Annotated in this window: 53 protein-coding genes and 1 pseudogene (2 of these 54 running past the window's edge); 22 read left to right on the top strand and 32 right to left on the bottom strand. The window is 72.3% G+C overall.

Features of this window, described 5'->3' with window-relative positions:
* A protein-coding gene (locus DNK56_RS02875; RefSeq protein ID WP_446750447.1) for a hypothetical protein crosses the window boundary here: on the bottom strand, positions 1-339 show its 5' portion. It extends 1125 nt beyond the left edge of the window; 339 of the gene's 1464 nt are visible here — the first part of the coding sequence; it begins with the start codon at positions 337-339; its stop codon lies beyond the left edge, outside the window.
* 405 nt (positions 340-744) lie between these two features.
* On the opposite strand from DNK56_RS02875, the gene radA reads away from it, so the two are divergent.
* Together radA and disA are read left to right on the top strand one after the other, a co-directional pair.
* Complete coding sequence (gene radA / locus DNK56_RS02870) at positions 745-2157, top strand: DNA repair protein RadA (RefSeq protein WP_111330133.1); 1413 nt, start codon at positions 745-747, stop codon at positions 2155-2157.
* Positions 2158-2303: 146 nt separating this feature from the next.
* The gene (gene disA / locus DNK56_RS02865) at positions 2304-3428 is read left to right on the top strand and encodes a DNA integrity scanning diadenylate cyclase DisA (RefSeq protein WP_111330132.1); all 1125 of its coding nucleotides are present in this window, start codon (positions 2304-2306) and stop codon (positions 3426-3428) included.
* Positions 3429-3506: 78 nt separating this feature from the next.
* On the opposite strand, the gene DNK56_RS02860 is transcribed toward disA, so the two are convergent.
* Positions 3507-4316: a hypothetical protein gene (locus tag DNK56_RS02860; protein WP_111335386.1), complete on the bottom strand. Its 810-nt coding sequence runs from the start codon at positions 4314-4316 to the stop codon at positions 3507-3509.
* Positions 4317-4609: 293 nt separating this feature from the next.
* Between DNK56_RS02860 and DNK56_RS02855 the strand changes: the two genes are divergently transcribed.
* The 5 genes from DNK56_RS02855 to cseC all read left to right on the top strand — a co-directional run bounded on the left by DNK56_RS02855 (position 4610) and on the right by cseC (position 9209).
* Complete coding sequence (locus tag DNK56_RS02855; RefSeq protein WP_111330131.1) at positions 4610-5512, top strand: A/G-specific adenine glycosylase; 903 nt, start codon at positions 4610-4612, stop codon at positions 5510-5512.
* Positions 5513-5868: 356 nt separating this feature from the next.
* A complete protein-coding gene (locus DNK56_RS02850; RefSeq protein ID WP_111330130.1) occupies positions 5869-6417 on the top strand; it encodes a SigE family RNA polymerase sigma factor in 549 nt (182 codons plus the stop codon).
* Positions 6405-7133, top strand: a complete 729-nt coding sequence (locus DNK56_RS02845; RefSeq protein WP_111330129.1) for a hypothetical protein — start codon at positions 6405-6407, stop codon at positions 7131-7133. Before DNK56_RS02850 ends, DNK56_RS02845 begins: the two co-directional genes overlap by 13 nt.
* A 10-nt stretch (positions 7134-7143) precedes the next feature.
* The gene (gene cseB / locus DNK56_RS02840; RefSeq protein ID WP_111330128.1) at positions 7144-7848 is read left to right on the top strand and encodes a two-component system response regulator CseB; all 705 of its coding nucleotides are present in this window, start codon (positions 7144-7146) and stop codon (positions 7846-7848) included.
* The gene (gene cseC / locus DNK56_RS02835; RefSeq protein ID WP_111330127.1) at positions 7845-9209 is read left to right on the top strand and encodes a two-component system sensor histidine kinase CseC; all 1365 of its coding nucleotides are present in this window, start codon (positions 7845-7847) and stop codon (positions 9207-9209) included. Before cseB ends, cseC begins: the two co-directional genes overlap by 4 nt.
* Positions 9210-9263: 54 nt before the next feature.
* On the opposite strand, the gene DNK56_RS02830 is transcribed toward cseC, so the two are convergent.
* Positions 9264-10847 (bottom strand): MDR family MFS transporter, encoded by a 1584-nt coding sequence (locus DNK56_RS02830; RefSeq protein WP_111330126.1) that lies wholly within the window; start codon positions 10845-10847, stop codon positions 9264-9266.
* A gap of 123 nt (positions 10848-10970) precedes the next feature.
* Here DNK56_RS02830 and DNK56_RS02825 point away from each other — a divergent pair, with 123 nt between their 5' ends.
* The gene (locus DNK56_RS02825) at positions 10971-11555 is read left to right on the top strand and encodes a TetR/AcrR family transcriptional regulator (protein WP_111330125.1); all 585 of its coding nucleotides are present in this window, start codon (positions 10971-10973) and stop codon (positions 11553-11555) included.
* 30 nt (positions 11556-11585) lie between these two features.
* On the opposite strand, the gene DNK56_RS02820 is transcribed toward DNK56_RS02825, so the two are convergent.
* From DNK56_RS02820 to DNK56_RS02810, 3 genes are all read right to left on the bottom strand, one after another.
* Positions 11586-12314, bottom strand: coding sequence for a M23 family metallopeptidase (locus DNK56_RS02820; protein ID WP_111330124.1), 729 nt, complete (start codon positions 12312-12314; stop codon positions 11586-11588).
* 337 nt (positions 12315-12651) lie between these two features.
* Complete coding sequence (locus DNK56_RS02815; protein WP_446750448.1) at positions 12652-13869, bottom strand: outer membrane protein assembly factor BamB family protein; 1218 nt, start codon at positions 13867-13869, stop codon at positions 12652-12654.
* Positions 13870-14159: 290 nt separating this feature from the next.
* Positions 14160-16688 carry an ATP-dependent Clp protease ATP-binding subunit gene (locus DNK56_RS02810; RefSeq protein WP_111330122.1) on the bottom strand — a complete coding sequence of 843 codons (2529 nt, stop codon included), beginning with the start codon at positions 16686-16688 and terminating at the stop codon, positions 14160-14162.
* Positions 16689-17128: 440 nt separating this feature from the next.
* Between DNK56_RS02810 and DNK56_RS02800 the strand changes: the two genes are divergently transcribed.
* Complete coding sequence (locus DNK56_RS02800; RefSeq protein WP_111330121.1) at positions 17129-17749, top strand: SCO3374 family protein; 621 nt, start codon at positions 17129-17131, stop codon at positions 17747-17749.
* On the opposite strand, the gene DNK56_RS02795 is transcribed toward DNK56_RS02800, so the two are convergent.
* The 10 genes from DNK56_RS02795 to DNK56_RS02750 all read right to left on the bottom strand — a co-directional run bounded on the left by DNK56_RS02795 (position 17728) and on the right by DNK56_RS02750 (position 25822).
* A complete protein-coding gene (locus DNK56_RS02795; protein WP_018102272.1) occupies positions 17728-18063 on the bottom strand; it encodes a histone-like nucleoid-structuring protein Lsr2 in 336 nt (111 codons plus the stop codon). The genes DNK56_RS02800 and DNK56_RS02795 overlap by 22 nt on opposite strands.
* A 144-nt stretch (positions 18064-18207) precedes the next feature.
* Complete coding sequence (locus tag DNK56_RS02790) at positions 18208-18765, bottom strand: amino-acid N-acetyltransferase (protein ID WP_111330120.1); 558 nt, start codon at positions 18763-18765, stop codon at positions 18208-18210.
* A gap of 9 nt (positions 18766-18774) precedes the next feature.
* Positions 18775-19212, bottom strand: a complete 438-nt coding sequence (locus DNK56_RS02785) for a BlaI/MecI/CopY family transcriptional regulator (protein ID WP_111330119.1) — start codon at positions 19210-19212, stop codon at positions 18775-18777.
* A 123-nt stretch (positions 19213-19335) separates the two neighbouring features.
* Positions 19336-19515, bottom strand: coding sequence for a hypothetical protein (locus tag DNK56_RS02780; RefSeq protein WP_111330118.1), 180 nt, complete (start codon positions 19513-19515; stop codon positions 19336-19338).
* 43 nt (positions 19516-19558) lie between these two features.
* Positions 19559-20131, bottom strand: a complete 573-nt coding sequence (locus tag DNK56_RS02775; protein WP_111330117.1) for a hypothetical protein — start codon at positions 20129-20131, stop codon at positions 19559-19561.
* Positions 20132-20291: 160 nt separating this feature from the next.
* Positions 20292-21089: a type III pantothenate kinase gene (locus DNK56_RS02770; protein WP_111330116.1), complete on the bottom strand. Its 798-nt coding sequence runs from the start codon at positions 21087-21089 to the stop codon at positions 20292-20294.
* Positions 21089-22123 carry a carboxylating nicotinate-nucleotide diphosphorylase gene (gene nadC / locus DNK56_RS02765; protein ID WP_111330115.1) on the bottom strand — a complete coding sequence of 345 codons (1035 nt, stop codon included), beginning with the start codon at positions 22121-22123 and terminating at the stop codon, positions 21089-21091. The genes DNK56_RS02770 and nadC overlap by 1 nt, the downstream gene beginning before the upstream one ends.
* 2 nt (positions 22124-22125) lie before the next feature.
* On the bottom strand, positions 22126-23856 hold the full coding sequence (locus DNK56_RS02760) for an L-aspartate oxidase (protein WP_111330114.1): 1731 nt from the start codon (positions 23854-23856) through the stop codon (positions 22126-22128).
* Positions 23853-24866 (bottom strand): pantoate--beta-alanine ligase, encoded by a 1014-nt coding sequence (gene panC / locus DNK56_RS02755; protein WP_111330113.1) that lies wholly within the window; start codon positions 24864-24866, stop codon positions 23853-23855. Before panC ends, DNK56_RS02760 begins: the two co-directional genes overlap by 4 nt.
* Positions 24863-25822 carry a Rossmann-like and DUF2520 domain-containing protein gene (locus DNK56_RS02750; protein ID WP_111330112.1) on the bottom strand — a complete coding sequence of 320 codons (960 nt, stop codon included), beginning with the start codon at positions 25820-25822 and terminating at the stop codon, positions 24863-24865. The genes panC and DNK56_RS02750 overlap by 4 nt, the downstream gene beginning before the upstream one ends.
* A 164-nt stretch (positions 25823-25986) precedes the next feature.
* Between DNK56_RS02750 and DNK56_RS02745 the strand changes: the two genes are divergently transcribed.
* Together DNK56_RS02745 and DNK56_RS02740 are read left to right on the top strand one after the other, a co-directional pair.
* Entirely contained in the window at positions 25987-27192 is a 1206-nt protein-coding gene (locus DNK56_RS02745) for a threonine aldolase family protein (RefSeq protein ID WP_111330111.1), read from the top strand.
* 81 nt (positions 27193-27273) lie between these two features.
* Positions 27274-28392, top strand: coding sequence for a DUF5937 family protein (locus DNK56_RS02740; RefSeq protein ID WP_111330110.1), 1119 nt, complete (start codon positions 27274-27276; stop codon positions 28390-28392).
* Between the two features lie 34 nt (positions 28393-28426).
* Here DNK56_RS02740 and DNK56_RS02735 read toward each other — a convergent pair whose 3' ends face one another.
* Together DNK56_RS02735 and DNK56_RS02730 are read right to left on the bottom strand one after the other, a co-directional pair.
* Positions 28427-29101 (bottom strand): response regulator, encoded by a 675-nt coding sequence (locus tag DNK56_RS02735; protein WP_111330109.1) that lies wholly within the window; start codon positions 29099-29101, stop codon positions 28427-28429.
* 66 nt (positions 29102-29167) lie between these two features.
* On the bottom strand, positions 29168-30385 hold the full coding sequence (locus tag DNK56_RS02730) for a sensor histidine kinase (RefSeq protein WP_111335384.1): 1218 nt from the start codon (positions 30383-30385) through the stop codon (positions 29168-29170).
* Between the two features lie 95 nt (positions 30386-30480).
* Here DNK56_RS02730 and DNK56_RS02725 point away from each other — a divergent pair, with 95 nt between their 5' ends.
* Together DNK56_RS02725 and DNK56_RS02720 are read left to right on the top strand one after the other, a co-directional pair.
* Positions 30481-31473, top strand: coding sequence for an SAM-dependent methyltransferase (locus tag DNK56_RS02725; protein ID WP_111330108.1), 993 nt, complete (start codon positions 30481-30483; stop codon positions 31471-31473).
* Positions 31474-31530: 57 nt separating this feature from the next.
* Positions 31531-32673 (top strand): NADH-quinone oxidoreductase subunit D, encoded by a 1143-nt coding sequence (locus DNK56_RS02720; RefSeq protein WP_111330107.1) that lies wholly within the window; start codon positions 31531-31533, stop codon positions 32671-32673.
* 25 nt (positions 32674-32698) lie between these two features.
* On the opposite strand, the gene DNK56_RS02715 is transcribed toward DNK56_RS02720, so the two are convergent.
* The 4 genes from DNK56_RS02715 to DNK56_RS02700 form a co-directional block, all read right to left on the bottom strand.
* Complete coding sequence (locus tag DNK56_RS02715) at positions 32699-33661, bottom strand: hypothetical protein (protein WP_199563903.1); 963 nt, start codon at positions 33659-33661, stop codon at positions 32699-32701.
* 131 nt (positions 33662-33792) lie between these two features.
* Positions 33793-34767 (bottom strand): ABC transporter substrate-binding protein, encoded by a 975-nt coding sequence (locus DNK56_RS02710; RefSeq protein ID WP_111330106.1) that lies wholly within the window; start codon positions 34765-34767, stop codon positions 33793-33795.
* Between the two features lie 95 nt (positions 34768-34862).
* Positions 34863-35534, bottom strand: a complete 672-nt coding sequence (locus DNK56_RS02705; RefSeq protein ID WP_111330105.1) for an ABC transporter permease — start codon at positions 35532-35534, stop codon at positions 34863-34865.
* A gap of 1 nt (position 35535) precedes the next feature.
* A complete protein-coding gene (locus tag DNK56_RS02700; protein ID WP_111330104.1) occupies positions 35536-36249 on the bottom strand; it encodes an ABC transporter permease in 714 nt (237 codons plus the stop codon).
* Between the two features lie 131 nt (positions 36250-36380).
* On the opposite strand from DNK56_RS02700, the gene DNK56_RS02695 reads away from it, so the two are divergent.
* Positions 36381-37568 (top strand): ABC transporter ATP-binding protein, encoded by a 1188-nt coding sequence (locus tag DNK56_RS02695; protein ID WP_111330103.1) that lies wholly within the window; start codon positions 36381-36383, stop codon positions 37566-37568.
* Between the two features lie 75 nt (positions 37569-37643).
* On the opposite strand, the gene DNK56_RS02690 is transcribed toward DNK56_RS02695, so the two are convergent.
* Entirely contained in the window at positions 37644-38765 is a 1122-nt protein-coding gene (locus tag DNK56_RS02690) for an alpha/beta hydrolase (protein ID WP_111330102.1), read from the bottom strand.
* A 138-nt stretch (positions 38766-38903) separates the two neighbouring features.
* Here DNK56_RS02690 and DNK56_RS02685 point away from each other — a divergent pair, with 138 nt between their 5' ends.
* From DNK56_RS02685 to DNK56_RS02660, 6 genes are all read left to right on the top strand, one after another.
* Entirely contained in the window at positions 38904-40745 is a 1842-nt protein-coding gene (locus DNK56_RS02685; RefSeq protein ID WP_199563904.1) for a phosphatidylglycerol lysyltransferase domain-containing protein, read from the top strand.
* 30 nt (positions 40746-40775) lie between these two features.
* On the top strand, positions 40776-41633 hold the full coding sequence (folP, locus tag DNK56_RS02680) for a dihydropteroate synthase (protein ID WP_111330100.1): 858 nt from the start codon (positions 40776-40778) through the stop codon (positions 41631-41633).
* Complete coding sequence (locus tag DNK56_RS02675) at positions 41630-42112, top strand: nuclear transport factor 2 family protein (protein WP_111330099.1); 483 nt, start codon at positions 41630-41632, stop codon at positions 42110-42112. Before folP ends, DNK56_RS02675 begins: the two co-directional genes overlap by 4 nt.
* Positions 42113-42333: 221 nt before the next feature.
* Complete coding sequence (gene folB, locus DNK56_RS02670; RefSeq protein WP_111330098.1) at positions 42334-42693, top strand: dihydroneopterin aldolase; 360 nt, start codon at positions 42334-42336, stop codon at positions 42691-42693.
* Positions 42690-43301: a 2-amino-4-hydroxy-6-hydroxymethyldihydropteridine diphosphokinase gene (gene folK / locus DNK56_RS02665; RefSeq protein WP_111330097.1), complete on the top strand. Its 612-nt coding sequence runs from the start codon at positions 42690-42692 to the stop codon at positions 43299-43301. The genes folB and folK overlap by 4 nt, the downstream gene beginning before the upstream one ends.
* Before the next feature lie 74 nt (positions 43302-43375).
* A complete protein-coding gene (locus DNK56_RS02660; protein WP_111330096.1) occupies positions 43376-43861 on the top strand; it encodes a DUF3180 domain-containing protein in 486 nt (161 codons plus the stop codon).
* Positions 43862-43878: 17 nt separating this feature from the next.
* On the opposite strand, the gene DNK56_RS02655 is transcribed toward DNK56_RS02660, so the two are convergent.
* The 7 genes from DNK56_RS02655 to dacB all read right to left on the bottom strand — a co-directional run bounded on the left by DNK56_RS02655 (position 43879) and on the right by dacB (position 52506).
* Positions 43879-44736, bottom strand: coding sequence for a hypothetical protein (locus DNK56_RS02655; protein WP_241989731.1), 858 nt, complete (start codon positions 44734-44736; stop codon positions 43879-43881).
* A 199-nt stretch (positions 44737-44935) separates the two neighbouring features.
* Entirely contained in the window at positions 44936-45538 is a 603-nt protein-coding gene (folE, locus tag DNK56_RS02650) for a GTP cyclohydrolase I FolE (protein ID WP_111330094.1), read from the bottom strand.
* A gap of 150 nt (positions 45539-45688) precedes the next feature.
* Positions 45689-47716, bottom strand: coding sequence for an ATP-dependent zinc metalloprotease FtsH (gene ftsH, locus DNK56_RS02645; protein WP_111330093.1), 2028 nt, complete (start codon positions 47714-47716; stop codon positions 45689-45691).
* A gap of 195 nt (positions 47717-47911) precedes the next feature.
* Positions 47912-48451, bottom strand: a complete 540-nt coding sequence (gene hpt, locus DNK56_RS02640; RefSeq protein ID WP_111335378.1) for a hypoxanthine phosphoribosyltransferase — start codon at positions 48449-48451, stop codon at positions 47912-47914.
* A 102-nt stretch (positions 48452-48553) separates the two neighbouring features.
* Positions 48554-49645 carry a tRNA lysidine(34) synthetase TilS gene (gene tilS, locus DNK56_RS02635; protein WP_111330092.1) on the bottom strand — a complete coding sequence of 364 codons (1092 nt, stop codon included), beginning with the start codon at positions 49643-49645 and terminating at the stop codon, positions 48554-48556.
* A gap of 190 nt (positions 49646-49835) precedes the next feature.
* Positions 49836-50969, bottom strand: coding sequence for a zinc-dependent metalloprotease (locus tag DNK56_RS02630; RefSeq protein WP_111330091.1), 1134 nt, complete (start codon positions 50967-50969; stop codon positions 49836-49838).
* A 49-nt stretch (positions 50970-51018) separates the two neighbouring features.
* The gene (gene dacB, locus DNK56_RS02625) at positions 51019-52506 is read right to left on the bottom strand and encodes a D-alanyl-D-alanine carboxypeptidase/D-alanyl-D-alanine endopeptidase (RefSeq protein WP_111330090.1); all 1488 of its coding nucleotides are present in this window, start codon (positions 52504-52506) and stop codon (positions 51019-51021) included.
* An 86-nt stretch (positions 52507-52592) separates the two neighbouring features.
* Between dacB and DNK56_RS02620 the strand changes: the two genes are divergently transcribed.
* Together DNK56_RS02620 and DNK56_RS02615 are read left to right on the top strand one after the other, a co-directional pair.
* A complete protein-coding gene (locus DNK56_RS02620) occupies positions 52593-53087 on the top strand; it encodes an inorganic diphosphatase (RefSeq protein WP_111330089.1) in 495 nt (164 codons plus the stop codon).
* A gap of 140 nt (positions 53088-53227) precedes the next feature.
* Positions 53228-54925: a threonine/serine ThrE exporter family protein gene (locus DNK56_RS02615; RefSeq protein WP_111330088.1), complete on the top strand. Its 1698-nt coding sequence runs from the start codon at positions 53228-53230 to the stop codon at positions 54923-54925.
* A 15-nt stretch (positions 54926-54940) separates the two neighbouring features.
* Here the strand turns inward: DNK56_RS02615 and DNK56_RS02610 are convergent, their stop codons facing one another.
* Both DNK56_RS02610 and DNK56_RS02605 read right to left on the bottom strand, forming a co-directional pair.
* A complete protein-coding gene (locus DNK56_RS02610; RefSeq protein WP_111330087.1) occupies positions 54941-55648 on the bottom strand; it encodes a DedA family protein in 708 nt (235 codons plus the stop codon).
* Positions 55649-55750: 102 nt separating this feature from the next.
* A pseudogene (locus DNK56_RS02605) lies at positions 55751-56293 on the bottom strand (MerR family transcriptional regulator) (it continues 13 nt past the right edge of the window).

Raw genomic sequence — 56293 nt, 5'->3', positions numbered from 1 at the left:
CTCGACGACGGCCAGGGCGGCCCGGGTGCGCTCGACCTCGCAGGCGGCGCCGGCCAGCAGTTCGCGGGTGGTCGCGGCGTCGAGGCCGAGGACGGCGGCGACCGCGCGCGGGGGCAGCCCGTGCCGTACGGCCAGTTCGAGCGCCTCGCGCTGCTCCGAGGTGGTGCCGGCCGCCTCGGGCCAGGCCAGCCGGGCCAGCTCCCGCGCGTGCGCCTCGGCGGCGGGGGTGCGGTGGGGGCGGGCGGCGTCCGGCCGGGCGGCGTCCGGGCGGAGGCGGGGGTCGGTGCGGCGGTGGGCGCGGCGGCCCTGCTTCCGCTCGGCGAGCCGGCGCAGGCACATCCACCGGGCCAGGGCGTACAGCCAGGTTCTACGTTCCTCCTCGTCCTCCGGGCAGCGGCCGGTCTGCCGTTCGGCGAGGGCCAGGACGTGGCCCAGCGCCTCGGTCGCGGCGTCGTGGTCGCAGAGGACGGAGAGGCAGTACGTGAACAGGCCGTCGAGGTGGGGCTCGTAGCGGGCGGGCGGCTGCCGGGGCGAGGAGCGGGGCGCGCGCTGCGGGTCCCGGGGTGCGCCGGGGTGTTCGTGGGCGTCTCCAGCCTGCTGCTCGTCACCCTTGCGACCGTAGGCAGGTGGCGCGCTCCCCCGGTACTCCTTGCGGACATTTAACCCTTACGGGTGAAGGTTTCGCGTGATGTCGGGCGGGCTTCGGTGGCGGCGTTGTCAGTCCTCACCGCTACGGTGGGCGCCATGGCTGCCCGTACGAAATCCGCGAAGGACCGGCCGTCCTACCGCTGCACCGAATGCGGCTGGACCACCGCGAAGTGGCTCGGCCGCTGCCCCGAGTGCCATGCCTGGGGGACGGTCGAGGAGTTCGGCGGTGCCCCCGCCGTGCGGACGACGGCGGCGGGCCGGGTCTCCTCCGCCGCGCTGCCCATCGGTCAGGTGGACAGCCGGCAGGCCACCGCCCGGCCGACCGGCGTGGACGAGCTGGACCGAGTGCTCGGCGGCGGTCTGGTGCCGGGTGCCGTGGTGCTGCTCGCGGGCGAGCCGGGCGTCGGGAAGTCCACGCTGCTGCTGGACGTGGCGGCGAAGGCGGCGAGCGACGAGCACCGGACGCTGTACGTGACCGGCGAGGAGTCGGCCTCGCAGGTCCGGATGCGGGCCGACCGCATCCGGGCGATCAGCGACCATCTGTATCTGGCGGCGGAGACGGATCTGTCGGCGGTGCTCGCCCATCTCGACGCGGTGAAGCCGTCGCTGCTGATCCTGGACTCGGTGCAGACCGTGGCCTCGCCGGAGATCGATGGCGCGCCGGGCGGAATGGCACAGGTCCGCGAGGTGGCGGGGGCGCTGATCCGGGCCTCCAAGGAGCGCGGGATGTCCACGCTGCTCGTCGGCCATGTCACCAAGGAGGGCGCCATCGCCGGGCCCCGGCTCCTGGAGCATCTGGTGGACGTGGTGCTGTCGTTCGAGGGCGACCGCCATGCCCGGCTGCGCCTGGTGCGCGGCATCAAGAACCGGTACGGGGCGACGGACGAGGTCGGCTGCTTCGAGCTGCACGACGAGGGCATCACGGGCCTCGCCGATCCGTCCGGCCTGTTCCTGACCCGGCGCGACGAGCCGGTGCCGGGTACCTGCCTGACCGTGACGCTGGAGGGCAAGCGGCCCCTGGTCGCGGAGGTGCAGGCGCTGACGGTGGACTCCCAGATCCCCTCCCCCCGGCGCACCACGTCGGGCCTGGAGACCTCGCGGGTGTCGATGATGCTCGCGGTCCTGGAGCAGCGGGGCCGGATCAGTTCGCTGGGCAAGCGGGACATCTACAGCGCGACGGTGGGCGGGGTGAAGCTCTCCGAGCCGGCCGCGGACCTGGCCATCGCGCTGGCGCTGGCAAGCGCGGCGAGCGACACACCGCTGCCGAAGAACCTGGTCGCGATCGGTGAGGTGGGGCTCGCGGGCGAGGTCAGACGGGTCACGGGGGTGCAGCGCCGGCTCGCCGAGGCACACCGCCTGGGCTTCACGCACGCGCTGGTCCCGACCGATCCGGGCAAGGTCCCGGCCGGGATGCGGGTGACGGAGGTGGCCGACATGGGCGACGCGCTCAGGGCGCTCCCGCGCCGCTCCCGCGCACAGGCCCCGCAGGAGGACGGCGTACGCCGGTAGACTTTGCCCTGGTCTCGCCCGTCCGTACGAACGGCACGAGGGACCGGGGGGATGCCTCGGACACTCCCCGGGTCCTTCGATTGGATTCGGCCTGCTCCGTGCGACAGGCCCCCAGGGCACCCCAAACCTGTGACCGGAGGAGTGCAGTGGCAGCCAGCGACCGGGCAGCATCGCCCGGAAAGTCCGGCCAAACCACGGGCAACGAAGCGCTGATGCGCGCCTCGTTGAGCGCCGTCGCGCCCGGAATGGCCCTGCGGGACGGCCTGGAGCGCATTCTCCGCGGCAACACCGGCGGGCTGATCGTGCTCGGCATGGACAAGACCGTCGAGTCGATGTGCACGGGCGGTTTCGTGCTGGACGTGGAGTTCACCGCGACCCGGCTGCGCGAGCTGGCCAAGCTGGACGGGGCGCTGATCCTCGACAAGGACATGACGAAGATCCTGCGGGCCGGTGTGCAGCTGGTCCCGGACGCGTCGATCCCCACCGAGGAGACCGGTACCCGGCACCGCACGGCGGACCGGGTCTCCAAGCAGTGCAACTTCCCGGTGGTCTCGGTCTCCCAGTCGATGCGCCTGATCGCGCTGTACGTGAACGGGGAGCGCCGGGTCCTGGAGGAGTCGGCGGCGATCCTGTCCCGCGCCAACCAGGCCCTGGCCACGCTGGAGCGGTACAAGCTGCGGCTCGACGAGGTCGCCGGGACGCTCTCCGCGCTGGAGATCGAGGACCTGGTGACCGTCCGGGACGTGACGGCGGTCGCCCAGCGCCTGGAGATGGTCCGGCGGATCGCGACGGAGATCGCGGAGTACGTGGTGGAGCTGGGCACCGACGGCCGGCTCCTTTCGCTCCAGCTGGACGAGCTGATCGCGGGCGTGGAGCCGGAGCGCGAGCTGGTCGTGCGCGACTACGTGCCGGAGCCAACCGCGAAGCGTTCGCGCACGGTGGCGGAGGCGCTGACCGAGCTGGACTCGCTGAGCCACACGGAGCTGCTCGAACTCGCGGTCGTGGCGCGGGCGCTGGGCTACAGCGGCTCGCCGGAGACGCTGGACTCGGCGGTGTCGCCGCGCGGGTTCCGGCTGCTGGCGAAGGTGCCCCGGCTGCCCGGCGCGATCATCGACCGGCTCGTGGAGCACTTCGGCGGTCTGCAGAAGCTGCTCGCGGCGAGCGTGGACGACCTCCAGACGGTGGACGGGGTCGGCGAGGCGCGGGCGCGCAGTGTGCGCGAGGGCCTGTCCCGGCTGGCGGAGTCGTCGATCCTCGAACGGTACGTGTAGGGCCGGGGGCCCACGCGGGGCCGCGGGGACCGGCGCGGACCGGGCCCGCGCGGTCCGGACCGGCGCCCCGGCCCGCGCTCAGTCCTTCGCGAGGACGAACGACGCGCGTTCCACCGGCTCGCCCGGTGCCTTGACCTCCACGAGGTACGTGCCGGGTCCGGCCTTCCCCGCCGGCGGCGTCGCGCACTTGGGGGCGCTCTTGGCGCGGTCCCACTCCACGGTGTGCACGACGGTCGTCGCGGCCGGCACCTCCAGGAGCACGGCGGCGGCCTTGCGCGGGCAGTCCTCGGACGACCAGACCTCTTCGTCGTCCCCGCCGGCCTCGGTGACGGTGAGCACCGCGTTCTTCGGGCCGAAGTCGGCCTTGCAGGCGGTGGACGAGGTGTTCGTGGCGTACAGCCGGAACTTGGGCTTCTCGTCGGGCGCGTAGCTGAGTTCGGTCTTGAGGCTCAGCCGGATCGAGCCCGGCGCGCAGTCGGGGAGCGAGGAGCCGGCCGGTACCGGACGCGCCGCCGAGACGCCGCTGCCGGTACCCGAACCCGAGCCGGTGGCGGAGCCGGAGCCCGAACCACCGCCCTGGGTACCGCCGTTGGTGCCGTTCGCGCCGGAGCCGCCGTCCGTACCGGCGGAGCCGCCGCCCGAACTGCCGCGCGTGTCACCGCCGGTGGCGCCGGAGCCGTCCGACCCGCCGTCGCCGCCGGGCCGTTCGGTGATCGCCGGGCCGGAACGGGAGGGTCCGGGGGTGATCGAGTGGGCCGGGCCGGAGGCGGGCGCCTTGGCGTCGTCCCGGGGTTTCCCCTTGCCGCCACCGGAGGTGACGGCCCATGCGACCAACAGCGCGACCAGGACGACCAGGGCCGCCGCGACCGCCCTCCGTCGCCAGTAGATGCTGGAGGGGAGCGGACCGATCGGATTGCGCAGAGATCCCACGCCCAAACTGTACGAGAGATCCGGACCAACTCCCGCCCCAACCGCCGCCTGGGGCCCCAAGATTTGCGGATCATCATCCCGCGAGGGCCAGTTCGGGCATCGCGGGCGCCCGATGTGATCGTCCGTGATGAATCGTTTACTCAGAGTCGGCGACGCGAAGGCCCCGAAAAAAGGGCCATCGGCCAGTTGCCGCAACGGCACGCGGGGCGTGAAGCCACATACCGGAACGCCGTGTCAGGATCGAAGGTGCGATGACTGCCACGACTGCGACCCAGACGACCCCCGCCTTCCTCCACGCCCCCGTCATCGGGTGGTTCGACCAGCACGCCCGCGATCTTCCCTGGCGCCGCCCCGAGGCGGGCGCCTGGGGTGTGATGGTGAGCGAGTTCATGCTGCAGCAGACCCCCGTCAACCGCGTCCTGCCCGTGTACGAGCAGTGGCTGGCCCGCTGGCCGCGCCCCGCCGACCTGGCCGCCGAACCGCCCGGCGAGGCGGTCCGCGCCTGGGGCCGGCTCGGCTACCCGCGCCGCGCCCTGCGGCTGCACGGGGCCGCCCAGGCGATAACGGAACGGCACGGCGGCGACGTACCCAGCGAGCACGCCCAGTTGCTCGCCCTGCCCGGCATCGGCGAGTACACGGCGGCGGCCGTGGCCTCGTTCGCGTACCGGCAGCGCCACGCCGTCCTCGACACCAACGTCCGCCGTGTCTTCGCGCGGGCCGCCACCGGCATCCAGTACCCGCCGAACGCGACCACCGCCGCCGAGCGCAGGCTCGCCCGTGAACTGCTGCCCGAGGAGGACGAGCGGGCGGCGCAGTGGGCGGCGGCCACGATGGAGCTGGGCGCCCTCGTCTGCACCGCGAAGAACGAGGACTGCTCGCGCTGCCCCATCGCCGACCGGTGCGCCTGGCGGCTCGCCGGGAAGCCCGCGCACCAGGGGCCGCCGCGCCGGGGCCAGACGTACGCCGGCACGGACCGCCAGGTGCGCGGCCGACTCCTCGCCGTCCTGCGGGACTCGGTCGGCCCGGTCCCCCAGGCCGCGCTCGACGCGGTGTGGGAGGAGCCGGTGCAGCGCGCCCGCGCACTGGACGGGCTGGTCGCCGACGGGCTCGTCGAGCCGCTGGCCGGCGGCCGCTACCGGCTTCCGCTGACCTGACGCGCCCGCCGTGCCGGGCCCGGCGCGCCCGGGTTCGTCACAGACCGGCGACCGGGCCCGCCCGGCTTCGTCACAGCCCTGGTACGGGCCCGCCCGCCCCGCGATCATGACGGGGCGGGCGGGCCCGTATCCGCGTCGGGGCGCGGGTCCGCGGCGGTCCCCCGTCCGGGTACCCCGTCCCGCGCTGTTACACAACCGATGGACAGCCGTGCGCCCGCCTACGGCTGCTCCGCACAGCCTCGTGACAACAGCTCCGTAGCGTCACCGACGTCGGTCCGTACGACCAGCGGACCGGCGGCGGAACACGCGGAACGACGAGCGGTACTACGGGGTTATCGGGGATGGAGGCGGTTGTGATGGCGCAGGGCGAGGTGCTCGGCTTCGAGGAGTACGTACGGACCCGGCAGGAGGCGCTGCTGCGCAGTGCGCGCCGGCTCGTCCCGGACCCGGTGGACGCACAGGACCTCCTCCAGACCGCGCTGGCCCGCACCTACGGCCGCTGGGACCGGATCGAGGACAAGTCGCTGGCCGACGCCTACCTGCGCCGCGTCATGATCAACACGCGGACCGAGTGGTGGCGGGCCCGCAAGCTCGACGAGGTCCCCACCGAGCAGCTCCCCGACGCCAGCATCGAGGACGGCACCGAGCAGCGCGCCGACCGCGCCCTGCTGATGGACATCCTCGGCGTGCTGGCGCCCAAGCAGCGCAGTGTCGTCGTGCTGCGACACTGGGAGCAGATGAGCACGGAGGAGACGGCGGCGGCGCTCGGCATGTCCGCCGGTACGGTGAAGAGCACGCTGCACCGTGCGCTGGCGCGGCTGCGCCAGGAACTGGAGAACAGGGAGGCGGCGAGCCGGGAGACCCGGCTCGCCGAGGAGCGGGGGCGGGAGCGGTGCGCGGCCTGACAGGCAGCGGTGACGACGGCAGGATCACCGGCAGAACGGGCGGGGGAACGACCGGCGGCGGGCCGACGCGCCCGCTGACCCGCTGGGCGGCGAGCAGTGCGGCACTGGCCGGGCTCGCCGTCTTCGGGCTGTTCGCCGTCAGCTGCTCCACCGGCGGCACGGGCACGCGGGACGAGGGCCCGGCGGGCACCGACCCGGTCGCCCGGGTCACCCCCAGTACGACGGCCGCGTCCACGGCCAGGCCCGCGCCCCGGGTGGACGCGGTGGCGCTGCTCAAGGCGGACCCGAAGGTGAGCGGCCGGGTCCGGATGGACCTGAAGCCGTGCAGCGGGGACGAGTACCCGGTGGACACCTCGTACGGGAAGCTCACCGGCGGCCCGGCCGCGGACGTCGTGGTGAACGTGATGACCTGCGGCGACTCCATCGGGGTCGGCACCTACGTCTACCGGCCGCGCGCCGACGGCACGTACCAGAACGTGTTTTCGGTCGAGCAGCCCGCCGTCTACGGCACCATCGACCGCGGGGATCTGGTGGTGACGATCCAGATGTACGAGAAGAAGGACCAGGTCGCCTATCCCTCGGGCGAGGAAGTGATCACGTACCACTGGGCGAGCGGCCGGTTCGGCGAGGAGGACCGGGTGCTGAACGACTTCAACCGAGCCGTGGGCACGGGCGACGAGGCCCTCCCCGAGCCCACGGAACCGCCGAGGAACTGAGAGCTCTCCGATGGCCGAGACCCATGTGCTGTTCGTCGAGGACGACGACGTGATCCGCGAGGCCACCCAGCTCGCCCTGGAACGGGTCGGCTTCGCGGTCACCGCGGTGCCGGACGGGCTGACCGGCCTTGAGGCGTTCCGGGCCGACCGGCCCGACATCGCCCTGCTCGACGTGATGGTCCCCGGCCTGGACGGGGTGAGCCTGTGCCGCCGCATCCGGGACGAGTCGACGGTTCCCGTGATCATGCTGTCGGCGCGGGCCGACTCCATCGACGTGGTCCTCGGCCTGGAGGCCGGTGCCGACGACTACGTCACCAAGCCGTTCGACGGGGCCGTCCTGGTGGCCCGGATCAGGGCTGTGCTGCGCCGCTTCGGCCATGCCTCGGGCGACGCGTCCGGCTCCGGCCGGCCGGAGCCCGCGCCGGAGGGCGGGGTGCTGGTCTTCGGGGACCTGGAGGTCGACACCGAGGGCATGGAGGTGCGCAGGGGCGGTACGCATGTGGCGCTGACCCCCACCGAGATGCGGCTGCTCCTCGAATTCTCCTCGGCGCCCGGCACCGTGCTCTCCCGCGACAAGCTCCTTGAGCGGGTGTGGGACTACGGCTGGGGCGGGGACACCCGGGTGGTGGACGTCCATGTGCAGCGGCTGCGCACGAAGATCGGCCAGGACCGCATCGAGACGGTCCGCGGTTTCGGCTACAAGCTCCGCGCATGAGGCGGCCCTCCCTGCGGACCGGGGTCCGTTGGAAGATCAGCATCGCGATCGCGGCGGTCGGGGCGCTGATCGCGGTCGCGCTCAGCCTGGTGGTGCACAACGCGGCCCGGGTCTCGATGCTGGAGAACGCCCGCGAGGTGCAGCTGGAGCGGCTGACGTACGCGCAGCTGCTCTACGAGTCGCGGGGCGCGAAGAAGGCCGATCCCCGGTTCGGGGCGAAGCTGAACGACCCGACGATGCCGCAGAGCCTGCGCGAGGAGACCCGGCGCAACCGCCGCGCCACGCATGTGGACGACTCCGGCGGGGTGCCCGACGTCTGGGCGGCGGTGCCGGTGGGCAACGGGAACGTGCTGTCGCTGCACACCCGGTTCGCGGACCGCTCGGTCACGATCCTGGGCGATCTGGACCGGGCGCTGCTGATCGGTTCGGTCTCGGTGGTCCTGGGCGGTTCGGCGCTGGGCGTGCTGATCGGCGGCCAGCTCTCGCGCCGGCTGCGGAAGGCGGCGGCCGCCGCCGGGAGGGTGGCCCAGGGCCATACGGACGTCCGGGTCAGGGACGCGGTCGGCGGGGTCGTGCGCGACGAGACCGATGAGCTGGCCGGTGCGGTGGACGCGCTGACGGACGCGCTGAACGAGCGGATCGAGGCGGAGCGCCGGGTCACGGCGGACATCGCGCACGAGCTGCGGACCCCGGTGACCGGGCTGCTGACGGCTGCGGAGCTGCTGCCGCCGGGCCGGCCCACCGAGCTGGTGCGGGACCGGGCGCAGGCGATGCGCACGCTGGTCGAGGACGTGCTGGAGGTGGCCCGGCTGGACAGCGCGTCGGAGCGGGCCGAGCTCCAGGAGATAGCGCTGGGCGAGTTCGTCGCCCGCCGGGTGGCGCTGCTGGACCCGCAGGTGCGGGTGCGGGTGGTGCACGAGTCGTGGGTGAACACCGATCCGCGCCGCCTCGAACGCATCCTGGGCAATCTGCTGGGCAACGCCGCCAAGCACGGCTCGACCCCGGTGGAGGTCACGGTCGAGGGCCGGGTGGTCCGGGTCCGCGACCACGGGCCCGGTTTCCCGGCGGCGCTGCTGCGGGAGGGGCCGAGCCGGTTCCGTACCGGGGCGACCGACCGGGCGGGCCATGGCCACGGGCTCGGGCTGACGATCGCGGCCGGGCAGGCGCGGGTGCTGGGGGCCCGGCTGACCTTCCGCAACGCGGCGCCGGAGGGTGCGGCGGCGGGCGAGGGCGGGGCGGTCGCGGTGCTGTGGCTGCCCGAGCACGCGCCCACGGACACGGGCAGCTATCCCATGCTCCAGTTCGCGGAGCAGCGGGTCCCGGAGGCGGAGGACGGCACGCGGGCGAAGCGCGGCGGCTGAGACGGGCGAGGGCCCCCGGGGCGGTGTCGTCCCGGGGGCCCTCGCGTATGTGGCTCAGACCTCCGCGACCGCCGGGGCGGCCTTCGCCTCGGGGCCGGCGCCGCGCAGCGGGACCTCCTTGACGAACAGGGAGGCGACGACCGCGATCAGGCCGACCGACGCGGCGACCGTGAACGCGATGTGGGTGCCGGACGCCACGGCGAGCTCGTACGCCTCGCGGGCCTGTGCGGGCAGCTTGGCGAGGCTCGCGGCGTCCAGCTGGGCGGAGTGCGCGGTGGCCGCGCCGCCGCCGCGGGAGGCCATCTCGTCCTGGACCCGGCCGGTGAACAGCGCGCCCATGATGGCGACGCCGAACGAGCTGCCGAGCGTACGGAAGAGGGTGGTGGAGGACGAGGCGACGCCCATGTCCTTCATCTCGACGCTGTTCTGCGCGACGAGCATGGTGATCTGCATCAGGAAGCCCATGCCGGCGCCGAGCACCGCCATGTAGATGCCGGAGGTCAGCCGGGTCGTGCCGGTGTCCATCCGCGCGAGGAGGAACAGGCCCGCGACCATCAGGATCGAGCCCACGATGGGGAAGACCTTGTACCGGCCGGTGCTGGTGGTGACCCGGCCCGCGACGAGCGAGACGAGCATCATCGCGAGCAGCATCGGCAGGAGCAGCAGCCCGGAGTTGGTCGCGGACGCGCCCTGGACGGACTGCTGGTAGAGCGGCAGGAAGAGCACCGCGCCGAACATGACGAACCCGGTCATGAAGCCGATCACGGACATGAGCGTGAAGTTGCGGTTGCGGAAGATGTGGAGCGGGATGATCGGTTCGTCGGCCCTGGTCTCGACGAAGAGGAAGCCGGCCAGCGCGGCGACGCCGATGGCGATCAGCTCCATGATGACCGCGGAGTCCCAGTCGTACTCGGAACCGCCCCAGGTGGTGACGAGCACGATGGCGGTGATGCCCACGGTGAGCAGCGCGGCGCCCAGGTAGTCGACCTTGCGGGTGGTGCGCTCGCGCGCGGGCAGGTGGAGCACCGTGGTGATCATGACGAGGGCGACGGCGCCCAGCGGCAGGTTGATGTAGAAGCTCCAGCGCCAGCCCAGGTGGTCGGTGAGGGTGCCGCCGACGAGCGGTCCGCCGATCATGGCGATGGCCATCACGCCGGCCATCATGCCCTGGTACTTGCCGCGCTCGCGGGGCGGCACGAGGTCGCCGATGATCGCCATGACGCCGACCATCAGGCCGCCGGCGCCGAGTCCCTGGACGGCCCGGAAGCCGATGAGCTGGCCCATGTCCTGGGCCATGCCGCTGAGCACCGAGCCGATCAGGAAGATCACGATGGACGTGAGGAAGATGCCCTTGCGTCCGTACATGTCGCCGAGCTTGCCCCAGATGGGGGTGGAGGCGGCGGTGGCCAGGGTGTAGGAGGTGACGACCCAGGAGAGGTGTTCCAGGCCGCCGAGGTCACCGACGATGGTCGGCATCGCGGTGCCGACGATCAGGCTGTCCAGCATCGCCAGCAGCATGGCGATCATCAGGGCGAGGATCACCACCCGGACGCTGCGCTGCGGCGGCCCCTGGGGTTCCGCCGGGCCGGCCGGTGGGCCGTCCTTCTTCTCGCCCTTGGCCCTGATGAGATCCGCCATCGTCCCCAGCTCCCCGATTCGTCCCGCTCGCCGAACCCTTACTTGCCGCCCGGCTAGTTATTACACTGAGGGAAGGTAGACCCGTAACTAGCCGGGCGTCAAGTAAGTTTTTGGGAGAGCACCATGGGCAGCACGCCGCAGCCGCGCCGGGGCAACACGCGCCAGCGCATCCAGGACGTCGCCCTGGAGCTCTTCGCCGATCAGGGCTACGAGAAGACCTCGCTCCGGGAGATCGCCGAGCAGCTGGACGTCACCAAGGCGGCGCTCTACTACCACTTCAAGACGAAGGAAGACATCCTCGTCAGCATCTTCGAGGACCTGGACCGGCCGGTCCAGGAACTGGTCGCCTGGGGCAGGGGGCAGCCGCGCACCCTGGAGACGAAGAAGGAACTCCTCCGCCGCTACAGCGAGGCGCTGGCCCACGCGGCCCCGCTCTTCCGCTTCGTGCACGAGAACCAGGCGACGGTACGCGATCTGAGCATCGGCGAGACCATCAAACGCCGGGCCCTGGGCCTGGTGGATCTGATCAAGGAACCCGACGCATCGCTCACCGAACAGGTCCGGTGTTTCAGCGCGCTCTTCACACTGCACGCCGGGCTGATCGCCCTGAAGGATGTCGACAGCGACCCCGAGGAGAAGCGCAGGGCCGCCCTTGAGGTCGCCGTCGAACTGATCGTCCGGGCCCATGACCCGCAGGCCCCCCGGTAGCCGGGGGGCGGGGTCACGGCCTGACCGGAATCAGACCTTGATGCCGTGCTTGTGCAGGAAGTTGACCGGGTTGACCGCCGAGCCGTAGTTCGGGGTGGTCCGGATCTCGAAGTGCAGGTGCGGGCCGCTGGAGTTGCCGGTGTTGCCGGACAGGGCGATCTTCTGGCCCTTCTTCACGTGCTGGCCGATGTGCACGTCGATCTTGGACAGGTGCGCGTACTGGGAGTACGTGCCGTTGCCGTGCGAGATCACGACGGCGTTGCCGTACGCCGGGCCGTCACCGCCGCCGTTCGGGCCGGCCTTGACGACGGTGCCGCCGTGGGCGGCGCCGACCTTGGTGCCGATCGGCACGGCGAAGTCCTGGCCGGAGTGCTTGTGCGCCCAGCGGCTGCCGTCGTTGCCGTAGCCGGCGCTCAGCTCGTAGTGCGTGACCGGCGACTTCCAGGGAAGCTTCGCGGCGGCCTTCTTCTTGGCGGCGGCCTTCTTCTTCGCGGCCGCGGCCTTCTTCTTGGCCTCCTCCGCCTTCTTGGCGGCGGTGTGCTCGGCGGCCTTGCCCTGCGCGGCCGCCTGCTTGGCGACCGAGTCGGCGGTGACCGAGCCGGCCAGGACCGGGGCCTGGGGGGCGTCCGCATGGCCGGCCGCGAACGCAGCGCCCGCACCGAGAACCATCGACGTCCCCAGGCCGGCTGCCACCACGGCGCCACGGACACGGGACACGGACGGGCGGCGGCGGGGCTGGAACGTAACGCGCTTCGACATAAGCGGAAATCCTCCGGAGATGACTGGACCCGGCGGTGCGCCGGGCTGGCCATACCTTGGTAACCCGCACCCCCGCCGGTGCTCAAACACCCCATCTACGAACAAAAGCCGTAGCGATCACCGGGGGAATTCACCGGCCGCGTAACCGGAATCACCCTCTTTAGTGCCGGTCGCCCGATATGCCAAGGGCCCGCTCGCCGGAGGGCGGCAAGCCCCCCGACGCATCGGGCCCGTTTCTCCTATGGCGGCTAGTAGGCCCTGAACGGCCTGTGCGCCTTGTCACCGGCGGTGGGACCGAAGGCCGTCCGTTTCGGGACCTTCGGCCCGGTGCCGGGCGCTACCCCACGGGCAGCGCGGTCACCTTCTTCGCGTGCAGCCCGACCACGGTCTTGCCGCCTGCCGCCAGATACCAGCGGTCGATGTCGCCGGAGCCGTCGTTGTACGTCCACAGCACCTTGCCGTTCGCCGGGTCGAAGGCGTGGACGCCGCCGTTCTTGTCGAACTGGGTCGCCCCGTAGAGGACGTCGCCCACCTTGGCGAACTGCCAGGGGGCGGCCACGTCCAGGCTTCCCTTGTTGTGCCAGTGGCGCTTTCCGGTCGCCGGGTCGGCCGCCCACAGGCCGTGGGCGGTGTCGGAGACGTACAGCACGCCGTCCAGCACGGCCGGGTCGTTGAACCGGCTGTACTTCTCCGTCGCGAAGGACCAGCGCTCCGCGCCCGTCTCCAGGTCGAAGGCGCGCAGCCGCTCGCCGATCGCCACGACGACCAGGCCGTCGTGGACCGCGAAGCCCCGGTTGCTGGTGCGGCCGACCTTCTTCGTCCACACCTGGTGGCCGGTCGCGGTGTCCCGGACCGTGAGGTTCTCGCGGAAGTCGGTGTAGACGAGGCGCTTGCCGACGGCCTGCGCGGTGATGCCGTACTGGTCGGTGCCGTGGTCGCGCTGCTCGCGCCAGACGACCTTGCCGGAACCGGTGGCGATGGCGGCGATCACGTTGTCCGGGGTCCGGAAGTTCTTGTCCAGGATTCCCGCGATGACGTAGACGTGGTCGGCGTCCGCCGCGATGACCCGCGGCTGCGCGTACTCCTTGTCGCCCAGCCGGCTGCGCCAGGTGTCCCGGCCGGTCCTGGGGTCGAGCCCGATGACGTTGCCGTCGTAGCGGGCGCTGGCCAGGTAGAGGGTGCCGTCGGCGATCAGCATGCTCGCGCCGGGGGTGGTCACCTCCGCGCGGGACCAGATCTCCTTGCCGGTGGCCAGGTCGCGGGCCACCAGCGGGTCGCCGGAGACGAGGACCACGTCGTCCACCACGGCGACCCCGGCGATCCAGGCCAGTCCGTCGAAGGTGGTGGCGTGCTGCCAGGCCGGCTCGGGCTTTCCGCCCGGCGCGGGGGCGCCGCCGCCCGGCTTCTTCGAGCCCGAGCCCCCGCCCGGCTCCGAGCCGCCGCCCTCGATCGGCTCCTCCACCGGACCGCAGGCCGCGGTCCCGGCGCCCAGCGCCAGCAGCCCGGCTCCGGCCAGCCCGATCATCCGCCTGCGTGACACTTCGCCTCTGCCCATGGCGTGCCCATCCCCCTTGCCGCTCAACTCTCCGGGGCTCTTCGTTTGCGAACGAAAAACCTTCCTCGGGCAGGACGCCCGAGGCGGGGCCAGATTAACGAGCCGATTTCGGCCAACGCGCGTAGCGAACGCGACCGGGACCCTTCTGTGACGCGGCTGTCACCGTCGCGCATGCGAAAACAAAGAGAGCGCACATACGGAAAAGGAGCGGCCCCGGCCGGTCGAAACCGGTCCGGGGCCGCTCCTTCGGACGTTCGGGCCCTACCGCCCCGCAGGGCGGCGGTGGCCGCTCACGCCTCCTTCGTCATGTTCGGGCCGGCGCCGCCTGCCGCCTGCTCGATCGGCGGGACGTCGGGCAGTGCCGACTTCTCCTCGCCGCGGAAGGTGAACTTCTCGTCGTCGCCCTCGCCCTCGCTGCCGACGACCACGATGTGGCCGGGGCGCAGCTCGCCGAAGAGGATCTTCTCGGAGAGGACGTCCTCGATCTCGCGCTGGATCGTCCGGCGCAGCGGCCGGGCGCCCATCACGGGGTCGTAGCCCTTCCGGGCCAGCAGCTTCTTGGCGTCCGCGCTGAGCTCGATGCCCATGTCACGGTCCTTGAGCCGCTCGTCCACCTTGGCGATCATCAGGTCGACGATCTCGATGATGTCTTCCTGGCTGAGCTGGTGGAAGACGACGGTGTCGTCGACACGGTTGAGGAACTCGGGCCGGAAGTGCTGCTTGAGCTCTTCGTTGACCTTGACCTTCATCCGCTCGTAGTTGGTCTTGACGTCGCCCTGGGCGGCGAAGCCCAGGTTGAAGCCCTTGGAGATGTCCCGCGTCCCGAGGTTGGTCGTCATGATGATGACCGTGTTCTTGAAGTCCACGACCCGGCCCTGGGAGTCGGTCAGGCGACCGTCCTCCAGGATCTGGAGCAGGGAGTTGAAGATGTCGGGGTGGGCCTTCTCGACCTCGTCGAACAGGACGACGGAGAACGGCTTGCGGCGCACCTTCTCGGTGAGCTGCCCGCCCTCCTCGTAGCCCACGTAGCCGGGGGGCGAACCGAAGAGGCGCGAGACCGTGTGCTTCTCGCTGAACTCCGACATGTCGAGGGAGATCAGCGCGTCCTCGTCACCGAAGAGGAACTCGGCGAGCGTCTTGGACAGCTCGGTCTTACCGACACCGGACGGGCCGGCGAAGATGAACGAACCACCGGGGCGCTTCGGGTCCTTGAGGCCGGCCCGCGTACGGCGGATGGCCTGCGAGAGCGCCTTGATGGCGTCCTTCTGCCCGATGACGCGCTTGTGGAGCTCGTCCTCCATGCGCAGCAGCCGGGAGGACTCCTCCTCCGTCAGCTTGAAGACCGGGATGCCGGTGGCGGTGGCGAGGACCTCGGCGATCAGCTCGCCGTCGACCTCGGCCACGACGTCCATGTCGCCGGCCTTCCACTCCTTCTCGCGCTTGGCCTTCGCCGCCAGCAGCTGCTTCTCCTTGTCGCGGAGGGAGGCCGCCTTCTCGAAGTCCTGGGAGTCGATGGCCGACTCCTTGTCGCGGCGGACGCCCGCGATCTTCTCGTCGAACTCGCGGAGGTCCGGCGGCGCGGTCATCCGGCGGATGCGCATCCGGGAACCGGCCTCGTCGATCAGGTCGATCGCCTTGTCCGGCAGGAAGCGGTCCGAGATGTAGCGGTCGGCCAGCGTGGCGGCCTGGACCAGCGCCTCGTCCGTGATGGACACGCGGTGGTGGGCCTCGTAGCGGTCGCGCAGACCCTTGAGGATCTCGATGGTGTGCGGCAGCGACGGCTCGGCGACCTGGATGGGCTGGAAGCGGCGCTCCAGCGCGGCGTCCTTCTCCAGGTGCTTGCGGTACTCGTCGAGCGTGGTGGCGCCGATGGTCTGCAGCTCGCCCCGCGCCAGCATCGGCTTGAGGATGCTCGCGGCGTCGATCGCGCCCTCGGCGGCGCCCGCACCCACCAGGGTGTGCAGCTCGTCGATGAACAGGATGATGTCGCCGCGGGTGCGGATCTCCTTGAGGACCTTCTTCAGGCGCTCCTCGAAGTCACCGCGGTAGCGGGAGCCGGCGACCAGCGCGCCGAGGTCCAGGGTGTAGAGGTGCTTGTCCTTGAGGGTCTCGGGCACCTCGCCCTTGACGATGGCCTGCGCCAGGCCCTCGACGACCGCCGTCTTGCCGACGCCGGGCTCGCCGATGAGGACCGGGTTGTTCTTCGTACGGCGGGAGAGCACCTGCATGACCCGCTCGATCTCCTTCTCGCGCCCGATGACCGGGTCGAGCTTGGATTCGCGGGCGGCCTGCGTGAGGTTGCGGCCGAACTGGTCGAGCACCAGCGAGGTGGAGGGCGTGCCCTCGGCGGGGCCGCCGGCGGTGGCCGCCTCCTTGCCGCCGGAGTATCCGGACAGCAGCTGGATGACCTGCTGGCGCACCCGGTTCAGGTCGGCGCCGAGCTTCACGAGGACCTGGGCGGCGACGCCCTCGCCCTCGCGGATCAGGCCGAGCAGGATGTGCTCCGTGCCGATGTAGTTGTGGCCGAGCTGGAGGGCCTCGCGGAGCGAGAGCTCCAGGACCTTCTTGGCTCGGGGAGTGAAGGGGATGTGGCCGGACGGGGCCTGCTGGCCCTGGCCGATGATCTCCTCCACCTGCTGGCGGACCGCCTCGAGCGAAATCCCGAGGCTCTCCAGGGCCTTAGCGGCGACACCCTCACCCTCGTGGATCAGGCCCAGGAGGATGTGCTCGGTGCCGATGTAGTTGTGGTTGAGCATCCGGGCTTCTTCCTGAGCCAGGACGACAACCCGCCGCGCGCGGTCGGTGAACCTCTCGAACATCGTTAATCGCTCCTCAGAGCGGTCAGGCAGTAAGGGGGCGGTCCCCTCCCTGTCCTTCCGCAGCTTAGTCCCGCAAGCGGGGACCGCTCATTTCAACGGCCGACACTCGGCCCTGCTTCCTGGCGGATACCCGCCCCGAACGCCGACAACTGCTCCAACTCGATGGTGCGAGACGATGTTCCCGCAGGCCAGACAGATACCCGAGTCGCCAGTACGCCGATGGCGAACGTGAGACGTGTATGACTTGCGTGTCGCCCCTCCCCACTAGGGATGTCTTACCCGCAATTACAGACAGTCCATGCGGCGTACGCGGGTTCCCTCCGCTACGGGCGAACATCTTCGTACTCCTGAATGCGCCCGTACGCCCCCAACCCGGACACCCTACGCTGTCGCCCGTAAGCGAGGCGTAACTCCGGGGTCCGGCCGGGCGTTGTTCCGTCATGGCCCTCACCGTCCCGCCGCCCCGCGCCCCGTCGTCCGCCGAGTCCGGCGGTGAGGCTCCGGGCGGGCCGGGGGCCGGCTGGGCCGGGTGGTACGAGCGGGAGTTGGGCTGGGCCGCGGTGGCCGGTCCGCCCGTGCGGCTGCCGACCGGGCTGCGGTTCGACGCGCTGGTCGTCCCCGCCGCGGCGGGCCGGGCTGCGCTGCGGCGGGTGGGCCGGAGCGGTCCGGTGGCGCTGCGGGGGCCACGGCTGGCGCTGCTGGTCGCGCCGGGGAGCGCGGAGGAGCTGCCGGGGCTGCTGGACTGGCTGGAGTGGAGCGGGGTCGCGCTCCCGCTGGCCGGTCTGGGCGCGGGCGGGCGGATCACCGCACCGCCGCCGCCGGGCGTGCCGGTGGAGCCGGGGGCCGCCTCCTGGCTGCGACCCCCCTGGCCGTCACCGGAACAGGACGAGGCGCCGGTTCTTCCGGCCTTCTCCGGCTTCGGGAGCGGGGATGGAGATGCTCCCGACCTCGTCCGGCTCGTGGACGCGGTGGCCGCGGAATGCCACCGGGTCCGGCTTGCTCGCGCCCGGGCGGGCGTGTTCCACGACGAGTCCGCGACTCAGCCGTTGGCCTTCTCGTAGGCCTCACGGATCTCCGCCGGGACGCGGCCGCGGTCATTCACGTTGTGGCCGTTCTCGCGGGCCCACTTACGGATCTCGGCGGTGTCCTTGTTGCCGCCGGAGACGGCGCGGCCCTTGCCGCGGCCCGACGCCGCACGGCCACCGGTACGCCGGCCGTTCTTCGCGTAGGGCTCGAGAAGGGAACGCAGCTTGTCGGCGTTGCTGGTGGTGAGGTCGATCTCGTACGTCTTGCCATCCAGCGCGAACGTCACCGTCTCGTCCGCCTCGCCACCGTCGAGGTCGTCAACAAGAAGGACCTGAACCTTCTGTGCCACCGGATTTCCTTTCATCGAAAATGGAGTACGCGGAAAGGAAACCGCTTTTCCCCGGAAAACACAAACCCTCGGGAGAGGTTCAAGGGCACAACGGGCCGGGAAACGTGCGCGATTCGGACATAGGGATCGCCCAAGTTCCGGCGGTCACAGGTGCAGAAGCATCCGGCTGTTGCCCAAGGTGTTCGGCTTCACTCGTTCGAGACCGAGGAACTCCGCGACTCCCTCGTCATAGGAACGCAGCAGCTCACTGTAGACATCTCCGTCGACCGGCGTCTCTCCGATCTCCACGAAGCCGTGCTTCGCGAAGAACTCGACTTCGAAGGTGAGACAGAAAACCCGGCGGACGCCCAGCCAGCGGGCGGTGCGCAGCAGCTTGTCCAGGACTTGATGCCCCACGCCGGAGCCGCGCAGGCCGTGGTCGACGGCGAGCGTGCGGACTTCGGCGAGGTCTTCCCACATCACGTGCAGTGCGCCGCAGCCGACGACGGCCGCGTCCTCGTCCCGTTCGGCGACCCAGAACTCCTGGATGTCCTCGTAAAGCGTGACCGTGGCTTTGTCGAGGAGGATGCCTTCCCTCACGTAGCCGTCGAGGAGTCGTCGGACGGCCGCCACATCGCTCGTCCGTGCGCGCCGGACGGTGATGGCCACGTTTATAACCGACGGTTCGGTCTGCAAATCGGTTTGCGGAAGCTCAGAGGACATACGCAGACGCTATCGCTCGCCGGCGGGCTCCGGGTCATCGACCGGTTCACCGGCTTCCCCGCCGGGGGGCGGGCCGTCCTCGGGAAGAGTGGGCAGAACGATCCGCATCGCGTCCCGCAGGGCTTCGCGCTGCTCGGCGGACATCATGCCGAAGAAGGCGACCAGCGCGGCCGCCGGGTTGTCGCTGTGCGACCAGGCTTCGTTCATCAGGGCAGCGGCATATGCGGCACGGGTGGAGACGGCCGTATAGCGATATGCGCGGCCCTCCACTTCGCGGCGGACCCAGCCCTTCTGATGGAGATTGTCCATTACCGTCATGACGGTGGTGTAGGCGATGGACCGCTCCCGCTGAAGGTCCTCCAGGACTTCCCGGACGGTGACCGGACGGTTCCATTCCCAGACCCGTGTCATCACGGCGTCCTCAAGCTCTCCCAATTGACGGGGCACAGCGTCACCTTAGTGCCAGATGTCTGGAATGCGCAGCAGTTCGGCACGGCAAAAGGGCGTACGACTCTTCGTGAGTCGTACGCCCTTTCGTTTACGAGGTGCGCCGGGCGCGCCTCCGAGGGGTCAGGCCCCTTCGGTGCGCGGGGCCTGCGGGCCCGCTTCGGCGCGGGTGATCGCCGCGTCCACGGCCGCGTCCTCCTTGGCCTTGTTGGGGCCGCCCTGGCTCTTGACGATCGTCACGACCAGGCCGATGAAGAAGGCGGCCATCACCACGGGGGGCACGAGCGCGGATACGTAGTCCATGCCGTCCAGAGTAGCGAGCCGTTCCCCGGCGCCCCGAGAGGCCCTACCCGGCGGCGCGCTCCGGCGGCCGGGGCACCGGGCGGCGCGGCGGGAAGACCTCCGAGGGCTTCGGGGCCGGGCGCTCGCCGGGCGGTACCGGGCGGACCGGCGCCGGCGGGGTCTTCGGCTTGTCCGGCTCCGCGGCCCGCCCGCCGGGCAGCGCGAGGAGCCTGCTGCGGGGCGCCGGGGCCGTGCGGGCCACCGCCCGCCCGGCGAGCCGGGCGCGTACCGAGCGCTCCGCGAGCGTCCGGCACCGCTCCAGGAGCGCGACGGCGAGCGGGGAGCCGCGCAGCGAGCGCAGTGCGGCCAGGTCCTCGGGGCGGGGGTCGTATCCGGCGGCCAGGGCGTCCTGGAGGAGCTCCAGATAGCCGCCGAGCGAGCCGGGGAGGGCGTCGCGGTAGCGGGCGAGGTCGGCGAGGAGGAAGGCGCGCAGCCGTCCGGCCTCGGCGACGGCGTCGTCCACGCCGCCCGCAAGCCGCAGGCAGTCCTGGACATCCTCGTCGGGCAGGGGCGCGGGGTGCAGGGCGAAGGCGAGGGCGCGTCGGAGCACTCGCAGCTCGTCCGCGCTGAACGCCATACCGCCGCATGATCCGTAGGGCGTGGGCATGAAGCGACAATACGTGCTAAAGGGACAAAATCCTCTTAACTGGCCGTCGCCGGGCGCGGCGGTTCCGGGGCGCGGGCGCGCGCGGAACCGCCGTCCGAAGGCTCTGTGCCGGGGTTTCCCGGGGCCGCCGCTACAGCCGCGACACGTTGCGTTCGTACACCAGGCGCAGTCCGATGAGGGTCAGCCAGGGCTCGTGCTCGTCGATCACGGAGGACTCGTTCAACACCATCGGAGCAAGGCCGCCGGTCGCGATGACGGTGACGTCGTCCGGGTCGGCCGCCAGCTCCTTGCGCATCCGCTCCACGACCCCGTCCACCTGGCCGGCGAAGCCGTAGATGATGCCGGACTGCATGGCCTCGACGGTGTTCTTGCCGATGACGCTGCGCGGCCGGGCCAGCTCGATCTTGCGGAGCTGCGCGCCCCGTACGCCCAGCGCGTCCACCGAGATCTCGATGCCGGGCGCGATGACCCCGCCGGTGTACTCGCCGCGCGCCGAGACCGCGTCGAAGGTGGTGGCGGTGCCGAAGTCCACGACGATCGCCGGGCCGCCGTACAGGTCCACGGCGGCGACCGCGTTGATGATGCGGTCCGCGCCGACCTCCTTCGGGTTGTCCATCAGGATCGGCACCCCGGTCTTGATGCCGGGCTCCACGAGCACGGCCGGGACGTCGCCGTAGTAGCGGCGGGTCACCTCGCGCAGCTCGTGCAGCACGGCCGGGACCGTGGAGCAGATCGCGATGCCCTCGATGCCGTCGCCCAGCTCCATGCCGAGCAGCGGGTGCATGCCCATCAGCCCTTGGAGCAGCACGGCCAGCTCGTCGGCGGTGCGGCGCGGGTCGGTGGAGATCCGCCAGTGCTCGACGATCTCCTCGCCGTCGAAGAGGCCGAGGACGGTGTGGGTGTTGCCGACGTCGATGGTGAGCAGCATCAGGCGTCGGCCCCGTCGGCGTCGCGGAAGTCCAGGCCGATGTCGAGGATCGGCGAGGAGTGGGTCAGCGCGCCGACGGCCAGGTAGTCGACCCCGGCCTCCGCGTAGGCGCGGGCCGAGTCCAGGGAGAGCCGGCCCGAGGACTCCAGGACGGCCCGCCCGGCGGTCAGGGCGACCGCGTCGGCGGTCTGCGCCGGGGTGAAGTTGTCCAGCAGGATCAGGTCGGCGCCCGCCTCCAGCACCTCGGCGAGCTGCTCCGGGGTGTCCACCTCGACCTCGACGGGCAGCTCCGGGAACTCCTCCCGGACCCGCTTGAACGCGGCGGCGACCCCGCCCGCGGCGATGACGTGGTTGTCCTTGACGAGCGCGGCGTCGGACAGCGAGAACCGGTGGTTGACGCCGCCGCCGCAGCGCACCGCGTACTTCTCCAGGGCGCGCAGGCCGGGCGTGGTCTTGCGGGTGTCGCGGACCTTCGCGCCGGTGCCCTCCAGCACATCGGCCCAGGCGCGGGTGGCGGTGGCGATCCCGGAGAGCCGGCACAGCAGGTTCAGGGCGCTGCGCTCGCCGGTGAGCAGGTCGCGGGTGCGGGTGGTGACGGTGAGCAGCTTCTGGCCGGGGACGACCCGGTCGCCGTCCTCGACGTGCCGCTCGACCTCGAACTCGGAGGTGCAGACGATGGACAGGACCGCCTCGGCGATCCGCAGCCCGGCCACCACCCCGGCCTCGCGGGCGGTGAAGTCGCCGGTGGCCATGGCGTCCTCGGCGATGGTGGCGACGGTGGTGACGTCCACCCCGCCGTCCAGGTCCTCCGCGATGGCCAGGTGCGCCACGTCCTCGACCTGGACCGGGTCCAGACCTGCGTCCAGGAGGAGCTGGGCGAGGGCGGGGTCGAGCCCGCACTCCTCGTACTCCTCGCCGCCGCAGCCGCAGCCGCAGCCGTCGCCGCAGCCGTCCGGAGCGGCCGCGGGCGCGCCGACCCGGATCAGCGGTACGTCCACGGGGGTGGGGCGCGGATTCTCTTCGGGCGTGCTCACGGTTACGGCTCCTCGGGTGTGGGGTGGGTGGTGCTGGTCGCGGCGCGGTCCGCCGTCCCGGAGGCGTCCACGGGCCCGAACGCCTCGGTGTCCGTGCGGTCGATCACGAGGCCGCCCTCGGGGTCGAGCCGTACGACGAGGTGGCAGCGCCAGTTCGCGTCGTCGCGCTCGGGCCGGTCCTCGCGCCAGTGGCAGCCCCGGGTCTCCTCGCGCAGCCGGGCGGCGGCGACCAGGACGCGGGAGACCAGCAGCAGGTTGGTGGCCTCCCAGGCCTCGACGCCGGGCACGGCGGGCTTGGCCTCACCGGCCCCGGCCGGGCGGGCGCCTTGGTGCAGCTCCTCCAGCTTCTCGGCGGCGGCGGCCAGGCTCTCGCCGGAGCGCAGCACTCCGGCGCCCCGCGACATGGCGCGCTGGATCGCGGCGCGGGTCTCGGGGGCCAGCAGCGGGGCGGGCGTCCTGGTCTCCTCGACGGGCTCACCGGCGCGCGGCCGGGAGGCGACGACGTCGGCCGCGATGCGCTCGGCGAAGACGAGTCCTTCGAGCAGCGAGTTGGACGCGAGCCGGTTGGCGCCCTGCACTCCGGTGCACGCGGTCTCGCCGCACGCGTAGAGGCCGGGCACGGTCGTACGGCCGCGCAGGTCGGTGCGGACGCCGCCGGAGGCGTAGTGCGCGGCGGGGGCGACCGGGACCGGTTCGGTGACGGGGTCGATGCCGTGGGCCCGGCAGGCGGCCAGGATGGTCGGGAAGCGGTGCTCCCACATCTCGGCGCCGAAGTGCCGGGCGTCCAGGTACATGTGCTCGGCGCCGGTCTCCAGCATCCGGCGGGTGATGCCCTTGGCGACGATGTCGCGCGGGGCCAGCTCGGCCAGTTCGTGCTGCCCGAGCATGAAGCGCGTACCGGAGGCGTCCACGAGGTGGGCGCCCTCGCCCCGGACCGCTTCGGAGACCAGCGGCTGCTGGCCCTCGGAGCCGGCGCCGAGGAAGAGGACGGTCGGGTGGAACTGGACGAACTCCAGGTCCGAGACCTCCGCGCCGGCTCGCAGCGCCAGCGCCACGCCGTCCCCGGTGGAGACGGAGGGGTTGGTGGTGGCGGAGAAGACCTGACCCATGCCGCCGGTGGCCAGGACCACGGCCGGGGCGCGGACCGCGCCGACGCCGTCGTGCTGGCCCTCGCCCATGACGTGCAGGGTGACCCCGGCGGTACGGCCGTCGGCGTCGGTGAGCAGGTCGAGGACCAGGGCGTTCTCGACGGTGTGCAGGGCGGCCGCGCGGACCGCCTCGACCAGGGCGCGGGAGACCTCGGCGCCGGTCGCGTCGCCGCCGGCGTGGACGATGCGGCGGCGGTGGTGGCCGCCCTCGCGGGTCAGCTGTACGGAGCCGTCCTCGGCGGTGTCGAAGCGGGCGCCGGTCTCCATGAGGCGGCGGACCGCGCCGGGGCCCTCGGTGACCAGGGTCCGCACGGCGGCCTCGTCGCAGAGTCCGGCGCCGGCGACCAGGGTGTCGTCCAGGTGCTGTTCGGGGGTGTCGCCCTCGCCGAGGGCCGCGGCGATGCCGCCCTGTGCCCAGCGGGTGGAGCCGGCGTCCAGCCGGGCCTTGGTCACCACCACCGTGGCGAGGCCCGCCGCCGCGCACCGCAGCGCGGTGGTGAGCCCGGCGACGCCGGAGCCGACGACCACGACATCGGCGTCGATGGACCAGCCGGGTGCGGGGGCGGTCAGCCGTATTCCGGTCACGATGTCGCTCCGAAGGTGAGGGGGATGTTGTCGATCAGCCGGGTGGCGCCGACCCGGCCCGCGACGGCCAGGATCGCCTCGCCGGATGTCCGGTCGTCGGGGATCTCGGTGAAGTCGGCCGGGTCCACCAGGGCCACGTAGTCCAGGGCGAGCGGCGGGCTCGCGGCCCCCGCCTCCTCCAGGACCGTGCGGGCGGCGGCGCGCACGGCGGCCGGTCCGGTGTCCGGCCGGGCGCGGGCCACGGCCTGGGCGTCGGCCGCGAGGCGCGGTTCGCCGAGCCGGTCGAGCCCGGCGGCCCGGTCCGGGTTCGCACCGGCCGCCCGGGCGCGGGCGTGCAGCGCCGACTGCGCGGCGAGGCGGTCCCGGGCCGCGAACAGGGCGCGGGACAGGGCGAGCGCGGTGCGGCGCTCGTGCGCGTCGAGGAAGCGGTTGCGGCTGGAGAGCGCGAGGCCGTCCGGCTCCCGGACCGTCTCCACGCCGACGATCTCCACCGGGAAGTTCAGGTCCCGCGCCATGCGCCGGATCAGGGCGAGCTGCTGGGCGTCCTTCTGCCCGTAGAACGCGATGTCGGGGCGGGTGAGGTGGAGCAGCTTGGCGACGACGGTGAGCATGCCGTCGAAGTGGCCGGGGCGCGCGGCCCCCTCCAGGCGCTCGCCCATCGGGCCGGCCGCGATCCGGACCTGCGGTTCGCCGCCGGGGTAGACCTCGTCCACGGAGGGGGCGAAGACCGCGTCGGCGCCGGCCGCGCCGGCCACCGCGAGGTCGGCTTCGAGCGTGCGCGGGTAGCGGTCGAGGTCGGCGGCCTCGCCGAACTGGAGCGGGTTGACGAAGACGGTGACGATGACCTGCCCGGCGGGGCCCGCGTGGGCGCGGGCGGCGCGGATCAGGGAGGCGTGGCCCTCGTGCAGGGCGCCCATCGTCATGACGACGGCCCGCCGCCCCTCGGTGGCGTACGCGTGAAGTTCGGCGGCCGTGTGGAAGAGGGCCGGGGCGAAGGGGGTGGCGGTCATCGGGACTCCTCCGGTCCGTTGCCGTGAGGGCCGTTGCCCGGTGCCGCCCCGTCGGCGAGGGCGACCAGCAGGTCCTCGGCCAGTTCCGGCTTGAGCAGGCCGTGGGCGAGGGCGCGGTCGGCGGTGGCGCGGGCCATCGCGATGTAGCCGGCGACCGTCTGCGGGGCGTGGGCGCGCAGCTCGCCGATGTGGGCGGCGACCGTGCCGGCGTCGCCGCGCGCGACCGGGCCGGTGAGCGCCGCGTCGCCGGAGCGCAGGGCGTTGTCCAGGGCGGCGCCGAGGAGCGGGCCCAGCATCCGGTCGGGGGCGGTGACCCCGGCGGTGCGCAGCAGCTCCATCGACTGGGCGACCAGCGTGACCAGGTGGTTCGCGCCGAGGGCGAGGGCCGCGTGGTAGAGCGGGCGGGCCTCCTCGGCGACCCATTCGGGCTCGCCGCCCATCTCGATGACCAGCGCCTCGGCGGCGAGCCGCAGCTCGTCCGGGGCGGTGACCCCGAAGGAGCAGCCGGCCAGCCGCTGCACGTCCACGGAGGTGCCGGTGAACGTCATCGCCGGGTGCAGGGCGAGCGGCAGGGCGCCGGCCCGCCGGGCGGGGTCCAGGACCTTCGTCCCGTACCGCCCCGAGGTGTGGACGAGGAGCTGTCCGGGGCGGACGGCGCCGGTCTCGGCCAGGCCCTCGACGAGTCCGGGCAGGGCGTCGTCGGGGACGGTGAGCAGGACCAGCTCGGCGCGCGCGAGAACCTCGGCGGGCGGGACGAGCGGGACGTCGGGGAGCAGGTCGGCGGCGCGCCGCACCGAGGCGTCGGAGACGCCCGAGACGGCGACCGGACGGTGCCCGGCGAGGGCCAGGGACGCGGCCAGGGCGGGGCCGACGCGGCCCGCCCCCACCACGCCGACGGTGAGCCGGGCGGGGCGGTCCCTCGCGTCGAGGGGCCCCTGGGGAGCTGTTGCGTTCACACTGCGGGCCTTCCGTTCCAGTCCGCGGGGGGTACCGGACGATTCCTCTGCATGCTACGCCAGCCCCCGGCCCCGCATCCCGGCTGTCCACAGGCTGTGGACAGCCGCTCCGGCCGGGCGGAAACCGGGTGGGCGGCTCCGGCGTTCCGCGCGATGATCGTCCCATGGCAGACATGAGCGCGCAGGGGACGGACGTGGCCGCGGACGGCGGGGCGGACGCGGCGGACACCGAGGAGACCGCGCGGCTGCGCAGGCTCGCCGCCTGGCGGGGCGCCGGCCGGGCCCTGGGCCGGCTCCCCCAGGACCGCACGCTCGGCGAGCAGCTGGCCGCCCTCGCGGCGCAGGCCGGCACGGTCACCGACCTGGGTCTTCCGGCGGACATCTACGGGGACGGGGTCGTCGGCGAGCTGGAGCGCCGGGTCGCCGGTCTGCTGGGCACGGAGGCCGCCGTGTTCTTCCCGACCGGGACGATGGCGCAGCAGGTCGCGCTCCGCTGCTGGGCCGGCCGCACGGGCAACCCCGTCGTCGCCCTGCATCCGCTCGCCCACCCGGAGGTGCACGAGAACGGCGCGCTGGGCGCGGTGAGCGGGTTGCGCACCGTCCACCCGACGACCGCGCCGAGGCTGCCCGCGGCCGACGAGGTCCGGGACTTCCCGGAGCCGTTCGGCACCCTGATGCTGGAGCTGCCGCTGCGGGACGCCGGATTCGTGCTGCCCTCCTGGGAGGAGCTGGAGGCCGTGGTGGCCGCCGCCCGCGACCGGGACGCGGTGGTCCACTTCGACGGGGCCCGGCTGTGGGAGTGCGCCACGCACTTCGGGCGGACGCTGCCGGAGATCGCCGCGCTCGCGGACAGCGTGTACGTGTCGTTCTACAAGTCCCTGGGCGGGATCTCCGGGGCCGCGCTCGCCGGTTCCGCCTCGCTGGTCGAGGAGGCCCGCCTCTGGCGCCACCGGTACGGGGGCATGCTCTACCAGCAGTTCCCGGCGGCGGTCGCGGCGCTGGCCGGGCTGGACCGGGAGCTGCCCCGGCTGCCCGCGTACGTGGCGCACGCCGGGACGGTCGCCGGGGCGCTGGCCGAGGGGTTCGAGGCGGCCGGCACGGGCTGGTTCCGGGTGCATCCGCAGCGGCCCCACACCCACCAGTTCCAGGTGTGGCTGCCGTACGACGCCGACGTGCTGACCGATGCGGCGCTGCGGCAGGCCGAGGAGACCGGCACGGTCCTCTTCCGCCGCTGGTTCACGCCGGACACCGGCGCGCCGGGCACGGCGGTCACCGAGGTGACGGTGACGGAGGCCGGTCTGGAGTGGACCGCCCGGGACGTGCGGGACGCGGTGGCCGCGTTCCTGGACCGGCTGCCCGCGAAGGGCTGAGGAACCGCGGCCCCGGTCGTGGATTGACGGCGGCCGTCAATCGGCGACCGGGTTGTCGGACCCGCCGGGCACCATGGACGCGTGAGCGTCACCATCCACATCGCGGGGCTCGCCCCCGAGCGCATCGTCTTCCGGACCTCCCCGCTGGTCGAGCTGGGGGTGGCGCTGCACGCGCTCTCCGAGCCGGGCCACCATCCGGAGCTGCACGGCTGGGCGACGGCCACCGCCACGGCCCTGGAGCCCGACCTCGCGGACCGGCTGCACGAGGTGGAGTTCCTGTGGCGGAACACCTTCTCGGACATCTTCATGCCGTTCGCCGGCCTCACCGGCGGCGACGGCGCGACGGGCGCCGACCTCGCCGCCGACCTGGACATCCTGGACCGGCTGGACGACGACCGGTTCGTCTCCGCCGCCCTGGAGTTCACCTGCGCCGCCTTCTACGGGACCCGCGCGGCCTCCCCGCTGCGGGACGCCGGGACGCGCGCCCGCGCCCTGGACATGGCGGCGGCGCGCGGGCCGCGCCAGGTGGAGTTCACCCAGCGGCTGCTGGCCGACCCGGCGCCGGTGCGCCGCTGGCTGCGCCGCCTCTTCGAGGACTGCGACCGGGCGTTCTTCGCGGACACCTGGGAGCGGGTGCGCGTCCAGCTGGTGGCCGACGCGCGGCACAAGACGGATCTGCTGCGGCACAAGGGGCTGGCCGAGGCGATCCGGGCGGTCTCCCCCGCGCTGTCGCTGGGCGCGGACGGCGGCACGATCGACGTCGACAAGCTGACCGAGGGGGAGACCGATGCCACGGACCCGGCGGTCGGTCCAGGACTCACGCTGATCCCCACCGCCTTCGGCCGGCCGCACCTGATGGTGCTGCACGCCCCCGGCTGGCGGCCGGTGATCCACTACCCGGTGCACCGGCCCGAGCTGCCCGCGCCCGCCTCGGTGGAGCTGCTGCAACGGCGGATGGAGGCGCTGGCCCACCCGATGCGGATGCGGCTGTGCCGCAACATCGCCCGTTCCCCGTACACCACCGGTGAGCTGGCCGACACCAACGGGATCACCTCGCCGGAGGTCTCCCGGCATCTGGCGGTGCTCAAGAAGGCGGGGCTCGTCACGACCCGGCGCCGGGGCCGGTACGTGCTGCACCAGCTGGACCTGACCGTGGTGGCCCGGCTCGGCAGCGACTTCCTGGAGGGCATCCTGCGCTGAGCGCGGCGCCCCCGCGCCGTTCAGCCCGCGCCGTTCAGCCCGCGCCGCCGCCCGCGCGGACCAGCCCCGTCTCGTACGCGAGGACGACGACCTGCACCCGGTCGCGCAGCGCCAGCTTGGTCAGGATGCGGCCGACATGCGTCTTCACGGTCGCCTCGGAGAGGACCAGCCGGCCCGCGATCTCGCCGTTGGACAGGCCCTGGGCGACCAGCAGCATCACCTCGCGCTCGCGCTCGGTGAGCTTGGCGACGTCCTTGTGCTGCGGTTCCGGCGTGCCGCTGGGCAGCATCGGCGAGAAGCGGTCGAGGAGCCGGCGGGTGGTGGACGGGGCGACGACCGCGTCCCCGCTGTGCACGGAGCGGATCGCGGCCAGCAGTTCGCCCGGCGGCACGTCCTTGAGCATGAAGCCGCTGGCCCCGGCCTTGAGCCCGGAGAACGCGTACTCGTCGAGGTCGAACGTCGTCAGGATCAGTACCTTCGGCGCATCGGGCTGCGCGCAGATGCGGCGGGTGGCCTCGACGCCGTCCAGCCTGGGCATCCGGACGTCCATCAGCACCACGTCCACGGCGGTGGAGCGCAGGATCTCGATCGCCTCCGCCCCGTCACCGGCCTCGGCGACCACCTCCATGTCCGGCTGGGCGGCGAGCACCATCCGGAAGCCGGTGCGCAGCAGCACCTGGTCGTCGACGAGCATCACGCGGATCGCCATCGGGTCCTGTCTCTCCTCGTTCGTCCAGCTCGTTCGGTTCGGCTCGTACGGTTCGGCTCGTTCGTGTCAGCGGTCGGCGGCCTTGAGCGGCAGCAGGGCACTGATCCGGAAGCCGCCGCCGGGGCGCGGTCCGGCGTCCAGTGTGCCGCCGACCATGCCGACCCGTTCCCGCATGCCGATCATGCCGTGCCCCGCGCCGTCCGCGCCGCCGTCCTCGTACAGCTCGTGCGCGGCGCCCCGGCCGTCGTCCTCGACCAGCAGGCCGAGCCCGTCGTCGAAGTAGACCAGCCGGACGCTGGCCCCGGCGTGCGGGCCGCCGTGCTTGCGGGTGTTGGTCAGGGCCTCCTGCACGATGCGGTACGCGGTCAGCTCGACGCCGCTGGGCAGCGGGCGGGCGGTGCCCTCGACCTTGAAGTCCACCTCCAGGCCGGCCTTGCGCACCTGGTCGATCAGCTCCTCGATCTGCTCGACGTCGGGCTGCGGGACGTACTCCCCGCTCTCCTGGGCGTCGCCCGTACGCAGCACGCCGAGCAGCCGGCGCATCTCCGCGAGGGCCTGCCGGCCGGTGCCCGAGATGGTCTCCAGGGCCTGCCGGGCCTGGTCGGGCGCCGCGTCCAGCACATAGGCGGCGCCGTCGGCCTGCACCACCATCACCGACACGTTGTGCGCGACGACGTCGTGCAGTTCGCGGGCGATCCGGGCCCGCTCGGCGGCCACCGCGACCTTCGACTGCGCCTCCCGCTCCCGCTCCAGCCGGGCCGCCCGCTCCTCCAGCTGGTCGAAGTAGGCGCGCCGCGTCCGCATCGAGTCGCCGAGCACCCAGGCCAGCACGAACGGCACCGTCATCACCACGACGACGAACACCGTCTGCGCCCAGCTGCGCGGCACCTCGCCCGCGTCGGGCCAGCGGAGCTGGGAGACCGTGGCCGCGCTCAGGCTGCACACCAGGGAGAGCCGGGAGGCCCAGCGCTCACCGACGGTGGCGACCGTGAACGTGATCACCAGCATCGCGAAGTTCGCCACGGTCGGCCGGACCCCGCAGAGCAGCTGCACCACACCCATCGCGATGGCGAGCAGCAGCATCTTCTCCGGCGCCCGCCGGCGCAGCGCGACGACGAGGCAGAGCCCGACGACCACCGGCACGACCGCGACCCGTTCCAGCGGGCCGCCGCGCCCGGCGTCGTCCACCACGATGGTCATGCCGGAGAGCCCGAGGAGGAAGACAGCCCAGAAGCTGTCCACACCCGTCGGGTGTCTGCGGATGAAATCGTAGAGGCGCTGCACGTAACCCAGCGTAAAGAAGGTCAACGGGTGCCGGGTCAGCCGAAGGGTCGATCCGGGTCTCGGGACCCTACTCCCCAAGGTGGAGACTGGGAAACGTGAGGGATGAGTGGCGCGGGTGGCAGGAGGCGGCCGAAGCCGCGCTCTACGGTGACGAGGGCTTCTACCGGCGCCCCGAGGGCCCCGCGGGCCACTTCCGTACCTCGGTGCACGCCTCGCCGCTGTTCGCCGCCGCCGTCGCCCGGCTGCTGGTCGCCACGGCGGCGGAGCTGGGCACCCCGGAAGTGGACCTGGTGGACATGGGCGCGGGGCGCGGGGAGCTGACGGCCGGCGTCCTCGCCGCGCTTCCCGCCGAGGGCGGCGCGGACCTGGCGGTACGGGCGTACGCCGTCGAGCTGGCCGACCGCCCGGAGGGCCTGGACCCCCGCGTGCGGTGGTGCGCGGAGCCCCCGGACGGGGTGCGCGGGCTGCTGTTCGCCAACGAGTGGCTGGACAATGTGCCGCTGCCCGTCGCGGAGACCGACGCGGACGGCGTCGAGCGGTACGTCGAGGTGCGCGTCCGGGACGGCGCGGAGCGGCTGGGCGCGCAGGTCGCCGGGGCGGACGCGGCGTGGCTGCGGCGCTGGTGGCCGTCGGCCGGTCCGGGCAGCCGGGCGGAGATCGGCCGCCCGCGCGACGAGGCGTGGGCGGCGGCGGTCGCCACGGTGTCCGCCGGGCTCGCGGTGGCGGTGGACTACGCGCACGTACGCGGGCGGCGGCCGTCCTGCGGGACGCTCACCGGATTCCGGGCCGGCCGCGAGGTCCGTCCGGTGCCGGACGGCAGCTGCGACCTGACCGCGCACGTGGCCCTGGACGCCTGCGCGGCGGCGGCCGGTCCGCCCGCCGTGCTGCGCACCCAGCGCGAGGCGCTGGCGGCCCTGGGCGTCGCCGGCACCCGCCCGCCGCTGTCCCTGGCCACGACGGACCCCGCCGGCTACGTCCGCGCGCTGGCCTCGGCGGGCGAGGCGGCGGAGCTGACGGCCGCGGGCGGCCTGGGCGACTTCGGCTGGCTGGAACACCGCAAGCGGAATCCGGGCCCCTGCGGCGATTGAGGAGCGGGGTCCGGGGCAGGGCCCCGCGGCGACGGCGCGCAAGGAATACTGGCCTCCATGACGGAGACGACCATCGGCATCGGCGGCGCGGCCGAAAGCACCGACATGGTGCTGAACATCGGCCCGCAGCACCCCTCCACGCACGGCGTGCTCCGCCTCCGCATCGTCCTGGACGGCGAGCGCGTCCAGCACGCCGAACCGGTCGTCGGCTACATGCACCGGGGCGCGGAGAAGCTGTTCGAGGCGCGCGACTACCGCCAGATCATCATGCTCGCCAACCGCCACGACTGGCTGTCCGCGTTCTCCAACGAACTGGGCGTCGTGATGGCCGTCGAGCGCATGCTCGGCATGGAGGTCCCCGAGCGCGCGGTGTGGACCCGCACCCTGCTCGCCGAGCTGAACCGGGTCCTCAACCATCTGATGTTCCTCGGCTCGTACCCGCTGGAACTGGGCGGGATCACCCCGGTGTTCTACGCGTTCCGGGAGCGCGAGGAGCTGCAGACCGTGATGGAGGAGGTCTCCGGCGGCCGTATGCACTACATGTTCAACCGGGTGGGCGGCCTCAAGGAGGACCTGCCGGCCGGCTGGCTCGGCCGGGCGCGGGACGCCGTCGCCGCGGTCCGCTCCCGGATGGACGTGTACGACGAACTGGTCCTCGGCAACGAGATCTTCCGGGGCCGCACCCGGGGCGTCGGCGTGCTGTCGGCCGAAGCGGTGCACGCGTACGGGGTGTCGGGGCCGATCGCCCGCGCCTCGGGCGTCGACTTCGACCTGCGGCGCGACGAGCCGTATCTGGCGTACGGGGAGCTGCGGGACACCCTGAAGGTCGTCACCCGGACCGAGGGCGACTGCCTGGCCCGGTTCGAGTGCCTGCTGGAGCAGACGCACAACGCCCTGGACCTCGCGGACGGCTGCCTGGACCGGCTGGCCGGGCTCGCGCCGGGACCCGTCAACCAGCGGCTGCCGAAGGTCCTCAAGGCGCCGGAGGGCCACACGTACGCCTGGACGGAGAACCCGCTCGGGGTCAACGGCTACTACCTGGTGTCCAAGGGCGAGAAGACGCCGTATCGGCTCAAGCTGCGGTCCGCGTCGTTCAACAACATCCAGGCGCTCACCGAGCTGCTGCCGGGGACGCTGGTCGCCGACATGGTGGCGATCCTGGGCTCGCTGTTCTTCGTCGTCGGCGACATCGACAAGTAACTCCGCCGACTCCGTCGACGCCGCGTCAGGAGATCGCGCTGCGCAGCTCCGCGACGTCCAGCTGTTCCGTCTCGTCGTGCGCGGTGAGGTCGATGACCTTGCCGACGGCGCGCTCCCGGGCCGTGTCCGAGCGGTGCGCGGCCAGCGCCTCCTCGCCGACCACGTCGGCCAGGTCCTCGTCCTGCACGGACTCGATCGCGGCGCGCTCGGCGGCGGGTTCGACGGTGGGCGGCGCCTCCTTCTGCGTACCGAAGAAGTCGAAGCCGCCCTGCGGGACCGCACCGCGGCGGGGGCCGGCGTACGGGACGACGGCGCTGGCGGCCGGCACCGGTCGCGTGGCCGGGACCGGGCGGGAACGCTCCTCGGCCTGCCGGTTCCGGGCCTCCCCGGCGACGCGGCGGGCCTCGTCGGCGGCGCGCCTGGCCTGCTGGAGGGCGGCGTTGCGCGGGAGGTCGGCCAGCGCGCGGGCGGCGCGGGCGAACGCCTCCGGGGTGGGCGTGGAGCGGGCGGGGGGCAGTTCGCGGGCGGGCGCGGACGCCTCGATGGCGAGCTGCCTGCGGCTCTCCAGGACGCCGGCGCGCTCGGTCTCGGCGTTGGCGTACCGCCGCAGGAGCGCGGCGTGTTCGCTGCGCAGCCCGGCCAGCTCCACCCGCTTGCGGCGCAGCTTGGTCTCCAGGCGGGCGCGGATCTCGCGCGCCTCCTCCAGGTCGGACTCCAGCTCCGCCGCGCGTTCCTCGGCACGCCACTCGTCGCTCGCGCGGGCGCGCGTCAGCTCGGCGACCCGGCGGCCCGCCTCGCGGTCCCAGCCGCGCATCAGGACCGCGCCGGTGACGGCGGCGGCCGCCGCGACGGCGACCAGGGCCCGCAGGACCATGGGTTCGGTCGGCAGCCAGGCGCCCGCGGCACAGAGCACCGCCGCTCCGGCGACTGCCGAAGGCGGAAGGATTCTGTGCAGTGGGGGCGAATGGCGGTGGCGTCCACGTGGCATGGCCCGAAATTTACCGTGTGCGCGGCGTACTTGGGGAGCCGCCCGTCAATCCGTGCCCGGTAAGTTACCCGGCGGCTCCCCCTTGCGGGTGTTCCGGCCCGTTCCGGGGCCCGTTCACCGGTGCGTGTTCGCTACTTCTCGATCAGCCCTTTCGACTGAAGGTATTCGCGGGCGGCGTCCGCCGGCTTGACGCGTTCCGCGTCGACCTTGCGGTTGAGTTGTGCGAGGTCCTCGGTGGTGAGAGCGCCGGTGAGCCGGCCCAGCGCGTCGGCGATCTCCGGGGCTCCGGCGTCCGCGGCGTTGAGAACCGGAAGGACGTTGTCCGCGTTCTGGAGCTTCTTGTCGTCCTCCAGGAACACCAGGTCGTAGGTGTCCAGCACCGCGTCGGTGGTGGTGGTGAGAACCAGTTGGTCCTTGCCGTCCTTGACGGCCTGCTTGGCCTGCGGGGTGCCGACGCCCTTGGGGTCGATTCCGGTGACGTCGATGCCGTACGTCTTCTCCAGGCCGGGTGCGCAGAACGGCCGTATCTCGCACTCGTCCCCGGCGGCGATGCGGACGCCGATCTTCGCGGCGCCGAGATCCGAAAGGGTCTTCAGCTTGTGCTTGTCGGCGAATTCCCTGGTCACCGCGAACGCGTTCTGGTCGACGGCCTTCCCCGCCGGGAGCACCTTCAGTCCGCGCGGTTCGGCGAGCTTCTTGAGGGCGGCGACGGTGGCTCCGGCGTCGCCCGAGGCGACGGGCTTCGCCGCGGCGTCCTCGGCGCCGTTCACCTTGGCGTTGAGGAATTCCGCGATGGTGGCCGCGTATTCCGGTACGACGTCGATCTCGCCCTTCTCCAGGGAGGGTTCGTAGAGTTCGCGGTTCTTCACCGTGGTGACGGAGGTGCTGTATCCGACGTCGGCGAGGATCTGCGCGTACAGCTCGGCGAGCACCTTGGACTCGGTGAAGGCGGCGGCGCCGACGACCAGCGAGCCCTTCTTGCCGGAGTCGCCGGCGGCCGGGGCGCCCTTGTCCTGTTCCAGGCTGTCCCCGCCGCACGCGGCGAGCGAGCCCGCGAGCGCGAGGATGCCGATGACGGCACCGGCCGTGCGTGAGGTCCTGGTCATGTTTCTTCTCCGTCCACGGCGGCGGCGCGCCGTATGCGACAAGTGATGGATGTGCGGCATGCGTTGCGGGGCGCGGCGGCGCGGGCCCGGCGCCGTCACGCGGGGCGGCGGCGCAGCGGGGACAGCAGGCGGTCCAGGGCCACCAGGACCGCTTCCACCAGCAGGGCGAGCGCGGCCACCAGCAGCGCCCCCGCCACCACCTGCGCGGTGTCGTACGTGTTGAAACCGGCGGTGATGATGCGGCCGAGGCCGCCCTGGCCGACCATGGCGGCGATGGTCGCCGTGGCCACGACCTGGACGGCGGCGGACCGCAGCCCGGTCATGATCAGCGGGTACGCCAGCGGCAGCTCGACGCGGAGGAAGAGCTGACCGCCCGACATGCCCATCCCGCGCGCGGCCTCCGTCACCGCCCGGTCCACCTCGGTCATCCCGACGTAGGCGTTGGTCAGCAACGGCGGCACGGCGAACAGCACCAGCGCGGTGATCGTGGGTATGTAGCCCGCGTTGCGCAGGGGCGAGACCATGAAGAGGGCCAGCACCGCGAAGACCGGGACCGCGCGGCCGATGTTGGCGAGGTTGACCGCGAGCGCGCCGCCCCGGCGGATGTGGCCCAGATACAGCGCGACGGGCAGGGCGACGGCGCAGGACAGGGCGAGCGCCACGCCGCTGACGTACAGGTGCTCGCTCAGCCGGTGGGCGATTCCGCTCTCGCCGGACCAGTTGGCTCCGGTGGTGAGCCAGGTCCAGGCGTCCCCGAGGACTTCCATGTCAGACCGCCTTCGCCGGGCCGGGCGCGTCCGTGCCGCCGTGCGGGGCGCGGACGCGGGTCCAGGGGGTCAGCAGCCGCTGCACGCCGAGCAGCAGCAGATCGGCGACGATCGCGAGCAGTACGCAGAGCACCGAGGCGGCCAGCACCTGGGCCTTGAAGAAGCTCGGCAGCGCGTCCTCGATGAGGTTGCCGAGGCCGCCCCGGCCGACGATCGAGCCGACCGTGGTGAGCGCGATCGTGGAGACCGTGGCGATGCGTATGCCGGCCATCAGCGCGGGGAGCGCGAGGGGCAGTTCCACCTCCCACAGCAGGCGCAGCGGCCCGTACCCCATGCCGTGCGCGGCCTCCTTCGCCTCCTCGGGCACCGCTTCGAGACCGGCCAGGATGTTGCGTACGAGGATGGTCAGCGAATACAGCACGAGCCCGGTGACCACCAGCGCGGCGGAGAGCCCGAACAGGGGCAGCAGGAGCGAGAACATCGCGAGGGACGGCACGGTGTAGAGCACCGTCGTCAGTCCGAGGACCGGTGCGGCGAATCCCCGGCCCCGGCGGGCGAGGAGCGCGAGCGGAAAGGCGACGGCCACTCCGATCGCGACGGATACGGCGGTGATCCAGATGTGCTGGAGGGTGGCGTCCGTCAACTCCTGGCTGCGGGTACGGAGATACTCGCCGCAGATCCAGTCGTTCGTCACCAGGCAGTTCTGTCCGGCCATCCGTCCCCCCACCCCCTGTTCGCCTTCTCGTGCCTATGTCCGGCGAGCCTATCCTCGACCACTGACAATCGCCGGAGCCGTTGTATTCCAGCAACATGTCCTTCACAGAACACCCGCGACAATGGGGAACCATGATCCGTTTCGAGCAGGTCACCAAGCGGTATGCGGACGGCACCACCGCCGTCGACGGCCTTTCCTTCGAGGTCGCCGAGGGTGAACTGGTCACGCTCGTCGGACCGTCGGGCTGCGGCAAGACGACCACCATGAAGATGGTGAACCGGCTGACCGAACCGACCGAGGGGCGGATATTCCTCGACGGGGACGACATATCCACCATCGATCCGGTCCGGTTGCGCCGCCGTATCGGCTATGTGATCCAGCAAGTGGGCCTCTTCCCGCACAGGACGGTCCTGGAGAACACCGCCACCGTTCCCCATCTCCTGGGCTGGAAACGCGCAAGGGCCCGCGCACGCGCCGCCGAACTCCTCGCACTGGTCGGACTCGACCCTTCCGTTCACGGCGGCCGATATCCGGAACAGCTCTCCGGCGGGCAGCGCCAACGCGTCGGGGTGGCACGGGCGCTGGCCGCCGATCCGCCGGTCCTGCTGATGGACGAGCCTTTCGGCGCGGTGGACCCGGTCGTGCGCGAACACCTCCAGAACGAATTCCTGAAACTCCAGGAACAGGTCCGCAAAACCATCCTGTTCGTCACCCACGACATCGAGGAAGCGGTGCGCCTCGGCGACCGCATCGCCGTCTACGGGCAGGGCTCCGTCGAGCAGTTCGACACCCCCGGCACGGTGCTCGGCGCCCCCGCCAACGCCTATGTCGCCGACTTCGTGGGCGCCGACCGGGGGCTCAAGCGGCTCGCCGTCACCCCCGTCGAGGAGAGCGACCTCGACCATCCGCCCGTCGTCCGGCTCGACGACCCGCTGTCCGGCGCGGCCGCGCGCCTGCGCGAGGACGCCGCCCGCTGGGCCGTCGTCCTGGACGGCGACGGGCGCCCGTACGGCTGGCTGACCGCCGACGACGCGAGTCCCGGCGCCAAGGGCACCGTCCGCGACCGGGTCCGCCGAATGGAGGCGTCGCTTCCCCTCGGCACCCCGCTCAAACCGGCCTTCGCCACCATGCTCCAGCACGACGCCGGCTGGATCGCCGTCACCGACGGGACGGACGGCGGCCGCTTCCTCGGCGTGCTCACCCCGGCCCGACTGCACGAGGCGCTGCGCCGCTCGGTCGGCGCGGACGGGCGCTCCGTACCGCGCGCGCAGGTGTCGGTCGAGAGCGCCACCGGTGTGGCGGAGGCCCCGGCCGGGTAGGCGCGACGCCCCAGCCCTCAGCCTCCACAGCCCCCGGCCCTGGGCACCGCCCCCAGCCCCCGCCCCCGGCCGTCCTCAGCTCTCGCTCAGCCGGCTGCTCAGCCACTCCAGCGCGGCCGGGATCTCCCGGCGCCAGGTGTTGAAGTTGTGTCCGCCGCTCTTCAGCACGATGGACGAGACCTGGGCCGGCCGCTTCACCTTGGCGATGAACTTCCTGGTCGACGCGTAGTTCGACTCGCCCTGGCGTGACGTGGTCACCAGGAACGAACCGGCCGGCTGCGGCCGGTTGTCCAGCGTCCACATCAGGTCCGCGCGGCGCCGCGCGGACTCGTCGCCGTGGAAGAGGTCGCCCGTCGTCGGGTCCTCGGCCGCCTTGTAGTACGCGGACAGGCCCGCGCTCGCCGCGTACCTGTCCGGGTGGTGCAGCCCGATCTTCAGGGCGCAGTACCCGCCGGCCGAGTTGCCGATGATGCCCCAGTTGCGGGGGTGGCCGCCGACCCGGTAACCGGCGGAGACCGCGTGCGGCACGTCGTCGGCGAAGAACGTCTCCGTCTGCGGCCCGCCCGGTATGTCCACGCACTCCGTGTCACGGGGCGGCGCCACGGTCGGACGCAGCATCACCAGGATCATCGGCTGCGCCCGGCCCGCCTTCACCCGGTCGAACGCGGTACGCGGATAGCGCAGGCCCTCGATGAGGTTCTCCGCGGTGCCCGGATAGCCGGTGAGCACCACGACCGCCGGGAACTTGCGGTGCGCGTACGCCGACTGGAAGTACTCCGGTGGCAGATACACGTACGCCGGGGTCTCGATGCCGGTCCGCCGGCCGGAGATCACCACCTTGTCGATCCGGCCGCCCCTCGTGGGCATCGCCCCGCCCGGCACGTCGGGCCGCCGCGAGTCCACCCGGACGATGTTCTTCGCGGCGAGCGTCCCGGCCGCGTGATCGGTGACCACCCCCATCTCCTGCTTGCGGCCCAGCAGGTCCGCCCAGGAGCCGTAGAAGAGGAAGCTGTTGTTGGCCGGCAGCCCCACCGTGGCGAACAATGCCACCTGGGTCGCCGGCAGCATGCCCACCCGCCCCAGCACGGCGCGCGCGCCGCGGCGGGCGAGCCGCGGCCGGCACCGGACGGTGGCGGTGAACAGTACGACGGCCGGCGCGATCGCGAGGACCAGCACTGGCTTGCCGGTAAGGCCCATGACCGATGAACTTTCTGTCAGGAAATTTCCGGGAAGCGGGTGAACCCGCGCCCCGGAAGCCTCGTCCTAGAGGGCGCACACCGTCCGCAGCGCTTTGGCCGCCGGACGCAGGAACCTCTCGCGGAGCCACGGGAAGCGATGTCTGTCACGCCAGATGGGGATAAATCAGGATCGGTTCCGGTTCGCGCACGTACGTTCGTGCGCGCTCCACGGCCGGAGGCCGTACCGGCGCTCGTCGGCACGGCCTGCACCGTCGTCGGACTGATCGACGTCGCCGCCGGGGTCTTCCCGCGCTTCCGGCACAGCCGCATGCACAGTCTGGCCGAAGTGCTCCCCGGCGCCCTCGGCCCCTTCGCCGCCGCGCTCTCGCTGAGCACCGGCGTCCTGCTGCTCCTGCTGGCCCACGGCCTCAAGCGGCGCAAGCGGCGCGCCTGGCGGGCCGCCGTCGTCCTCCTCCCCGCCGGGGCACTCGCCCAGTTCGCCTACCGGCACTCGGTCATCGGCACCGTCCTCTCACTGGCGCTCTGCTACCCGCTGCTGCGCCACCGGAGCGAGTTCGCCGCCCTGCCCGACCCGCGCAGCCGATGGCGGGCGCTGGCCAACTTCGTGCTGCTCGGCGCCGGATCGCTCGGCCTCGGCCTGGTCGTCGTCAGCGCCCACCCCAACCGCCTGGTCGGCAGCCCCAGCATCGCCGACCGGCTCCAGCACGTGCTGTACGGCCTGTTCGGCTTCGAGGGGCCCGTCGACTACGCCGGGGACACCTCCTGGACCGTCGCCTACTCGCTCGGCGCCCTCGGCCTGCTCACCGCCGTCACCACCATCTACCTGGCCCTGCGCCCCGAGCACCCGGCCGCCCGGCTCACCGAGGACGACGAGACCCGGCTGCGCGGCCTCCTGGAGCGGCACGGCGGGCGGGACTCGCTCGGCCACTTCGCGCTCCGCCGCGACAAGGCCGTCGTCTTCTCCCCCAGCGGCAAGGCCGCCGTCTGCTACCGCGTCGTCTCCGGCGTGATGCTGGCCGGCGGCGACCCCATCGGGGACGTGGAGGCGTGGCCCGGCGCCATCGAACGCTTCATGGACGAGGCACGGGCCCACTCCTGGACCCCCGCCGTCATGGGCTGCGGCGAGACCGGCGGCGAGGTCTGGACCCGCGAGACCGGGCTCACCGCCCTGGAGCTGGGCGACGAGGCGGTGGTGGACGTCGCGGATTTCTCCCTCGCCGGACGCGCGATGCGCAACGTACGCCAGATGGTGAAGCGCATTGAGCGGGGCGGCTACGAGACCCGCGTCCGGCGCGTGGCCGACATCGGCGACGCCGAACTCGCCCGCATCCGCCGCGCCGCCGCCGACTGGCGCGGCACCGACACCGAACGCGGCTTCTCCATGGCGCTCGGCCGGATCGGTGACACCGCCGACCGGGACTGCTTCCTCGCCACCGCCCACAAGACCGACGAGGACAGCGCCGACTCCCCGTACGGCGACCTGAAGGCCGTCCTCCACTTCGTGCCGTGGGGCACCGACGGCATGTCCCTCGACCTGATGCGCCGCGACCGGGCCGCCGACCCGGGCATGAACGAGCTGCTGATCGTCGCCGCGCTCCAGGCCGCGCCCCGGCTCGGCGTCGAGCGCGTCTCGCTGAACTTCGCGATGTTCCGCTCGGCCCTGGCGCGCGGCGAGAAGCTGGGCGCGGGGCCGGTCCTGCGGGTCTGGCGCGGGCTGCTGATCTTCCTCTCGCGCTGGTTCCAGATCGAGTCGCTGTACAAGTTCAACGCGAAGTTCCGGCCACGCTGGGAGCCCCGTTTCGTGGTGTACCGCGCCGCCCGCGACCTGCCCCGCATCTCCTTCGCCGCGATGCGGGCCGAGGGCTTCGTGAACCTCGCGCTCCCCCGCCCGCCGGCCCGCCGCCTCCCCGTCGCGCCCCGCCGCCCGTGCGCCCACGTCCCCCCTCCGGCGGGCGGCCAGGGCGCCCGCACGGCGTAGCTGTCCCCCGTACGGGCCTACGCTGGTCATATGAGTACGTTGCGTGGAACGGTCCAGGGGCTGCCGGAGTGGGACCGCTGCGCGGTCATGGGGGTCGTCAACGTGACCCCCGACTCCTTCTCCGACGGAGGCCGCTGGTTCGACACCACGACGGCCGTCAAGCACGGCCTCGACCTGGTCGGCGAGGGCGCCGACCTCGTCGACGTCGGCGGTGAATCGACCCGCCCCGGCGCCACCCGCGTGGACGAGTCCGAGGAGCTGCGCCGGGTGATCCCGGTCGTCCGCGGCCTGGTCGCCGAGGGCGTCACGGTCTCCGTGGACACCATGCGCGCCCGCGTCGCCGAGCAGGCGCTCGCGGCCGGCGCGGTCCTCGTCAACGACGTCAGCGGCGGCCAGGCCGACCCGGACATGGTGCCCGTGGTCGCCGCCGCCGGGGCGCCGTTCGTCGTGATGCACTGGCGCGGCTTCAGCGAGTCGATGAACAGCCGCGCGGTGTACGGGGACGTGGTCGCCGAGGTCGTCGCCGAGCTGCGCGCCCGGATGGACGCGGTGGTCGCGGGCGGCGTCGCCCCGGAGCGCCTGGTGATCGACCCCGGACTCGGCTTCGCCAAGGACGCCCCGCACGACCTGGCGCTCCTCGCCCGGCTGGACGCGCTGCGCGAGCTGGGCCGGCCGCTGCTGGTGGCCGCCTCCCGCAAGCGGTTCCTGGGCCGGGTGCTGGCCGGGGAGGAGGGTGCCGCCCCGCCGCCCGCCCGCGAGCGCGACGCGGCCACCGCCGCCGTCTCCGCCCTCGCCGCGCGGGCCGGTGCCTGGGCGGTACGCGTGCACGAGGTCCGGGCCACCGCCGACGCCGTGCGGGTCGCCCGCGCCGTCGAGGGAGCCGCGTGACCGCGCCGCGGGACGACCACGCGGAGGCCGCCGCCGACATCGCGGCCGTCGAGCGGGCCAACACGGCGTACTACGAGGCGCTGGAGCGCGGCGACCTCGACGCCCTGACGGCCGCCTGGCTGCCGGGCGAGGACCTGACGGTCTCCTGCGTCCACCCCGGCTGGCCGGTGCTCAGCGGGCGGCGCGAGGTGCTGCGCAGCTACGCGCTGATCATGGCGAACACCGAGTACATCCAGTTCTTCCTGACGGACGTCGGCGTCTCCATGACCGGCGACACCGCCCTGGTGACCTGTACGGAGAACATCCTCAGCGGCGGCCCCGCCGAGGAGGGCGCCTCGCTCGGGCCGCTCGTCGGCCAACTCGTCGTCGCGACGAATGTGTTCCGGCGCACTTCGGACGGCTGGAAGCTCTGGTCGCACCACGGTTCGCCCGTACTGGCCGAAACCGGCGAGGAAGAGGACGAAGCGCCCCCTTCCTGAGCCGGCCGGTGCCCCCGGCGGGGCACAAAGGGGGCTCGAATGCGGGTCCGACCGGATTGGAACCGGCCGCATCGGGGTATCAGCGGCTATCTGTTCCGTGCCCGAACGCCCTCCCCCGCGGGAAAAGGGTGTCGGTGCGCGCGGGTAGATTCGAAATCGGGTACCCGGCCGACCGCACACGGCCCCGTGCCCTACGACCAACGACAGCAGGAGTGATTCGCGTGGATCGTGTCGCGCTGCGCGGCCTCAAGGCCCGCGGGCACCACGGCGTCTTCCCCCGTGAGCGGGAGGAGGGCCAGACGTTCATCGTCGACCTGGTGCTCTGCCTCGACACCCGCCCCGCGGCGGCCGCCGACGACCTGACGAAGACCGTGCACTACGGCGTGGTCGCGGAGGAGGTCGTCGCGGTGGTCCGGGGCGAGCCGGTCGATCTGATCGAGACGCTCGCGGAGCGCATCGCCCAGCAGTGCCTCAAGCACGACGGCGTCGAGGAGGTGGAGGTCGTGGTGCACAAGCCGGACGCGCCCATCACCGTCCCGTTCGACGACGTCACCATCACCATCACCCGGAGCCGAGCATGACTGCATTTTCCACCGAAGGGCAGAGCGACCCGACCGTACAGCCGGTGCCCGCCTCCGTGGTCGAGCAGGTGGACGCGGCGGACAGCACCCTCTCCAACCCCAAACTCGCCGTGCTCTCGCTCGGCGCCAATCTGGGCAACCGCCTGGAGAACCTCCAGGGCGCCATCGACGCGCTGGAGGACACACCCGGCCTCCGGGTCAAGGCGGTCTCCCCGGTGTACGAGACGGAGCCGTGGGGCGTCGCGCCCGGCTCCCAGCCGTCGTACTTCAACGCGGTGATCGTCGTGAAGACGACACTGCCGCCGGCCTCCCTCCTGGAGCGCGGCCAGGCCGTCGAGGAAGCCTTCGAGCGGGTCCGCGAGGAGCGCTGGGGGCCCCGCACGATCGACGTGGACATCGTCTCCTACGCCGACGTCGTCTCGGACGACCCCGTGCTCACCCTCCCCCACCCGCGCGCCCGTGAACGCGCCTTCGTCCTCGCCCCGTGGCACGACGTGGACCCCGAGGCCCAGCTCCCCGGCGCCGGACCGGTCGCCGAGCTGCTGAGCGGTGTGGGGCGCGACGGGGTGCTTCCCCGGACCGACCTGGAACTGCGGCTGCCCGAGTAGTCGTTAGGCTCTCAGCACACAGCACGACGGACCACAGCACGACGGACCACAGGCGGCGAAGGGCGGCTCACCCGGTGAAGCAACTACGGCTCGGAGTCCTGGCCGGCCTCTTCGCCGCCGCCGGGGTCCTCTCCTGGGGCGGCGCCCGCCTCTGGGACTCCTTCGGCACCCTGCCCAGCGTCCCGCTGGCCGCGCCCATCGTGCTCGCGGTGATCGCGGTCGTCCTGCTGGCCACGGCCCTGTCCATCCGCGCCCGGCTCCGCGCCCAGCGCGAGCGCCGCCCCGGCGCCAAGGGCGTCGAGCCCCTGATGGCCGCCCGCGCCCTGGTCTTCGCCCAGGCGAGCGCCCTCGTCGTGGCCCTGGTCGCCGGCATGTACGGCGGCACCGCCGTCTTCCTGCTCGGCTCCCTGGACATCCCGCCCCGGCGCGACCAGGCCATCTACGCCGGCTTCGCGGTCCTGGCCGGCTTCGCCGTCATCGCCGCGGCCCTCTTCCTGGAACACATCTGCAAGCTCCCCGACGACCACGACGACGACAGACCGAACGCGGCGGCTGCCTGAGACCGGCTGACCTGGCCCTACCAGGGCTGCCGGGCCAGGTGCCCGTTGACGAGGAACGTCGGGTACGGGTCAAGCCGGCAGGTGTAGAAGGTGAACGGCTTGGCCACCGCCGTGCTCTCGCGAACTGCGGTGACCTCGACCCAGGCGGACTCCTTGAGCCGGACAGGGTGCCGCTCTGCCTTGAACGTCCCACGAGCGGCCCAGTTGTCGACGACGACCAGATGGGAGGCGATCCCGCGCGGCCGGGGAGTGAACCGCGCCCCGATCACCTGTGCCAGCTCGGCCAGAAACCCGACATTCGCGCTGACCAGCACTCTGCCGGCCCATGTCCTGCTCCGGCAGCCGTCCCCGTCCGCGTACCCGTCGAGAAATCCGTCGAACACGTCCCTGTCCCGCAGGACCACACGCGGGAACCGCTGCCGCATGTGGTGCGCGTCGCCGCCGGTGTACTGGCGCATGGCGTCGGCCAGGTACGAGGAGACCACGCGCACCCGGAATCCCGGTACGTCCCGCCCCAGATAGCCGGAGGGCCTGGTCACGGCCTCCAAACGGGCGGACAGCCCCGTGGCGCCGCGCAGGCATCGGGCGTATTTCGTGGCGAACGCCTTGTCGTTCACGACGAGCGAGACGTAGTTGGCGCCCACGGTGCCATCCGCACACGTCGCACCCACGAAATAGCCGAACTCGTAGCCGGGCCGGATCGTCAGCCTCTTCCGGCACAGCTTCCTGGCCTGCGCCCAGGCCAGCACCGTGCCCGCAGCATCGCGAGCATGCACCCAGCCGTCCGGCGTCCCCAGCAACTGCTCCGGAGCCACGGTGAACGTCGCATGGCTGGTGACCACGTCCACGGCCTCACGGCTCCTGACGGCGCTCACCGCCACCACGGTTGTCCGGGCGGTCCGGTCTCCGTCCAGCGTCCACAGCTCCGAGCCCACGCGGACGTTTGCGGCTCGCTGCCGCCCTCCCACCGCGTTCACCGTTTGCCGACTGGGCAATCCCCCCACAGCGCCCCTCCCGATTCACACGCGCTCGCATGAATCGGGAGGTTACGTCCCGGCACCGACAATCCGGCTGTCAAGCCAGTATCAGGCTCATCGCCTCGGCCCGTGTGGTCGCGTCTCGCAGTTGCCCGCGCACCGCCGACGTCGTCGTCTTGGCGCCCGACTTGCGGATGCCCCGGACCGACATGCACATGTGCTCGGCTTCGACGACCACGATCGCGCCCCGCGCGTCCAGGATGCGCATCAGCGAGTCCGCGACCTGTGTGGTCAGCCGCTCCTGGACCTGCGGCCGCCGGGCAAAGACCTCGACCAGTCGGGCCAGCTTCGACAGACCGGTGATCTTGCCGCTCTCCGCCGGGATGTATCCGACGTGCGCCACCCCGTGGAAGGGAAGCAGATGGTGCTCGCAGAGACTGACTATCTCGATGTCCTTCACCAGGACCATCTCGTCATGCCCCAGGTCGAACGTCGTCGTCAGAACGTCCTCGGGCTCCTGCCGCAAGCCGGCCAGGATCTCCTTGTACGCCCGTGCCACCCGGCCGGGGGTTTCGCGCAGGCCCTCGCGGTCCGGGTCCTCGCCCACGGCGATCAGCAGCTCTCGGACTGCGGCCTCGGCACGCTTCTCGTCGAACTCGCCGATCTCGGGCCGGGGGTCCAGCGTCACCGGGTCGGTCATGTGTGCCTCGTTCCTTGAGCCGTCGCCGCGGGGGCATCCGCGCAGGTGTACGGAAAATGCCGCGCCCCCAACAGGCTAGAACCTGGGGGGCGCGGCATCCATTCCGGGCCCGGTGCGAACCCCGTGACAGGGGCCACACCGGGGGTGTGACTAGCTCTCGGGGCGCTCCTCGGGCAGCGTCTCCTTGGTGGTGGAGACGCTGTCCGCGACCGCGCCGCCGGCCGTGCTCGCCCCGTTGGTGAGGGCCAGCTCCTTCGGGGAGAGGACCGGCGGACGGGTGGACGGGGTGCGCCGGGCGGAGCCGGTCCACGCGGGGCGGGCCGGGCGCTTGACGATCGGGGCGAAGATCTCGGCGATCTCCTCCTTGCCCAGCGTCTCCTTCTCCAGGAGGCGCAGGACCAGGGTGTCCAGCACGTCGCGGTTCTCGACGAGGATCTCCCACGCGTCGTTGTGGGCGGTCTCGATGAGCTTCTTGACCTCTTCGTCGACCAGCGCGGCGACCTCTTCCGAGTAGTCGCGCTGGTGGCCCATCTCGCGGCCCACGAACGGTTCGGTGTTGTCGCCGCCGAACTTGATCGCACCGAGCCGCTCCGTCATGCCGTACTGCGTGACCATCGCGCGGGCCGTGGCCGTGGCCTTCTCGATGTCGTTGGCGGCGCCGGTGGTCGGGTCGTGGAAGACCAGCTCCTCGGCCGCGCGCCCGCCCAGCATGTACGCCAGCTGGTCGAGCATCTCGTTGCGCGTCGTGGAGTACTTGTCCTCCTCCGGGAGCACCATCGTGTAACCGAGGGCGCGGCCGCGGGAGAGGATCGTGATCTTGTGGACCGGGTCCGACTGCGGAGAGGCCGCCGCGACCAGGGCGTGTCCGCCCTCGTGGTACGCGGTGATCTTCTTCTCCTTCTCGGACATGATCCGGGTCCGCTTCTGCGGGCCGGCCACGACGCGGTCGATGGCCTCGTCCAGCATGGCGTTGTCGATGAGCTTCTGGTTGCTGCGCGCCGTCAGGAGCGCGGCCTCGTTCAGCACGTTCGACAGGTCGGCACCGGTGAAGCCGGGCGTGCGGCGGGCGACGGCGCCGAGGTCGACGTCCGGGGCGACCGGCTTGCCCTTCTGGTGGACCTTGAGGATCTCCAGGCGGCCCTGCATGTCCGGGCGGTCCACGGCGATCTGGCGGTCGAAGCGGCCCGGACGCAGCAGCGCCGGGTCCAGGATGTCCGGCCGGTTGGTGGCGGCGATCAGGATGACGCCGCCCTTCACGTCGAAGCCGTCCATCTCCACGAGGAGCTGGTTCAGCGTCTGCTCGCGCTCGTCGTGACCGCCGCCCATGCCGGCGCCGCGGTGGCGGCCGACGGCGTCGATCTCGTCGACGAAGACGATGGCCGGGGCGTTCGCCTTGGCCTGCTCGAAGAGGTCGCGGACGCGGGAGGCACCGACACCGACGAACATCTCGACGAAGTCGGAACCGGAGATCGAGTAGAACGGGACGCCCGCCTCGCCCGCGACGGCGCGCGCGAGCAGGGTCTTGCCCGTACCGGGAGGCCCGTACAGCAGGACGCCCTTGGGGATCTTGGCCCCGACGGCCTGGAACTTCGCCGGCTCCTGGAGGAACTCCTTGATCTCGTGGAGCTCCTCGACCGCCTCGTCCGAACCCGCCACGTCGGCGAAGGTCGTCTTGGGGGTGTCCTTGGTGATCAGCTTGGCCTTGGACTTGCCGAACTGCATGACCTTGGAGCCGCCGCCCTGCATCTGATTCATCAGGAACAGGAAGACGACGACGATGAGGACGAACGGCAGCAGGGAGAAGAGGATCGAGACGAACGGGGACTGCTTCGAGGGCGAGACGGTGTAGCCGTCCTTGATGTCGCCGCTCTCGAACTTCTTCTGCAGCATGTCGGCGAGCTCGACGCCCTGGTTGCCGATATAGCTCGCCTGGAACTTGCTGCCGGATTCGTCGGCCAGTTTCTGGCCGTCCTTCAGCTCAATCTTGATGATCTGGTCGTCACCGGTGGTGAGTTTGGCCTGGTTCACCTGGTTCTTGCTGATCGCCTGGATCACCTGGCCGGTGTCCACCGTCTTGTAGCCGCCGCCCGAGCCGACGACATTCATCAACACGACCACGGCGAGGACGGCCAGCACGATCCACATGACCGGCCCACGGAAGTATCGCTTCACGTCCATCCATACGGAGCGAGATTCGCCCCGTCCCTCCTGCCCGTAGGTAAATGCTGCTGTGAGTAAAGACTGTTCTTCGGACGGTACCCCAGCATGGTCACCGGCGTCCGCCTCGGACGTACGGCAATCCCGCCTTCTGAGGCTCAACGGCGGAGGACCCGCCAGGGTTCCCGGTATCCCCTGTCGCGGGTCCTCGTGCCCTCAGCCTCCGTATACGTGCGGGGCGAGGGTGCCGACGAAGGGCAGGTTGCGGTACTTCTCCGCGTAGTCGAGGCCGTAGCCGACGACGAATTCGTTGGGGATGTCGAAGCCGACCCACTTGCAGTCGAGCGCGACCTTGGCGGCGTCCGGCTTGCGCAGCAGGGTGCAGATCTCCAGCGAGGCCGGCTCGCGCGAGCCGAGGTTCGACTTCAGCCAGGACAGCGTCAGGCCGGAGTCGATGATGTCCTCGACGATCAGGACGTGCTTGCCCTTGATGTCGGTGTCCAGGTCCTTGAGGATGCGGACGATGCCGGAGGACTGGGTGCCCGCGCCGTACGAGGAGACGGCCATCCAGTCCATGGTGACGGGGGTGGACACCGCGCGCGCCAGGTCCGCCATGACCATGACCGCGCCCTTGAGTACCCCGACGAGGAGCAGGTCCTTGCCGGCGTACTCCGCGTCGATCTTCGCGGCCAGCTCGACGAGTTTCGCGTCGATCTCTTCCTTGGTGAGAAGCACCGACTGGAGGTCGGTGCCCATGTCCTTCTCGTTCACCCGCGTCTCTTTCTGTGCCTGCCGGGTCCGGGATGGAGTCCCGGACGCCTGCGGGGCCGCTCGCCCTGCATGTCAGCCGCTCGTGCGTCAGCTCTGCCGGATGACCAGTCTGCCACCCTGGCGCAGGGCTTCGACGCGGCCGGGGAGGTTGATGGCCTGCTGGCCGCGCCAGCCGGTGACGAGGCGGTCCACTTCCTCGATGTGCCGGGCGAAGAGGGAGCCGGCCGGGGCGCCCGCGTCCATGACGGCGCGGCGCAGCACCCGGCGGCGTACGGCGGGCGGCAGCGCGTACAGCTTGGCGCACTCCAGCCGGCCCGCCTCGTCGCGTACGTCGCGGTCGGCCTCGGCGGCCCAGGTGTCGAGGGCGTCGGCGTCGTCGCGGGAGAGCTGGGCCGTACGGGCGAGGGCTTCGACGACGCCCTTGCCGAGGGCCTTCTCCAGGGCGGGCAGGCCCTCGTGGCGCAGCCGGGAGCGGGTGTAGGCGGGGTCGATGTTGTGGGGGTCGTCCCAGACGGGCAGGGACTGGGCGAGGCAGGCGGTGCGGGCGGTCTGCCGGTCGAGCTGGAGGAAGGGGCGGCGGTAGCGGCCGGCCGGGCCGGACGCGGCGGCCATGCCGGACAGGGAGCGGATGCCGGAGCCGCGGGCGAGGCCCAGCAGGACGGTCTCCGCCTGGTCGTCGCGGGTGTGGCCGAGGAGGACGGCGGCGGCGCCGTGGCGTTCGGCGGCGGCGTCGAGGGCGGCGTAGCGGGCGTCGCGGGCGGCGGCCTCGGGGCCGCCCTCGCGGCCGACGCGGACGGCGACGGCCTCGACGGGGCCGAGGTCCATGGCGCTGAGCCGGGCGGCGACCTCGGTGGCGCGGGTGTCGGAGCCGTCCTGGAGGCCGTGGTCGACGGTGATGCCGCCGGCCCGGACGGGGAGTTTGCGGGCCTCGAAGGCGAGGGCGGAGGCGAGCGCCATGGAGTCGGCGCCGCCGGAGCACGCCACGAGGACGAGGGGGGTGTCGGTGTCCGGGCGGTCGGGGAGTGCGCCGCGGCGGCTGCCCGCCCCGGCCTGGGCGAGCTCGGGGTGCGGGGCGGCGTGCCCGGCGCGTCCGGTCTGTTCGGCGTAGGCGTCGATGACGTCGTGGAGTACGCGGCGGACCGCCAGGCGTATCGCCGCGACCGCAGGATGGGGACCCATGTCCGGTGCCCTTCGTGAAGGTCTTCAGGGGGAGTCTCGGAGTGCCGGGACGGGAAGGAGTGCCGTCACTCAGAGTGCGTCGATGGTGACAGAGCAATGCCGTTCATCGAGCATTGCACGCCTTCCCATGCCCCTACGGTCCCTCGGATGGGTGATTACCGGCGCGTTGCCTTCGGAGCCGGGGGCGTGCTCACGACTCTGCCTTACGGTGCACCCTCGCGATCCAGTCCTCGGGCCGGGCGATCTCGGCCTTGGTGGGGAGCGTGTTGGGCGAGGTCCAGACGCGGTTGAAGCCGTCCATGCCGACGCGGTCGACCACGGCGCGCACGAAGCGCTCGCCGTCGCGGTACTGGCGCAGTTTGGCGTCGAGGCCGAGGAGCTTGCGCAGGGCCTGGTCGAGGCGGCCCGCGCCGCGGGCGCGGCGCTGCTGGAACTTCTCGCGGATCTCGGCGACGGAGGACACCACGTCGGGGCCGACGCCGTCCATCACGTAGTCGGCGTGTCCTTCCAGGAGGGACATGACGGCGGTGAGGCGGCCGAGGATCTCGCGCTGGGCGGGGGTCTGGACGAGTTCGACCAGGCTGCGGCCGCCGTCCTCGTCGGCCTCGCCGTCCGGCCGGCCGCCGACGAGGGCCTGGACGGCCTCGCGCAGCCGCTCCAGGAAGGTCATCGGGTCCACGTCGGTCTCGTCCAGGAACGACTGGATCTCGCCCTGGAGGTGGTCGCGGAGCCAGGGCACGGCGGTGAACTGGGTGCGGTGGGTCTCCTCGTGGAGGGCGACCCAGAGCCGGAAGTCGTGCGGGTCGGCGTCCAGCTCGCGCTCGACGTGGACGATGTTGGGAGCGACCAGCAGGAGCCGGCCGCCGCCGTCGGCGGAGGCGGGCAGGTCGCGGGTGGCGGGGGCGAAGGTCTCGTACTGGCCGAGGACGCGGGAGGCGAGGAAGGACAACAGCATCCCGACCTCGACGCCGGTGACCTTGGAACCGACCGCTCCGAACACGGCGCCGCTCGCGCCGCCGCCGCGCCGTTCCTCCATCTTGTCCAGGAGGGGGCGCAGCAGTTCGCGGAAGCCGGCGACGTTGGCCTTGATCCAGCCGGCGCGGTCCACGACGAGGACCGGGGTGTCCTCGGGTTCGGTGCCTTCGGGGATCATCCGGGTGAAGGCGCGGACGTGCTCCTCCGCCGCCTTCGCGTGGCCGCGCAGTTCCGCGACGACTTCGCGGGCCTCCTCGCGGCTGATCTCGGGACCCGGCCGCACGAGGCGGGTCGCCGTCGCGACTGCGAGGTTCCAGTCGACCATCCCTGCACCACCGATGCTCGTCATGCGTCAACCGTACGTGCTCGGCCCTTGTCGCGGTGAGGTGTTGGCGGGGTCATCTCCGGCCGGCGCCGAGCGCGGTGGCGAGTTCGTCGAGGGCTTTCTGGGCTTCGGCGGGGGCGGTGGTGCCGGAGGCGAGGAAGGCGAAGGCGAGGAGCCGGCCGCGGGTGTCCACGACGGTTCCGGCGAGGCTGTTGACGCCGGTGAGGGTGCCGGTCTTGGCGCGGATGAAGCCGGTGCCGCCGTCCTCGGTGGTGTAGCGGCGGCTGAGGGTGCCGGTGAATCCGGCGACGGGCAGGCCGGTGAGGACGGGGCGGAGTTCGGGGTGGCCGGGGTCGGCGGCGCGGGCGAGGAGTCCGGCCAGGAGGGCGGCGGTGACCTTGTCGCGGCGGTCGAGTCCGCTGCCGTCGGCGATGTTCACGCCCTTGAGGGGGAGGCCGAGCTTCTTGAGCCGGGCGGTGACGGCCCGGCGGCCGCCGGCGAAGTCGGCGCGCTGCCCGGCGGCGATGGCGGTCTGCCGGGCGAGGGCCTCGGCGATGTCGTTGTCGCTGTTGGTCAGGGCGCGTTCGACGAGGCCGGAGAGCGGGGCGGAGAGGTGGGTGGCGACGGTGTGGGAGCCCTTGGCGGGGCGGCCGTGCGCGGGGGCGCCCTTCGTGTCGATCCCGGCGTCGTCCAGGAGTCCGGCGAAGGTGCGGGCGGCGTCGCCCGCCGGGTCCTCGGTGCGCGGGGCGGGGCCCTTGGTGGAGTCGTCGCGGCGGCCCTCGTCGACCATGAGGGCGCTCATGGGCGCGATGTTCTCGTTGGGGCCGATCGGGTGGTGGGAGGGGCCGGTGTAGCGGGAGGTGTCGTAGCGCAGGTGGACGGAGCGCGTCTTGCCGGCCTTGAGGGCGCGGGCGGTCTCGGTGGCCAGGGCGCGCAGGTCGGCCTCGCTGAGGGTGGGGTCGCCGCCGCCGACGAGGGTGACGGTGCGCAGGTCGGCGGAGGCGCGGACGGTGGTGGGGATGCGGTGGGCGGGGCCGAGGGCGTCGAGGGCGGCGACGGTGGTGGCGATCTTGACGGTGGAGGCGGGGGTCATGGGGGCGTCGGCGCCCTTGCCGTAGAGGCGTTTGCCGGTGGCGGTGTCGATGACGACGGCGGCGCGCCGGGTGCCGAGCGCGTCGTTCCCCATCAGCGGGTCCAGGACGGCGCTCAGGTCGCGGGTGGCGCCGGCCGGGGCGTCCCGGGTGACGGTTCCCCCGGTGCCGAGGGCGTCGAGGACGGCGGGGGCGCTGGGGGCGGGGGCGGGGCCCTCGGGGTCTTTGGCGTGATGTACGCCACCTGTGCGGGCGGCGGCGGTCGCCCGGTCCCGCTCGGCCTTACGCTGACCCGAGTCCCAGGGGCCGGCGGCGAGGACGGCGCCGGCCGCGAGGGCCAGTCCGGCGACGGCGGAGACGGCTGTGAACTGCCAGTTGTTCACGGGGCCGCGTACGCCCAGGCGGGCCGCGAGACTTCCGCCCGGCCCGCCGGACGGTTCGGTCGACGGTCTTTCCACCGGCTCGGCCACCGTTGACCAGCCCCTTTCGCGAGCACACATCTGCGTGAGGGACACTTAACCACCAGTCGTATGTGTTGATCATGGAGGAGCCACCCGTGGAGTTCGACGTCGTTATCGAGATCCCGAAGGGTTCGCGCAACAAGTACGAGGTGGATCACGAGACCGGCCGGATTCGTCTGGACCGTCGGCTCTTCACCTCGACCAGCTACCCGGCGGACTACGGCTTCGTCGAGAACACCCTCGGCGAGGACGGCGACCCGCTGGACGCGCTGGTCATCCTGGAGGAGCCGACGTTCCCCGGCTGCCTCATCAAGTGCCGCGCGATCGGCATGTTCCGGATGACCGACGAGGCCGGCGGCGACGACAAGCTGCTGTGCGTCCCGGCGTCGGACCCGCGGGTGGAGCACCTGCAGGACATCCAGCACGTGTCGGAGTTCGACCGTCTGGAGATCCAGCACTTCTTCGAGGTCTACAAGGACCTGGAGCCGGGCAAGTCCGTCGAGGGCGCCGACTGGGTCGGCCGCGCCGAGGCCGAGGCCGAGATCGACGCCTCGCGCAAGCGCCTGGAGGCTCAGGGCGGCGCGCACTGACGTTCCGCTTCCGGTGAGCGGTTGGTGAAACGGGCGGTACACCTCTGGTGTGCCGCCCGTTTCGCGTGGCCTCTCTCGGGCGTGGCCATACTGGGCAGGAGTGCGGCCGAGGACGGGAAGCCGAGGAGGAGCGAGGTCGAGTGGTGGCGGAAGCGGGCGGGTCCGAGGACGAGAAGCCCCAGTCCGACGAGGCGCACAGTGCCTTCTCGCGGCCGGCCGGGACCGAGCCGCCCGCGGCGCCGCCCGAGGAGGACAGCCCGACGTCGGAGTTCGCCCTTCCGGCGGGGGTGACGCCCGAGCCCCCGGCGGCGGGTTCCGGTTCCGGTACGGGTTCCGCTTCCGGGTCCGACACGATCGGTTCGGCGTTCGCCCCGCCGAGCACGTACAGCTTCCGGGACTCGCCGCCGGCGTTCACTCCGGCGCACGGCATCCCGATGGTCAAGCTGACCGAGGAGGCGCCCTGGCAGGACCGGATGCGCACCATGCTGCGGTTGCCGGTGGCCGAGCGCCCGGCGCCGGAGCCGGTCCAGCGGCACGACGAGGCGGCGCCCGCGGTGCCGCGGGTGCTCGACCTGACCCTGCGCATCGGGGAGTTGCTGCTGGCGGGCGGCGAGGGCGCGGAGGACGTCGAGGCGGCGATGTTCGCGGTGACGCGCAGCTACGGTCTCGACCGCTGCGAGCCGACCGTGACGTTCACCCTGCTGTCGATCTCACACCAGCCGTCGCTGGTGGACGACCCGGTGACGGCGAGCCGTACGGTACGCCGCCGGGGCACGGACTACACCCGGCTGGCCGCGGTCTTCCGGCTGATCGACGACATCACGACGGTCGAGGGCGAGGTGTCGCTGGAGGAGGCGTACCGGCGGCTGGCGGAGATCCGGCGCAACCGGCATCCGTATCCCGGCTGGGTGCTGACGCTGGCGGCGGGCACGCTGGCGGGTGCGGCGTCGGTGCTGGTCGGCGGTGGCGCGCTGGTGTTCCTGGTGGCGATGGTCGGGGCGATGCTGGGTGACCGGCTGGCCTGGGTGTGCGCGGGGCGCGGCCTTCCGGAGTTCTACCAGTTCGTGGTGGCGGCGATGCCGCCGGCCGCGATGGGGGTGGCGCTGACGCTGACGCACTGGTCGGACGTGCGGCCCTCGGCGGTGATCACCGGTGGGCTGTTCGCGCTGCTGCCGGGGCGGGCGCTGGTGGCGGGGGTGCAGGACGGGCTGACCGGGTACTACATCACGGCCTCGGCGCGGCTCCTGGAGGTGATGTACTTCTTCATCGCGATCGTCACCGGGGTGCTGCTGGCGCTGTACGGGGGCCTTCAGCTGGGCGCGGAGCTGAATCCGGAGGCGCGGCTGATCTCGCACGACCGGCCGGTGATCCAGATCCTGGCCTCGATGGTGCTGACCCTGTCCTTCGCGATCCTGCTCCAGCAGGAGCGGGCGACGGTCCTGGCGGTGACGCTGAACGGGGGCGTGGCCTGGGTGGTCTTCGGGGCGATGGCCCGTACGGGCGGGCTGTCGGCGGTGGCCGCGACGGCTGCGGCGGCCGGGCTCGTCGGCCTGTTCGGGCAGTTGTTCTCGCGGTATCGCTACACCTCGTCGCTGCCGTACATCACGGCGGCGATCGGGCCGCTGCTGCCCGGTTCGGCGACGTACTTCGGGCTGCTGGGTGTGGCGCAGAACGAGCTGGACCGGGGGCTGGCCTCGCTGTCCACGGCGGTGGCGACGGCACTGGCCATCGCCATCGGGGTGAATCTGGGGAGCGAGATCTCCCGGCTGTTCATGCGGGTGCCGGGGGCGGTCGGCGGGGCGAACCGCCGCGCGGCCAAGCGGACGCGCGGCTTCTGACGGACGGGCCGGCGCTCAGCGCTTGGCGTGACGGCCGCGGCGGCCGGGGCCGGCGGCCGGCTCCTGCGGGGGGACCTCGCCGTTCGCGGCGGCCCCTTCCTTCTTGCCCTTGCCGCGGGCGCGCAGGAACTCGATGATGATCGGGACGACCGAGATCAGCACGATGAGGACGAGCATCGCCTCGATGTTCTCGTGCACGAACTTCACGTTGCCGAGGGCCGCGCCGAGCAGGGTCACGCCGACGCCCCACAGGATGCCGCCGATGATGTTGAAGACGATGAACGAGCGGTAGTTCATCCGGCTGACCCCGGCGATGATCGGGGTGAAGGTGCGCACGATCGGCACGAAGCGGGCCAGGATCAGCGACTTCGGGCCGTGCTTCTCGAAGAACTCGTGGGCCTTCTCGACGTTCTCCTGCTTGAAGAGTCGGGAGTCGGGCCGGTTGAAGAGCGAGGGGCCGACCTTGCGGCCGAAGAGGTACCCCACCTGGTCGCCGATGATCGCCGCCAGGGCGACCAGGACGCAGACCAGCCAGAGCGGGGTGTGCAGCTTGCCCGTGGTGACCAGCAGGCCGGTGGTGAAGAGCAGGGAGTCACCGGGCAGGAAGAACCCGATCAACAGTCCGGACTCGGCGAAGACGATGACCAGCACACCGATCAGGCCGTACTCGCCGATGAGATAGTCCGGGTCCAGCCAGCTCGGTCCGAGCGCAAGCGTATTCAAGGGTCCGGGCTCCAGGATGAGAAATCGACAAGCGGCTGCGTGGCCGCCCCAAGCTATCAACGCCTCAGGTCGGCCACGGGTTCCACCCACCCTCTTGACCGTTTACGCCCGGCGGCGGGCGTTCGCCTCGATCGCGTCGCGCAGATGCGCGGCGAGCCCCGGCCGCACGGCGTCGTAGAACGCGGTGAAGCGCGGGTCGGAGACGTACATCTCGCCGAGGCCCCGGTGGATGTCGTAGCCGCACGCGTAGAACCGGGAGCAGATCTGGAGCCGGTGCTCCTCCGCGAGGTCCATGGCACGCTCGCCGCCGGCCGGCTCGCCCGCCTCCATCAGGGCCGCGTAGCGCTCGCCCCAGTCGGCGTTCTCGGCCTTGATCCGCAGCCAGTCCTCCTTGGTGAGGCGGGCGGTCCGGCGCCGCGACTCGGCGTAGGCGTCGGTGGAGCCCCAGCGCCGTTCGGCTTCCTCCGCGTACTGTTCGGGGTCCTTGCTCCCGGTAGAACAGGATCTGCTGCAACCGGTCCGGATCGGCGTCGTCGTAGCGCCGGTGGCCCGCGTGGCTGCGGCCGCTCGGCGAGAGGAGGCCGAGGGAGTCGTAGTGGTGCAGGGTGCGCACCGTGACCCCGGCGAAGCCGGCGACCTGTCCCA

The sequence above is a fragment of the Streptomyces sp. AC1-42W genome, assembly GCF_003248355.1.
Taxonomy (GTDB): Bacteria; Actinomycetota; Actinomycetes; order Streptomycetales; family Streptomycetaceae; genus Streptomyces.
Note: the sequence above shows the minus strand (reverse complement) of the source record. Positions and strands in the feature narration are given on the sequence as shown.

What these genes read in the sequence shown, in the direction of transcription:
- DNK56_RS02770 (WP_111330116.1), bottom strand. Translation starts at nt 21,089, where the DNA reads ATGCTGCTCACCATCGACGTCGGCAACACCCACACCGTCCTCGGCCTC.
- DNK56_RS02700 (WP_111330104.1), bottom strand. Translation starts at nt 36,249, where the DNA reads ATGGCCGGACAGAACTGCCTGGTGACGAACGACTGGATCTGCGGCGAG.
- cseB (WP_111330128.1), top strand. Translation starts at nt 7,144, where the DNA reads ATGGCCGAGACCCATGTGCTGTTCGTCGAGGACGACGACGTGATCCGC.
- DNK56_RS02815 (WP_446750448.1), bottom strand. Translation starts at nt 13,869, where the DNA reads ATGGGCAGAGGCGAAGTGTCACGCAGGCGGATGATCGGGCTGGCCGGA.
- DNK56_RS02830 (WP_111330126.1), bottom strand. Translation starts at nt 10,847, where the DNA reads ATGGCGGATCTCATCAGGGCCAAGGGCGAGAAGAAGGACGGCCCACCG.
- DNK56_RS02800 (WP_111330121.1), top strand. Translation starts at nt 17,129, where the DNA reads ATGGCCCTCACCGTCCCGCCGCCCCGCGCCCCGTCGTCCGCCGAGTCC.
- DNK56_RS02630 (WP_111330091.1), bottom strand. Translation starts at nt 50,969, where the DNA reads ATGACGAGCATCGGTGGTGCAGGGATGGTCGACTGGAACCTCGCAGTC.
- DNK56_RS02710 (WP_111330106.1), bottom strand. Translation starts at nt 34,767, where the DNA reads ATGACCAGGACCTCACGCACGGCCGGTGCCGTCATCGGCATCCTCGCG.
- DNK56_RS02685 (WP_199563904.1), top strand. Translation starts at nt 38,904, where the DNA reads ATGTCTGTCACGCCAGATGGGGATAAATCAGGATCGGTTCCGGTTCGC.
- DNK56_RS02855 (WP_111330131.1), top strand. Translation starts at nt 4,610, where the DNA reads ATGACTGCCACGACTGCGACCCAGACGACCCCCGCCTTCCTCCACGCC.
- tilS (WP_111330092.1), bottom strand. Translation starts at nt 49,645, where the DNA reads ATGGGTCCCCATCCTGCGGTCGCGGCGATACGCCTGGCGGTCCGCCGC.
- folP (WP_111330100.1), top strand. Translation starts at nt 40,776, where the DNA reads ATGAGTACGTTGCGTGGAACGGTCCAGGGGCTGCCGGAGTGGGACCGC.
- DNK56_RS02735 (WP_111330109.1), bottom strand. Translation starts at nt 29,101, where the DNA reads ATGGCGATCCGCGTGATGCTCGTCGACGACCAGGTGCTGCTGCGCACC.
- DNK56_RS02825 (WP_111330125.1), top strand. Translation starts at nt 10,971, where the DNA reads ATGGGCAGCACGCCGCAGCCGCGCCGGGGCAACACGCGCCAGCGCATC.
- DNK56_RS02720 (WP_111330107.1), top strand. Translation starts at nt 31,531, where the DNA reads ATGACGGAGACGACCATCGGCATCGGCGGCGCGGCCGAAAGCACCGAC.
- DNK56_RS02810 (WP_111330122.1), bottom strand. Translation starts at nt 16,688, where the DNA reads ATGTTCGAGAGGTTCACCGACCGCGCGCGGCGGGTTGTCGTCCTGGCT.
- folK (WP_111330097.1), top strand. Translation starts at nt 42,690, where the DNA reads ATGACTGCATTTTCCACCGAAGGGCAGAGCGACCCGACCGTACAGCCG.
- DNK56_RS02715 (WP_199563903.1), bottom strand. Translation starts at nt 33,661, where the DNA reads ATGCCACGTGGACGCCACCGCCATTCGCCCCCACTGCACAGAATCCTT.
- DNK56_RS02695 (WP_111330103.1), top strand. Translation starts at nt 36,381, where the DNA reads ATGATCCGTTTCGAGCAGGTCACCAAGCGGTATGCGGACGGCACCACC.
- DNK56_RS02780 (WP_111330118.1), bottom strand. Translation starts at nt 19,515, where the DNA reads ATGGACTACGTATCCGCGCTCGTGCCCCCCGTGGTGATGGCCGCCTTC.
- hpt (WP_111335378.1), bottom strand. Translation starts at nt 48,451, where the DNA reads ATGGGCACCGACCTCCAGTCGGTGCTTCTCACCAAGGAAGAGATCGAC.
- DNK56_RS02775 (WP_111330117.1), bottom strand. Translation starts at nt 20,131, where the DNA reads ATGGCGTTCAGCGCGGACGAGCTGCGAGTGCTCCGACGCGCCCTCGCC.
- folE (WP_111330094.1), bottom strand. Translation starts at nt 45,538, where the DNA reads ATGACCGACCCGGTGACGCTGGACCCCCGGCCCGAGATCGGCGAGTTC.
- DNK56_RS02850 (WP_111330130.1), top strand. Translation starts at nt 5,869, where the DNA reads ATGGCGCAGGGCGAGGTGCTCGGCTTCGAGGAGTACGTACGGACCCGG.
- DNK56_RS02745 (WP_111330111.1), top strand. Translation starts at nt 25,987, where the DNA reads ATGGCAGACATGAGCGCGCAGGGGACGGACGTGGCCGCGGACGGCGGG.
- DNK56_RS02820 (WP_111330124.1), bottom strand. Translation starts at nt 12,314, where the DNA reads ATGTCGAAGCGCGTTACGTTCCAGCCCCGCCGCCGCCCGTCCGTGTCC.
- radA (WP_111330133.1), top strand. Translation starts at nt 745, where the DNA reads ATGGCTGCCCGTACGAAATCCGCGAAGGACCGGCCGTCCTACCGCTGC.
- cseC (WP_111330127.1), top strand. Translation starts at nt 7,845, where the DNA reads ATGAGGCGGCCCTCCCTGCGGACCGGGGTCCGTTGGAAGATCAGCATC.
- DNK56_RS02790 (WP_111330120.1), bottom strand. Translation starts at nt 18,765, where the DNA reads ATGTCCTCTGAGCTTCCGCAAACCGATTTGCAGACCGAACCGTCGGTT.
- DNK56_RS02690 (WP_111330102.1), bottom strand. Translation starts at nt 38,765, where the DNA reads ATGGGCCTTACCGGCAAGCCAGTGCTGGTCCTCGCGATCGCGCCGGCC.
- DNK56_RS02705 (WP_111330105.1), bottom strand. Translation starts at nt 35,534, where the DNA reads ATGGAAGTCCTCGGGGACGCCTGGACCTGGCTCACCACCGGAGCCAAC.
- panC (WP_111330113.1), bottom strand. Translation starts at nt 24,866, where the DNA reads ATGACCGCCACCCCCTTCGCCCCGGCCCTCTTCCACACGGCCGCCGAA.
- ftsH (WP_111330093.1), bottom strand. Translation starts at nt 47,716, where the DNA reads ATGGACGTGAAGCGATACTTCCGTGGGCCGGTCATGTGGATCGTGCTG.